General features: G+C 67.2%; 40 protein-coding genes and 1 pseudogene. 20 read left to right on the plus strand and 21 right to left on the minus strand.

Features of this window, described 5'->3' with window-relative positions:
• Positions 1-114 precede the first annotated feature (114 nt).
• Positions 115-363 (plus strand): hypothetical protein, encoded by a 249-nt coding sequence (locus NZ773_08720; protein MCS6802007.1) that lies wholly within the window; start codon positions 115-117, stop codon positions 361-363.
• 257 nt (positions 364-620) lie between these two features.
• Here NZ773_08720 and NZ773_08725 read toward each other — a convergent pair whose 3' ends face one another.
• From NZ773_08725 to ssb, 3 genes and pseudogenes are all read right to left on the minus strand, one after another.
• Complete coding sequence (locus NZ773_08725) at positions 621-1,817, minus strand: SurA N-terminal domain-containing protein (protein MCS6802008.1); 1,197 nt, start codon at positions 1,815-1,817, stop codon at positions 621-623.
• 263 nt (positions 1,818-2,080) lie between these two features.
• Positions 2,081-2,344 (minus strand): annotated as a pseudogene (gene rpsR, locus NZ773_08730) (30S ribosomal protein S18).
• A 29-nt stretch (positions 2,345-2,373) separates the two neighbouring features.
• Positions 2,374-2,772, minus strand: a complete 399-nt coding sequence (gene ssb, locus NZ773_08735) for a single-stranded DNA-binding protein (GenBank protein MCS6802009.1) — start codon at positions 2,770-2,772, stop codon at positions 2,374-2,376.
• A gap of 581 nt (positions 2,773-3,353) precedes the next feature.
• On the opposite strand from ssb, the gene NZ773_08740 reads away from it, so the two are divergent.
• Positions 3,354-4,505, plus strand: a complete 1,152-nt coding sequence (locus NZ773_08740) for a trypsin-like peptidase domain-containing protein (GenBank protein MCS6802010.1) — start codon at positions 3,354-3,356, stop codon at positions 4,503-4,505.
• Between the two features lie 78 nt (positions 4,506-4,583).
• On the opposite strand, the gene NZ773_08745 is transcribed toward NZ773_08740, so the two are convergent.
• Together NZ773_08745 and NZ773_08750 are read right to left on the minus strand one after the other, a co-directional pair.
• Positions 4,584-4,862 carry a hypothetical protein gene (locus tag NZ773_08745; GenBank protein MCS6802011.1) on the minus strand — a complete coding sequence of 93 codons (279 nt, stop codon included), beginning with the start codon at positions 4,860-4,862 and terminating at the stop codon, positions 4,584-4,586.
• Positions 4,863-4,941: 79 nt separating this feature from the next.
• Positions 4,942-5,550, minus strand: a complete 609-nt coding sequence (locus NZ773_08750) for a hypothetical protein (protein MCS6802012.1) — start codon at positions 5,548-5,550, stop codon at positions 4,942-4,944.
• A 285-nt stretch (positions 5,551-5,835) separates the two neighbouring features.
• On the opposite strand from NZ773_08750, the gene NZ773_08755 reads away from it, so the two are divergent.
• Entirely contained in the window at positions 5,836-6,120 is a 285-nt protein-coding gene (locus NZ773_08755) for an SH3 domain-containing protein (GenBank protein MCS6802013.1), read from the plus strand.
• Here the strand turns inward: NZ773_08755 and hisB are convergent.
• Genes hisB through NZ773_08780 form a run of 5 tightly spaced genes read right to left on the minus strand, consistent with a single transcriptional unit; the run spans position 6,117 to position 11,426 of the window.
• Positions 6,117-6,722, minus strand: a complete 606-nt coding sequence (gene hisB, locus NZ773_08760; protein ID MCS6802014.1) for an imidazoleglycerol-phosphate dehydratase HisB — start codon at positions 6,720-6,722, stop codon at positions 6,117-6,119. The genes NZ773_08755 and hisB overlap by 4 nt on opposite strands.
• The gene (gene hisC, locus NZ773_08765; protein MCS6802015.1) at positions 6,722-7,837 is read right to left on the minus strand and encodes a histidinol-phosphate transaminase; all 1,116 of its coding nucleotides are present in this window, start codon (positions 7,835-7,837) and stop codon (positions 6,722-6,724) included. Before hisC ends, hisB begins: the two co-directional genes overlap by 1 nt.
• Positions 7,834-9,180 carry a histidinol dehydrogenase gene (hisD, locus tag NZ773_08770; protein MCS6802016.1) on the minus strand — a complete coding sequence of 449 codons (1,347 nt, stop codon included), beginning with the start codon at positions 9,178-9,180 and terminating at the stop codon, positions 7,834-7,836. Before hisD ends, hisC begins: the two co-directional genes overlap by 4 nt.
• A gap of 9 nt (positions 9,181-9,189) precedes the next feature.
• On the minus strand, positions 9,190-10,224 hold the full coding sequence (gene hisG, locus NZ773_08775; GenBank protein ID MCS6802017.1) for an ATP phosphoribosyltransferase: 1,035 nt from the start codon (positions 10,222-10,224) through the stop codon (positions 9,190-9,192).
• Positions 10,221-11,426, minus strand: coding sequence for an ATP phosphoribosyltransferase regulatory subunit (locus tag NZ773_08780; protein MCS6802018.1), 1,206 nt, complete (start codon positions 11,424-11,426; stop codon positions 10,221-10,223). The genes hisG and NZ773_08780 overlap by 4 nt, the downstream gene beginning before the upstream one ends.
• Positions 11,427-11,819: 393 nt before the next feature.
• Here NZ773_08780 and NZ773_08785 point away from each other — a divergent pair, with 393 nt between their 5' ends.
• The 13 genes from NZ773_08785 to infA all read left to right on the plus strand — a co-directional run bounded on the left by NZ773_08785 (position 11,820) and on the right by infA (position 35,237).
• Complete coding sequence (locus tag NZ773_08785) at positions 11,820-13,013, plus strand: hypothetical protein (GenBank protein ID MCS6802019.1); 1,194 nt, start codon at positions 11,820-11,822, stop codon at positions 13,011-13,013.
• A complete protein-coding gene (locus NZ773_08790; protein MCS6802020.1) occupies positions 13,013-13,954 on the plus strand; it encodes a glycosyltransferase family 2 protein in 942 nt (313 codons plus the stop codon). Before NZ773_08785 ends, NZ773_08790 begins: the two co-directional genes overlap by 1 nt.
• On the plus strand, positions 13,951-14,706 hold the full coding sequence (locus NZ773_08795; GenBank protein MCS6802021.1) for a glycosyltransferase family 2 protein: 756 nt from the start codon (positions 13,951-13,953) through the stop codon (positions 14,704-14,706). The genes NZ773_08790 and NZ773_08795 overlap by 4 nt, the downstream gene beginning before the upstream one ends.
• The gene (locus NZ773_08800; GenBank protein MCS6802022.1) at positions 14,706-15,656 is read left to right on the plus strand and encodes a glycosyltransferase family 2 protein; all 951 of its coding nucleotides are present in this window, start codon (positions 14,706-14,708) and stop codon (positions 15,654-15,656) included. The genes NZ773_08795 and NZ773_08800 overlap by 1 nt, the downstream gene beginning before the upstream one ends.
• Positions 15,657-15,659: 3 nt before the next feature.
• A complete protein-coding gene (locus tag NZ773_08805) occupies positions 15,660-16,832 on the plus strand; it encodes a glycosyltransferase family 4 protein (protein ID MCS6802023.1) in 1,173 nt (390 codons plus the stop codon).
• A gap of 29 nt (positions 16,833-16,861) precedes the next feature.
• Complete coding sequence (locus NZ773_08810) at positions 16,862-19,264, plus strand: DUF2723 domain-containing protein (protein ID MCS6802024.1); 2,403 nt, start codon at positions 16,862-16,864, stop codon at positions 19,262-19,264.
• Positions 19,261-20,031, plus strand: coding sequence for a hypothetical protein (locus NZ773_08815; protein ID MCS6802025.1), 771 nt, complete (start codon positions 19,261-19,263; stop codon positions 20,029-20,031). Before NZ773_08810 ends, NZ773_08815 begins: the two co-directional genes overlap by 4 nt.
• Positions 20,028-22,688: a glycosyltransferase family 39 protein gene (locus NZ773_08820; GenBank protein MCS6802026.1), complete on the plus strand. Its 2,661-nt coding sequence runs from the start codon at positions 20,028-20,030 to the stop codon at positions 22,686-22,688. The genes NZ773_08815 and NZ773_08820 overlap by 4 nt, the downstream gene beginning before the upstream one ends.
• A gap of 43 nt (positions 22,689-22,731) precedes the next feature.
• Positions 22,732-26,568 (plus strand): fused MFS/spermidine synthase, encoded by a 3,837-nt coding sequence (locus NZ773_08825; protein MCS6802027.1) that lies wholly within the window; start codon positions 22,732-22,734, stop codon positions 26,566-26,568.
• Between the two features lie 67 nt (positions 26,569-26,635).
• The gene (locus NZ773_08830; protein ID MCS6802028.1) at positions 26,636-30,451 is read left to right on the plus strand and encodes a fused MFS/spermidine synthase; all 3,816 of its coding nucleotides are present in this window, start codon (positions 26,636-26,638) and stop codon (positions 30,449-30,451) included.
• A 28-nt stretch (positions 30,452-30,479) separates the two neighbouring features.
• Positions 30,480-34,322 (plus strand): fused MFS/spermidine synthase, encoded by a 3,843-nt coding sequence (locus NZ773_08835; GenBank protein ID MCS6802029.1) that lies wholly within the window; start codon positions 30,480-30,482, stop codon positions 34,320-34,322.
• 179 nt (positions 34,323-34,501) lie between these two features.
• On the plus strand, positions 34,502-34,840 hold the full coding sequence (locus tag NZ773_08840) for a zinc-ribbon domain containing protein (GenBank protein MCS6802030.1): 339 nt from the start codon (positions 34,502-34,504) through the stop codon (positions 34,838-34,840).
• Between the two features lie 178 nt (positions 34,841-35,018).
• Complete coding sequence (infA, locus tag NZ773_08845) at positions 35,019-35,237, plus strand: translation initiation factor IF-1 (protein MCS6802031.1); 219 nt, start codon at positions 35,019-35,021, stop codon at positions 35,235-35,237.
• Position 35,238: 1 nt separating this feature from the next.
• Here the strand turns inward: infA and NZ773_08850 are convergent, their stop codons facing one another.
• Positions 35,239-38,199, minus strand: a complete 2,961-nt coding sequence (locus NZ773_08850) for a hypothetical protein (GenBank protein ID MCS6802032.1) — start codon at positions 38,197-38,199, stop codon at positions 35,239-35,241.
• A 133-nt stretch (positions 38,200-38,332) separates the two neighbouring features.
• Positions 38,333-38,962, minus strand: coding sequence for a pyridoxamine 5'-phosphate oxidase (pdxH, locus tag NZ773_08855; protein MCS6802033.1), 630 nt, complete (start codon positions 38,960-38,962; stop codon positions 38,333-38,335).
• A 160-nt stretch (positions 38,963-39,122) separates the two neighbouring features.
• Here pdxH and NZ773_08860 point away from each other — a divergent pair, with 160 nt between their 5' ends.
• Positions 39,123-41,771, plus strand: coding sequence for a fused MFS/spermidine synthase (locus tag NZ773_08860; GenBank protein MCS6802034.1), 2,649 nt, complete (start codon positions 39,123-39,125; stop codon positions 41,769-41,771).
• Between the two features lie 3 nt (positions 41,772-41,774).
• On the opposite strand, the gene NZ773_08865 is transcribed toward NZ773_08860, so the two are convergent.
• Genes NZ773_08865 through NZ773_08875 form a run of 3 tightly spaced genes read right to left on the minus strand, consistent with a single transcriptional unit; the run spans position 41,775 to position 42,915 of the window.
• Positions 41,775-42,323 carry a hypothetical protein gene (locus tag NZ773_08865; GenBank protein ID MCS6802035.1) on the minus strand — a complete coding sequence of 183 codons (549 nt, stop codon included), beginning with the start codon at positions 42,321-42,323 and terminating at the stop codon, positions 41,775-41,777.
• Between the two features lie 28 nt (positions 42,324-42,351).
• Entirely contained in the window at positions 42,352-42,486 is a 135-nt protein-coding gene (locus NZ773_08870; protein MCS6802036.1) for a hypothetical protein, read from the minus strand.
• Between the two features lie 57 nt (positions 42,487-42,543).
• On the minus strand, positions 42,544-42,915 hold the full coding sequence (locus NZ773_08875) for a hypothetical protein (protein MCS6802037.1): 372 nt from the start codon (positions 42,913-42,915) through the stop codon (positions 42,544-42,546).
• A 26-nt stretch (positions 42,916-42,941) separates the two neighbouring features.
• Here NZ773_08875 and holA point away from each other — a divergent pair, with 26 nt between their 5' ends.
• Complete coding sequence (holA, locus tag NZ773_08880) at positions 42,942-43,946, plus strand: DNA polymerase III subunit delta (protein ID MCS6802038.1); 1,005 nt, start codon at positions 42,942-42,944, stop codon at positions 43,944-43,946.
• A gap of 39 nt (positions 43,947-43,985) precedes the next feature.
• Here the strand turns inward: holA and lexA are convergent, their stop codons facing one another.
• Positions 43,986-44,624 (minus strand): transcriptional repressor LexA, encoded by a 639-nt coding sequence (gene lexA / locus NZ773_08885; protein MCS6802039.1) that lies wholly within the window; start codon positions 44,622-44,624, stop codon positions 43,986-43,988.
• A gap of 148 nt (positions 44,625-44,772) precedes the next feature.
• On the opposite strand from lexA, the gene NZ773_08890 reads away from it, so the two are divergent.
• On the plus strand, positions 44,773-46,026 hold the full coding sequence (locus NZ773_08890) for a PrsW family glutamic-type intramembrane protease (protein ID MCS6802040.1): 1,254 nt from the start codon (positions 44,773-44,775) through the stop codon (positions 46,024-46,026).
• 9 nt (positions 46,027-46,035) lie between these two features.
• Here the strand turns inward: NZ773_08890 and gap are convergent, their stop codons facing one another.
• Positions 46,036-47,052: a type I glyceraldehyde-3-phosphate dehydrogenase gene (gap, locus tag NZ773_08895; GenBank protein MCS6802041.1), complete on the minus strand. Its 1,017-nt coding sequence runs from the start codon at positions 47,050-47,052 to the stop codon at positions 46,036-46,038.
• The gene (eno, locus tag NZ773_08900; GenBank protein ID MCS6802042.1) at positions 47,049-48,347 is read right to left on the minus strand and encodes a phosphopyruvate hydratase; all 1,299 of its coding nucleotides are present in this window, start codon (positions 48,345-48,347) and stop codon (positions 47,049-47,051) included. The genes gap and eno overlap by 4 nt, the downstream gene beginning before the upstream one ends.
• Before the next feature lie 151 nt (positions 48,348-48,498).
• On the opposite strand from eno, the gene NZ773_08905 reads away from it, so the two are divergent.
• On the plus strand, positions 48,499-48,978 hold the full coding sequence (locus tag NZ773_08905) for a TIGR00725 family protein (protein MCS6802043.1): 480 nt from the start codon (positions 48,499-48,501) through the stop codon (positions 48,976-48,978).
• Here the strand turns inward: NZ773_08905 and NZ773_08910 are convergent.
• The 3 genes from NZ773_08910 to NZ773_08920 all read right to left on the minus strand — a co-directional run bounded on the left by NZ773_08910 (position 48,947) and on the right by NZ773_08920 (position 51,955).
• The gene (locus NZ773_08910; protein ID MCS6802044.1) at positions 48,947-49,807 is read right to left on the minus strand and encodes a PHP domain-containing protein; all 861 of its coding nucleotides are present in this window, start codon (positions 49,805-49,807) and stop codon (positions 48,947-48,949) included. The genes NZ773_08905 and NZ773_08910 overlap by 32 nt on opposite strands.
• 1 nt (position 49,808) lies before the next feature.
• The gene (rny, locus tag NZ773_08915; GenBank protein MCS6802045.1) at positions 49,809-51,338 is read right to left on the minus strand and encodes a ribonuclease Y; all 1,530 of its coding nucleotides are present in this window, start codon (positions 51,336-51,338) and stop codon (positions 49,809-49,811) included.
• 98 nt (positions 51,339-51,436) lie between these two features.
• Positions 51,437-51,955 (minus strand): recombination regulator RecX, encoded by a 519-nt coding sequence (locus tag NZ773_08920; protein MCS6802046.1) that lies wholly within the window; start codon positions 51,953-51,955, stop codon positions 51,437-51,439.
• Between the last annotated feature and the right edge of the window lie 162 nt (positions 51,956-52,117).

The following is a 52,117-nucleotide window of genomic DNA, read 5'->3' on the forward strand; positions in this document are numbered from 1 at the left end:
GGAGGCAGCGGTGAGGACGCCGTCCACGCCCGTCCGCAGGCAGGACAGAGGCTATAACCGCCGGGGACCGCCCGCCCGCAGGCCGCACACACCCATAGCCCAAGGTTGACCGCCATGACCGTCCTCCACGAGTCGGGAGCTCGGATCGACACCTGGCGCCTGCGGCAGTATACCAACCAGCCAAGCAAGGGATCAACGCAGCAGGCGGTCCTTCACTTCACCGAGCACAAAAATCCGATCAATGACGTAGCAGCCGCCAACGGCCGATGTTCATGCCATCGCGAACGGGCGCGTGCGGCGCCGGCTGCTGCTGGGAACGCCCCCATCACCCGCCAGCGAACTGGGCTGACCACTGAAGCGTAGCGGCGCTCCCCCGTCCGGAACGAGGCGAGCAGCGCCGCCGGGACCGGTGCTGGGCTGTGGCAGACGGCATGACAGCTCCCGCGCGCAGCAGCGCGCTCTTCCCTCATCCGGCTTCTCGCGCCGCAGGTGACACTACGGCTGCTGCAGCGCAGCTGCTCCGCCTCGGCGCGGCGCTTCCCGCATCCGCCATTGGCGCAGCAGGGGAGCCGCCTTAGAGCACTCTCGCGCCTAGGAAAGCCGGGCAGTCTTTGGCCGTATCAGCGGTTCTGCTGCGCAAGCCGGCGCTGCTGGGCGGTCTTTTCCTTCTCGATCCGGTCTTGGGCCCAGAGCTGGCGATCAGAGGTGATCCGATATTCGATCACATTCTGACCGTTCTTCTTCTGCTCATCGAGCCAGCGGGAGAAGGCATTGCCCCGTATGGTCTCGAGGGTCTCGCTGTCGAGTTCGCGGACTTGCGGTCCGTCCAGCCGCTGGAGCACCCAGTAGCCCAAGCGCGTGCTGAAGGGGCCTTCGATGCCAGAGCCAGTCAAACCGAAGGCTGCTTTATCGAAATCGAGGTCTTTGACCCCGCGGGCCACCCAGCCCAGGTCGCCGGCTTTGTCGCGCGACATCGAGTCGAGCGATTTCTCCGCGGCAAGCTGTTCCCACGACCCGCCGTTTCGGAGCTGCTCGAGCACCTCCCGCGCCTCCGACTCCTGCGAGAGGAGAATGCCGCGGAGATGCACCTGCTCGGCGCTGGTCGGCACCTCGGCTTTCAGCTTCTCTTCGAGTTTCTGGCGCAACAGGCGGGTCCGTACTTGCTCGCGATACTCGGCGTCCGACAGGCCCGAGAAGGAGAGAACGTTGCGGTACCGCTCCTCAAAGGGGGCCGGGACCGGCGTCGGAGTGGGCTGCGGTGTCGGCGTCGCGAACGGGTCGGCCGGCCCCATCGTCGGCTCAGGGGTTGGGGCGGGAAGCGGTTCGAGGTCTTTGCGCAGCTGCGCATCAACCTCTTCCGGCGTGACGACGATGCCCATCTTCGGCGCAAGCTGGCGCACCAGTTCATCATCGACCCAGTCGAAGACGATCTGCGTCGGCAGCACTGAGCGCTGGCTCGCGATCTGCTGCGCAAACTGCTGCCCCCCGAACTGATTGAACAGGTCGGCCTGCGAGTCGATCTGCCGCTGGCGGTAGCGAAGCTGGCGGATGTAGTCATCCATCTTGAAGCCGACCCCGTTGACCCGCGCGATCTCTTCTTGGCCCCGGGCGACTACTTCGCGGTAGTAGCCGAAAAGCGGGATCGCGACCACCAGGAGGATGGCGACGACGCTGAGAGCGATCGCAAGCTGCTGCAGCCGTCGCTCGCGCTCCCACCGGGAGGCGTACCGATTGCCCCGACGTTTTGTCGCCTCGGGGCGGCGAAAGAGGTTACGAAGGCGGCTGAGGAACCCGGAGGAGGTCGGTGTCGGTTGCACGGTTCATCTCGCCCTTGACGCGGCAGCGCGCCGCATCCTTTTAACTCAGCCTACGGCTCAGTCTCGCCGGTTGGATTGGCAGCAGCCGGCGCGCTCTCGTCAGCAGGCTCTTCCGCGAGGTCTCCTTCAAGCACCTCTGCAGCCTCGCCTTCTTCCACCTCGCGGAGAGCGGCCGCCGGCCGGCGCTCATCTCGAGCGCGCCGCCGCTCCTCAGGCGGTCGGACCCCCACTCCTCCCGACCAGCGGATGTGATCGCCCGTGAACGGCAGCATGGCCAGCAGGCGAGCGCGCTTGATCGCGGTTGTCAGTTTGCGCTGATGCCGCGCGCAGGTGCCCGTCTTGCGACGAGGCTCGATCTTGGCACGGTCGGTAAGAAAGCGCCGCAGCTTCGACGGGTCCTTGTAGTCGATGACCAGATTCTTGTCCGCGCAGAAAGCGCACACTTTCCGGCGCGCCGAGTAACGCCGATAGCCATCTCCACGCCGGCTTTTCGCCTTCTGGCGCTCTGTCGTCACGCTGTTTTCCATCGCGACAATCCCTCGCTTCTTTTCGCCTCTTAGTAGTCACTCTCGTCGGCGTCGGCGTCGTCTCCAGACGGGAACTCCCCGCTGCTGAGAGGCGGGCGCCGCTGGCCGAGAAAGATCACATCGGTCGCCACCACCTCGAGCACCTTGCGCGCTTGGCCATCAGGTCCCGCCCAGGTCCGAGTTTGGAGCTTGCCTTCAACGTAGACCCGCTGTCCTTTCGTCAGCTGCTGGTCGCAGCGCTCAGCAAGTTTGCTGAACGTTACCACTTGAAACCATTCGGTCTCTTCGCGCCGCTCGCCGTCAGCTCCCGTCGCCAGCCGATTGACGGCTACATTGAACGTTGTTACCGGCTTGCCTGCCGGCGTATAGCGAAGCTCCGGGTCCTTCCCGAGATTCCCGATGATCATCACTTTACAGAGCCCAGCCATAGGTTCCTCGCCGCGAGCTCTTCTTCCTCAGCCAAACGCCAGCGCCTTACCTCTTGTCTAACCGAATGACGAGATGCCGAAGCACATCTTCGGAGATACGAAGCTGACCTTCGATCTCTTTCGTCGCATTAGGCGGGCAGGAAAAGTTTGTCAGCACATAGATCCCCTCACGATGGTGCTGGAGGGGATATGCCAAGCGCCGCCGACCCCAGATATCAGTCTTCTGGACTGTTCCTCCACGGCTTTCAATCAAACTCGTGACACGACCGACCGTTTGATCGATCTCCTCATCAGGAATTGTCGGCCGCAAGACGTAGACCATTTCGTAGTTAGGCAAACTGGGCCTTCCTCCTCACGGGTTTACCCTTGCCACTGCAGGGCAAGGGCGAAAAGGATGCGCCGGCCCGGAGGCCGGCGGGTATGCGCGAAACAGTCGGCTCGCAAACGAAGTATATCAGATGCGTTTGGCTATCGCGGCGGGATCACTCTCAGCGCTTTATCCGCTCTCTCTTATCAATGGCTTAGAAACTGCTCGTACCATTTGAATGTGTTAGGGAAATGAACACCAAGGAGCGCCTTCCATGCAGGAGCTGGAACAGCAACCACTCTGGAGCAGCAGCACGCCGGCATCGCCGCCGCCGATGCCGCCGGCAGCACCGCCAGCCCAGCCACGGACGAGTGTCTGGAAACCGCTTGGCATCGGGCTCCTGATCGGAACCCTTCTGATCGGCGCGCCAATCGGCGGCATCACTGGAGGAGTAGCAGGCAGCTTCCTCGCCTCGCGGGCCGCAGCCGGCCGAGCGAGCACTATTGCCGTGCCCAATCCGGTGCAGGTGCAGGCGGTCGCCGTCGCCCCCAATTCCGATCTCACCGCCATCTACGAGCGCGCCGTCAAGTCGGTCGTTCAGGTGAATGCGCGCGGCGGACGCGGCGGCGGGATCGGGTCCGGCTTCGTTATCGACCACGAGGGCCGCATCCTGACCAACAACCATGTCATCGACGGCGCAAGCCGGATTACCGTCCGCTTCAATGACGGCACCGAGATCGAGGCGCGCGTTCTCGGGCGCGACCCGGCCGGCGATTTGGCGCTTCTTCAGGCGCGCGTGCCGGCAGAAGTGCCGCCGCTGCCGCTCGCCGACTCCGATCTCGTCAAGCCGGGTGAAGTCGCTGTCGCGATCGGCAGTCCGCAAGGCCTTGGCTATTCGATCACGGCGGGGATCGTCTCTGGCATCGACCGCACCGCCGGCTCCGGCAGCGGGCGACCGCTGAGCGGTCTGATCCAGACCGACGCCGCGATCAATCCCGGCAACTCTGGCGGTCCGCTCTTGAACGGCCGCGGCGAAGTGATCGGCATCACCACGCTCGGCAGCACCGGCGTTCAGAACATCGGCTTCGCTGTCCCGATCAATGCCGCAAAGCGCATTCTTCCGCGGCTGATCGCCGGGGAGGTGATCCAGCACGCCTGGCTCGGCATCACCGCGGCGACGGCGCAGCCAAACAGCAGCGGGGTCGAAATCGCAGAGGTGATCGCCGGCTCGCCCGCTGCACGCGCCGGCCTCAGCCGCGGCGACATCATCACCTCCGTCGCGGGCAAGCCGGTGCGCGATGTCAATGAACTGCGCAGGGTGCTGGAAGAGCAGCGGGTCGGCCAGACGGTCACCGTCGAGTTCACGCGCGGGGGGCGACCACAGTCAGCGCAAGTGACGCTCCAAGCGTGGCCGACGACCTCCTAGCCGACAAGCACGCCCGCCCAAAGAGAGCGCCCCGCCGGCACTCCCGAGCGGGGCGCTCAGTTTCGAGGAACGCGACGGTTAGGCAAAGCCAAAGGTCGGCGCCGGCTCACCTCGCCAAGCAGGGACGGCGACGCCGAGGATCACTTGGTCTCGCCAGACATCGTACTGAATGCTGACCACGGTCCCGTCCCGCTCCCGATAGATCACGTCACGGCCGCCATACGTTCCCAGCCGGTCACCGGAACGGATCAATTCGCCGGGACGAAAGATCCGCGCCCCGCGTCCGTCGAGGTAATACCACGCCACATCGTTCACATCGGTTCCCATCATCGCATCACTGCGCGCTTTCGGCGCCATCTCTCTTGCATTATCTCGACAAGTATGGAGGCATGACGTAAGGAAGGGGTTTGACTTCTGTAAACAACTGGTAAGGGCTCTACTCTGCAGGGAGAAGATATTCCCGCAGAATCCAGCCCACGTTGCCGCGCGGGTCTTTCACGTTGCGCCAGACCCTCCCATCGAACTGGCGGTCTGGGCCCACAATCTCGAGGACAGAACCATCCGGCCAAGCGACGATCCCGCGGGCTTGGAGACTTGGCTCCGGCCGCAGGTAGGCGCCGAGCCCGTCGGTGTTGCCGATCTTGACCCGGATGACCGCCGGCGTCGGACTGGGAACTGGCGTCGGCGCTACCTGCGCTGCTGCAGGAGTTGGGGACGGCGCAGCGGTGTGCGGTCGAGCGAAAAGGGTCGCAAAGGTCACCGCGCTGAGGACAACCAGCAGCAGGAGCGAGGCGCCTGCCATCGCGACACCCCCCGCGACCTTGCTCAGGGGAAGCGGCCCGAGATTCGGAAGCGGCGCTATCTGGAACGTCGCGCGTCTCGGCTCCCAGAAATCGAACAGCCGGCGGCTGCAGGCGAGCTCGGTCCGGTTGACAACCTGCCGCTCGCGCACCGTCTTCAGCTTCGGATTGACGCACCAACCGAGAGCACGCACGGGCGACCGCCGGAAGTGGCGGCAGGTGCCACATTCTCGTCGAACGGCCATCTCGGCGCCTCTCTTCACCCACTGCGATTCTAGAACCGAGCAAGCAGCGGAACAACCACCTTCAGGCCTTGCGGCGCAGGCAGGCATGCGCGCGATTCCACGGATTTTTCCTCGTGAAGTGCTAGCAATCGCAGTCCGTCCGGACTAGGCTGTTCGCCGCAGACAACCGCCGCGTCGCACTTGGAGGGGCCTACGGCATCGTACGCGTCGTATCGAGGCTTCGGATCGCGCGGGAGCGACCTCCGCCGCCGCGTTGCGCTCGCCTTCATCGCAATCCTGTCGGTCGTGCTCCTTTTCGATCTCACCGCCTCCGGCGCCCTTGCCCGCATCGCCGGCCCAGACTCGACTCAATACGGATGGGCGATGCACGAATTTGCGCTGCGCGAAGCGCCGCGGATGACCTCGCCCCGGGTGCAGATGGTGCGTCCGGGCACGCGGCTGAAGCTGATCGACAGCGCCGGAGGCGAGATCCTCGACCCAAGCGGGCCTTCTCCCTCGAAATGGTATCTCGTCAAACCTGCCGATGGCGGCGAGGCGGGCTGGGTCTACTCCGGCTGGATCCGCCGCTAGGCCTCGAGGTACTCCTTTGTCGAGGGCAGCGCGCCAGCGCGCCGCGGATCTTCGGTCAGAGCGTCGGAGAGCGCGCGCGCGAGGCCTTTGAACGCCGCCTCTGCCCGGTGATGGTCATTGCCGGGGACAAGCAGCCGACAGTGGAGATTGAAGCGCCCCTCAGCGGCGAAGCTCTCGAGAAAATGCGGGATCAGGTCGGTCGGCAGCGACCCCAGCCGGTCCGTCGCGAACGGCAGGTCGATCACTGCCTTGCCTCGGCCGCCCAGATCAACCGCAACGAGGACTAAGCACTCATCCATCGGCATGATGCTGTGGCCCATGCGGCGAATCCCTTTGCGGTCGCCTGCCGCCTCAAGGAGGGCCTGCCCAAGCACAATCGCGACATCCTCGACTGTGTGATGCGCATCGACGTGAAGGTCGCCCGAGGCGCGGATCGTCATATCGATGCCGCTGTGCCGCGCAAGCTGGGCGAGCATGTGATCAAGAAAACCGATGCCAGTTGCAATGTCGGCATGGCCGCCGCCATCAAGATCGAGGCGCACTTCGACAGTCGTCTCGGCCGTCGTTCGGCGGCGTTCTGCCACTCGGCGCGGCGCACTCATCAGGCGGCAACCTCCTCCGGCAGGATGGTCGCGAGCGCGGCTGCCAGCCGGTCGGTATCTTCAGGCCGCCCTACGCTCACCCGGAGCGCATTCGCGAGCAAGGGGGTATCGTAATACCGGACAAGCACCCCCCGACGACGCAGCGCATCGCGCAAGGCGCGCGCGCTGGCGCCGACGACAGAACAGAAGATGAAATTCGCCGCGCTCTCGACCGGACGAAGATAGGGGCAGGCGGCGAGGGTGGCGGCCACGCGGGCGCGCTCGGCGAGCAGAGCGCCGATCGTCCGGGCACGATAGTCGGCATCGTCGAGGGCAGCACGGGCAGCCACCGCCGCCGCCACATTGACGTTGTAGGGCGGTTTGATCCGCAGCAGGGTCTCAGCAACGACCGGCGGGAAGACGCCGTAGCCGACCCGAAGGCCTGCCAAGCCCGCCCACTTGCTGAAGGTGCGCAAGAGGAAGACGTGGTCGTAGCGCGCGGTCAGGTCGAGCAGCGTTGTGCCGCTGAACTCGGCGTATGCCTCATCGATCACGAGAGGGACGCCCAGCTCAGCCAGCGCCACCGCGCTCGCGCGATCGAGGGGCGTGCCGGTCGGGTTGTTCGGCGCGGCGACCCAGATCAGCTTAGTGCGCGGCGTGATGGCAGCGCGAACCGCCGCCACGTCGACAGTGAAATCCGGGCGCCGCGCGACCGGGCGGTAGACCGCGCCGGCATTCTCGATCGAGAAGCGGTACATTCCGAAGGTCGGCACTAGATCAATCGCCTCGTCCTCGGCAGCGAGAAAGAGCCGGCAGAGGAGATCGATCAGTTCGTCGGCGCCGGCGCCCAACACGACCCGCTCCGGCGCCGTTCCGAGGTAGTCAGCGACCGCCCGCCGCAGGTCGTTATGGAGCGGGTCGGGGTAGAGGTGGTAGCCGCGGTAGGCCGCGAGCGCTTCGAGCACGCGCGGCGACGGCCCGTACGGATTTTCGTTCGCGTCGAGCTTCGCGATCTGGTCGGCAGGAATGCCCAGCTCAGCGCTGAGCGCGGCGAGCGAAGGCACCGGATGATACGGCTCTGCCGCGCGCAAGTGCGGGCGCATCAGCCGCGCGAGGTCAAGCTGGGTCTGGGTCACGCCTCCCGCTCCGCGCGAATTTCGACCGAGCGCGCATGGGCCGTCAATCCTTCCGCGCGCGCGAGCGTCGCGGTGGCCGGGATGAGCGCCGCCATCTTCTCCTTGCTGAGCGCGATCACGCTGATCAGCTTGACAAAATCATCGACGGTGAGGGGCGAATTAAAGCGCGCCGTTCCTCCCGTCGGCATCACGTGGCTCGGCCCTACAACATAATCGCCGAGCGCTTCCGTTGAATGCTCGCCGACAAACACCCCCCCCGCATTTTTGACCGCCGGCAGCCACTGCCACGGGTCGCGCAGATGAAGGCAGAGATGCTCAGGACCGTACTCATTCATCAGCGCGAACGCTGTGGCGAGGTCGGGGGTGACGACGATCCCGCCGCGGTCAGCGACTGCAGCGCGCGCGATTGGCGCCCGATCGAGCTGCGGCAGCTGGCGTTCGATCTCCTTGGCCGTCTGCTCGGCGAGGACGCGCGAGTCCGTCAGCAGGATCGGCTGGGCTAAGATATCGTGCTCGGCCTGCGCGAGCAGGTCCGCGGCGCAGAGCGACGGGTCGGCGTGGCCATCGGCGATGATCATCGTCTCCGTTGGGCCAGCGAGCGCGTCAATCGCGACCAGCCCATACACCTTCCGTTTGGCAAGAGTGACAAACAGGTTGCCCGGACCGAGGATTTTATCTACGCGCGGCACGCTCTCCGTGCCGAACGCCAGCGCGCCGATTGCCTGCGCGCCGCCGACCCGAAAGATCCGATCGACCCCGGCGATATCTGCCGCGACCAGCGTTGTCGCCGGGAGAGAGCCGTCCCGCCCGCAGGGCGACGTCAGCACAACCTCGCGAACCCCGGCGACCCGCGCCGGAACTGCGGACATAATCACCGTTGAGGGGTAGGCTGCTGTGCCGCCCGGCACGTAGATGCCGACGCGATCGAGAGGGCGGATGAGTTGACCGTAGCCCTCCTCGAAGTCGATCCAGCTGTTCCGCCGCTGCCGCTCATGGAAGGCGCGCACCCGCGCTGCCGCGAAGCGCAGCGCTTCAACGACGGCGGCGTCGAGGGCCGCGTACGCGCGCTCGATCTCGTCGCGCCCAACTTCAAGCGAGGAAAGGGCGACACCGTCAATGCGGCGTGCAAGGTCAATCAAGGCATGGTCGCCATCGACTCGAACCGCGGTCAGGATCCGGTCGACAACTTCGTCGGCGCTCAGTTCCTCGCCCCACTGCTCGCGGATGCGGGCACGCACGCTCTCGGGGAGGGCAACTGCCTCCATCGGCGTGCGCTCGATGAGCTGACGGCGCGCCTCAGCGAGGTCGACGAACACGCGGATGCCGCGCTCAGTGGTTGTCATGCTTCGTCCTCAAGACCGCGCGCGCACCGGCGCAGCGGAAGGAAGGTCTAACTCGTCAAGCAAGCGCTCGTAGTGGAGAGAACGGCTTTCGAAGACATAAGTCGCCGGGAGGACGGTCACGCCGCTGCCTCCAACCGCCCGCAGGTGTTCGACCGCCTCAAGCAGGAAGTCCTCGCGGACGACGATCGCAACGGCGTACCACCGGTCGGGGCCTTGGCCATACACCCGGCTCACCGTCGGCCCGGCGAGGCCCGCAAGTTCGGGCCGCGCCCAAATCTGCTCCGCCACCTGCTCTTCGGACTCCCCGCGAATATTAGCGGTGATGCGCAGAAAGCCGGTGGCGCGGCGGCGCGCCTCGATCAGTTCGAGAACTTTGCGGACCCCTGCTAAGCGTTCGGGGCAGGCGCGCAGCGTCCGCCGATTGGCGATCAGGCAGGCTTGGGAGCGGAGGATCGTCCCGCCGATGATTGTCTTCAAATGGTTCTCGCGGAGGGTGGTGCCGCTTGAGGTGAGGTCGGCGATCAAGTCTGCGTTGCCGATATTCGGCGCTGCCTCCATTGCTCCCTGCGAGTCGACGAGCGTGAAGTGCGTGATCCCGTTCTGCAGCAGAAACTCGCTCGTCAAGTTGCGGTACTTCGTCGCGATCCGGAGGTCGCGCCCGCGCTCATGGAATTCAAGCGCGACATCCGCGAGGTCCCCGATAGTCGTCACGTCGATCCACGCATCGGGAACGGCGAGCACCAGTTCGCAGTTGCTGTAGCCGAGATCGTCGATGACGATGACGAGGGAGTCGCGGCCGCGCTGGCTCTCGCGAACGTTGTTCAAGCCGGTGATCCCGATGTCGGCGCTGCCGTCCGCCACTTGGGTAACGACATCATCGACGCGCTGAAAGACGACGGACGCGTTCGGCACGGCCGGGATCGTCGCCTGATACTGACGAGGATTTGGGCGCAAGACGGGCAGGCCGGCTGCGGCCAAGAAGCTGAGCGTCGGCGCCTCCATCTCGCCTTTGCTCGGCAAGACGATGCGAAGCGAGCAGGTCATGCGCAGCCTGCCCGCGCCGCCGCGAAGGCGCTCGCCGTCTCACGCAGCGCCTCAGCGAGAGCGTTGACGTTATAGGCAAAGCCGGCAGCAGGGACATCGGGGCCGCCGAGCGCGCGGACCAGCCCATCGTAGCGTCCGCCGCCGCAGAGGGGCTGCCCACCGTCGTGGGGATGACGGATGTCGAAGACAAAGCCCGTGTAGTAGCCCAACTCGCGCGACAGGCCGAAATCGACGTCGATTTCCTCTACTCCCCCGCGCCGCGCGGCAGCGACCAACGCCTCTAAGTCGCTCAAGGAAGGAGCAGCGAGCCCCTCGGCGGCAAGAAGGGCGCGCGCCCGCTGGATGGTCGGCTCGGCCGCGCCGTGAAGCGCGGCAAAGCGGCCGGCAAACTGCAGCGCTCGCTCGACCGTCGCCGGGTCGTCCCAGCCGCCCAGCTTGCGCAGCAGCCGCCCCACAATCTGATCCGGATGGCGGCCGCCGAGCAGGTCGATATTCATGCTGCTGAGCAAGCCGCGCACAACGGTCCGCGCCTGCTCGTCGCCAAGCCCTTGGATCGCCTGTTTTACTTTCGCGGCATCGGGGTCACTCGCGGTCAGGCCAAGCTCATTGAGGCGTGTTCGCAGCTCCTCTCGTCCCGCTGGCAGCCGCAACCGGTCGATCCCCGCCACGATCGTCGCCGTCGTCCGCTCTCCGAGGCCGAACCCGCCTATCGCCTCACCGAAGACCCCGACATGCCCCAGAACGAGCCGCCATCCCCCAACGCCGAGCCGGCGCAGGCCGCCCGCCGCCAGCCCCAGCAGGTCGGCATCGGCTTCCACGCCAGACAGCCCGATCGCCTCCACGCCGGCCTGAGTCCAGATCCGCATCTCCGCCCGCGGATCGAAGCGGAACACTGGACCTGCGTAGTGCCAGCGGACCGCTGCGCCGGCAGGCTGAACGCCGGCGAGGTAAGCGCGCACCGCCGAGGCAGTGAACTCCGGGCGCAGACTGACGCGGGTGCCGTCCGGCTCCACAAAGGAGTACAGCCGAGTGAGGAGCCCCCCGCCTCCCTTGCGGACGTAGAGTTCGGTCGGCTCAATGATCGGCAGCTCAACCCCAGCGTATCCGTGCTCTTCAAACCACGTCCGGAACGCATCGAGAATTCGCTGGCGAGCAGCATGCTCCGGCGGCAGATAATCGCGGGCACCACGGACACGATTCACGAGGACGGCACTCCCGACCGAGGCTGCTCAGTCGTTTCCATTTGACCGATTGTACCGGCGCGAGGCGCTCGCAGACAAACAGTGGGCGCCGGTCGCGTTCCCGAGTATGCAGCGGCGTCTCCCTTAGGTGAAGCGGCGGACGATGCCGCAGCCGGCAGTCCCCCTGCACTCTGCGACCGCGAAGAACGGACAGGAACATGCGGGCCGCTCCGGCAAGCGGCGCCCGCCGAGAGGCGCCACGATGGGCGTGCCGCGTCGGAACGGCCGTTCGTCGGCCGCGGCCGGTTTCGGCCAGAAGCGGAACTTGTCGTCAGCCGCCGAGCCGTTGTGTACGATTCAGCGGCCTTCTCGGCCCCTGGAGGCTTCGTGCTCCCGCGAGCGCCACTCATCGCGTTGCTACTTTCGACCCTGCTTCCTGTCTCGGCCGGCTGCCAGCCGACACCGTTGCTCTCCGGGGTCGCGATCTCCGCGCCGGTGATCTCGCCGAATGGCGATTCGATCGACGATGAGGCGATCATCACCTATACCGTCGGCCGCCAGGCGTTTGTCTCTATTCTCTTCCGAGATGGAGCGGGACGCGAGTACCTCTTCCGCGACCGGGAGCCTCGCTCGGCCGGCAGCTACCAGGCGCGCTTCAATGGCGTTGCGCCGGTCGATGACGGCAAGGCGACGCGGCGCGTGATGCCGGACGGCCCGTACACCTTCACTGTCATTGCCGAAGACCTCGCCGGCGAGCGGGCCGAAGCGACGGGACAGGTCACCCTCGTCAACGGCGACCATCGCCCGGTGATGATCACCAACCTCGTCCTCTCCCTCCCCGGCGCAGCAGGGCAAGTGGCAACCCGGAGCGCCGAGGTCGTCGAGATCTCGCCGAACGGCGACGGCGTGGATGACGAGGCGATCATCTCCTACGGCATCTCAAAAGACGCCGAGGTGGTCGTGTTCGCGAAGGATGCAAACGGGCGGGTGATCCTGATCGACGAGCGCACGCCGCGCAAAGCGGCGCTCTATACCCATTACTGGAACGGAACTGCCAGCGGCCGGCTTGTTCCCGATGGAGCGTACACCATCCACGTCCAAGCGTTCGACAAGGCGGGCAATGTCTCTGAGGAGGTCCGCACCCTCGTCGTCCGCGGCGCTGGCAAACCCGACCTGCGGATCACCCGGGTTGAGTTCACTCCGACTGCGATCCCCATCGGGGGAACGCTCAACGTGACGATCCACGTCCGCAATTTCGGGGAGGTGCCGATCAAGACGATGGGGCCGCCCCCCGGCACCCACTACCGGACCGACCAGACGTTCAACTACTGGACCGACGAAACGGGCACGCCCAAGTACTACGAGCGTCCCGGCCGCTGGCGCGTCGCTGTCAGCTGGAATACTGCCGGTAGTCCCTATCCCATCCGTTGGGGGCTGTTCGAGGACCTCGACCGCGAACTGCTGCCCGGCGAAGAAGCCGTCATCACCGGGACGATCACGGTCCTGCCCCGTCAGCGCGAATTTCGTGTCTGGGCAGCGGTCGAGCAGGGCGGCGTCGGCTTCCCCGGCGGCGAAGTGGGACTCAAAACAATTATCGTCAACTACTGATGCTCGATCTCGCCGTCGTGATCGTCTCGTACAACACCCGCGAGCTGCTGCGCGGCTGTCTGCGCTCGCTCGCGGCCGATGCGCCCGCCGAGATTTGGGTCGTCGATAACGGCTCGAGCGACGGCTCGCGGGAGATGGTGCAGGCGGAGTTTCCAGCCGTTCACCTGCTCTGCCCCGAGGAGAACCTCGGTTTCGCGGCCGGAAACAATCTCGCGCTCGCGCAAACCCGGGCGCGCTACGTCTGCCTGCTCAATCCGGACACGGTGGTGCACGACCGGGCGCTGACCGTGCTGGTCGAGTTTCTGGAGCGGACGCCGGACGCAGCGGTCGCCGGACCGCAGCTGCTCAACCCCGACGGCAGCTACCAGCACTCGGCCTTCCGCTTTCCGGGGCTCGCGCAAGCCGTCCTCGACCTCGTGCCAGTCCCGCCGCGGCTGCTCCACAGCCGGCTGAACGGCCGCTATCGTCAGGGCGGCACAGTCCCCTTCGAAATCGATCATCCGCTCGGCGCCTGCTTCGTCGTCCGGCGCGCTGTTATCGACGAGGTGGGTCTGCTCGATCCTGCCTTCTTCATGTACTGCGAGGAGGTCGACTGGTGCTGGCGGATCAAACGTGCAGGCTGGCGGATCTTCGCTGTGCCGGCCGCCCGAGTGACCCACTTCGGCGGCCAGAGCACGGGGCAGCGGCGCGACGAGATGTTCGTCGAGTTGTACCGCAGCCGCCTCCTGCTCTACGACCGCTACCACGGCCCGCTCACCCGCCGTCTCTACCGCTGGCTGGTCCGCTGGGGGATCGGCGACGAGCGTTTCAGGAAAGCGGCCTCCCCGCGCCGCGCCGACGCGGAGGCCGGAACACCGGCTACGGCAGACGAGCGGCTGCGCGAGGCACCCCCGGCCCCGCCTGCCGCCGAGCGTGCAGAAGGAGGCAGACTACCGCTATGACTCCAACGCCCCGCGTGACCGGCGCCGTGATCGCGCGCGACGAGGAGACAACTATCGCCGGCTGCCTCCGCAGCCTCGCCTGGACGGACGAGCTGCTGGTGATTGATAGCGGCAGCCGAGACCGGACGGTCGAGATCGCGCGCCGTAGCGGCGCGCGCGTTGAGCACCGCCCGTTCACCAACTTCGCTGAGCAGCGCAATGCCGCGCTCGACTGGGCGGAGACAGAGTGGGTCTTCTTTCTCGATGCCGATGAGCGGATTAGTCGGCAGCTCGCCGCCGAGGCGCGGGCCGCGCTCGAGCGGCCGGAGGCAGGGTTCTGGATCCCGCGCCGCAATATCATCCTCGGCCACCGGATGCGCGGCGGGGGCTGGTGGCCGGACAAGCAGCTCCGCCTGCTCCGTCGCGAGCGCGCGCGCTACGACCCAGCCCAGGGCGTTCACGAAGTCGCTCGCCTCGACGGTCCTGCTGGCGAACTGACGAGCCCGATCATCCACTACAACTATCGGCACCTCCGCCAGCTGTTCGTCAAGCAGTGGCGCTACGCCCAGCAGGACGCGCTCGACCGCGTTCGGCGTGGCGAGCGGGTGCGTCCGCATCATCTGCTCGCCCAGCCGGCGCGTGCCTTCCACCGGCGTTTCATCCAGTGGCACGGCTATCGCGACGGTCTCCTCGGCCTCTTCCTTGCCGGGCTGCTCGCTTGGTACGAGCTGGTAACGCTGCTTCTGGTGCGGCGCTTGGAGCAGAATGCCTGATGACCCTCGATCTGTCGGTCGTGATCGTCAACTGGAACGTCCGCGACCTGCTCGACGCCTGCCTCGCCTCGCTCCACGGTCGCGCCGCTGATGATGCGCCGAACGAGATCATCGTCGTTGACAACGGCTCGCGCGACGGTTCCGTCGCGATGGTGAAAGCGCGCTATCCGGGTGTCCGGCTCATCGAAGCGCCGCACAACCCGGGCTTTGCGGGCGGTACGAACCTCGGGGCGAGCGTCGCCTCGGGCCGCGCCCTCTTTCTGCTCAATCCGGACACCGTCGTCGAACCGGGCGCGCTCCGGCTGCTGACGCGGGCGCTCCGCAACGACCCGACGCTCGGCGCGGTCGGGCCGCAGCTGATTGCAAGCGACGGCTCGACACAGTCGTCGCGCCGCCGCTTCCCAACTCCGGCGACGCTCTTCGTTGAAAGCACGCCGCTGCAGGGCGCGCTGGCGCGCCGAGCGATCCGCCGCTACTACTTCGATGACGTGCCGCCTTCCGCGCGCGCGCAGCCCGACTGGCTTGTTGGCGCGGCAGTGATGATCCGGCGGAGCGCCTGGGACGACGTTGGACCGCTCGACGAAGGCTACTTCATGTATTTCGAGGAGACGGATTGGTTCCGCCGGGCAGCCGCTCGGGGCTGGCGCGCCGCCTATATTCCCGAGGCGCGGGTCATCCACCATTCCGGGAAGAGCAGCGAGCAGAACATCGCCGCCCGTCACCTTCGCTTCACGGCGAGCAAGCTGCGGTATGCCGAGCGCTATCACGGCACGGCCCTCGCCCGCGTCCTTGGGGTGTGGCTGCGGCTCCTCTTCCTCGAGCAGCTGGCCGAGGAAGCAGGAAAGTGGGTGCTCGGCCACAAGCGGCCGCTCCGCACTCGCCGGATCAGTGAACTCAGCCGCGTCGTGACGAGGCGATGGAGCCGTGAAGCGAGCGTCTCTGCTGGGTAGCTGATGGCAACCGTCTGCATGGTAACAGGCGAATACCCGCCGATGGTCGGCGGCATCGCCGACTACACGGCGCGGCTCGTCGCTGCGCTGCGGGAGAGTGGTGAGACTGTCGCGGTGCTGACCGACCGCCGGGCGCTCGCGAGCGGAGCGTGCCACGGGGTCGACGCCGTACCTGGCTGGGGGTTCCGCCGCCTTCCTGCCGTCATTCGCGCTATTCGCCGCCGCGCGCCCGATCTTGTCCATATCCAATATCAGGCCGCCGCCTACGCGCTGCGCGGCGCGATCAGCTTTCTTCCTGCGCTTCTCCGTCCCACCCCGTGCCTCACCACCTTCCACGACACCCGCCAGCCGTATCTTTTCCCCAAAGCAGGGCCGCTCCGCCGCTGGGCAAACGCCGTCCTTGCCCGCGACTCGCGCGCCGCTCTCTGCACCAACGCCGCCGACTGGCAGGTCATCGCCGGCTACGGCCAGCCGCTGGTCCGCCTGATCCCGCTTGGGAACAATGTGCCCCGCCAGCCCGTGACCGCGCGCGAGCGGCAGGCGGCGCGGGCACGGCTCGGCGCGGATGAGAACGACCTGCTCGTCGGCCATTTCGGCCTGATGGGCGCAACAAAGGGCGTCGAGACGCTGATCGCGGCGGTGGCGGCGCTCCCCCGCGCTCGGCTCGCCTTCATCGGCGCAGCAGCAGGAGCGAGCGACCCTCAGAACGCGGTCGCGGCCGAACGCGCGCGGGCGGCGATCGCAGCGGCCGGGCTGGAGCAGCGCGTGGCGTGGTCGGGGAAGGTTCCGCTCGCCGAGCTGTCGCATCTCCTCCAAGCGTGCGATCTGGTTGTGCTCCCCTACCATGATGGCGCCTCGTTCCGGCGGACGACGCTGATCGCTGCGCTCGCGAACGGCTGTGCGACGATCACGACGGCGCCGCCGCCAGGGTCACGCGCCCTCGCCGCGGTCGCGGGACTGCCGGAGCTCCGCCATGGCGAGAACCTCTGGCTTGTTCCTCCCGGCGACCCGCGGGCGCTCGCCGAAGCGATCCGCTTTCTTGGCGAGCAGCCAGCAGCGCGAGCTCGGCTCGGCGAGGCAGCGGCGCGGGCAGCAGCCGCTTTCGATTGGAAGAGGATTGCCGAGCAGCATCGGCAGCTTTACCGAGAGACGCTCGGCGGGGACCGATATGATTGAGCGGACCGCCATGCAGGCAGAGCGCGCGCGTGTGGTTCGACCCTTTTTCCGTTCGGAGCGCGGCCGCCGTGCGGACGATGGCCGCTAACGCTGCCCCCTCGGCGCTGCAGCGTCCTGCGGCGCAGCGGGCGCGCTCTGGCGCGGCTGCGGCGCGCGCGCTTGATGCCGCGCTCGGCCTAGGCGCAGCACTCCTCGCCCTAGCGCTCTACGTTCGGACACTGCTGCCGACGGTGGGGATCGGCGACACCGCCGAGTTCCAGTATGCGCTGACGACGCTGACGGTACCGCATCCCACCGGCTATCCGCTCTATGTCTTCCTCGGCAAAGCGTTCACTTTTCTCCCCTTCGGCAACGAGGCGTACCGCGTCAATCTGCTCTCTGCCGTCTGCGCCGCCGGCGCGGTGGGGATGGCCTACGTCTTCGCTCGCCTCGTTGGGGCGCGGCCGCTGCCGGCTGCAGTCGGGGCGCTTGCTTTTGCCGTCGCCCCGGCGAACTGGTCGTGGGCGACGATCGCCGAGGTGTACGCGCTCCACGTCTTCTTCGTCGGCCTAGTGTTCGTTCTCTTTGCCCTGTGGGCGGTCGGCCGGGTCGAGCTCTGGGTTGCGGCTTTTGTCCTCGGGCTCAGTTTCGGCAACCACCGCGGCATGCTGCTCGTCGTCCCGGCGCTCGCCGTGCTCTGGTTTGTGGTCCGGCGGCCGCGGCCTCGCGACCTGCTCCGCCGCTACCGGCCCGACTGGCGCGTGATTATCGCCTTTGCGCTCCCGTGGCTGCTCTATCTCTTCATCCCGATCCGCGGCATCCCCGGCTACGACAGCTGGTGGGAGACCCTCAACTACGGCGCCTCCGGCTCGTCGCTGATCGCCCAGATCATTCTGATGAGCCGCGACCCCGTCGTCTCAGCACGAGACTATGTTTTCTCGATGCTGCCGGCACAGTTTGGGCTGCTGACGCCGCTCGCTGTCGCGGGGCTACCGCTGCTCGCCGCCGGCATACCGCGCGGCGGGGTGGTCCCAGCGCGCTGGGCCGCGGTGCTCATCGGCGTCGGCTGGGCTGGCATTCTCGCCTTTCACATCCCCGTTTACGGCGGCGACATCACCGGCTTTATGGCACCGACCTTCTGGATGCTCGCAGCATGCCTTGCTGCCACGCTTGAAGCGCTGGGCCGCGGCGGCGGCGCCCTCCTCAGCCGGGGAATAGCGGCGCGCCAGTCACGGCGCCTCAGCCCGCTCGCCGGAGCGGCCGTCGCGGCGATCGCCTTCTGGGTCGGCCCGCGCGCCGTCGGAGAAGCGAACTTCCCGACCCAGGATTTGAGCGGCCATGTCATGCACGAACTGCGGGCAACCCAATTGCTCGAAGCGCTCGATCCCGGCGCGATCCTCGTCCTCAACGACGATTGGCTTCAGATCTGGCAGCTCAAGTACCAGCGCTACATCGCCGGCGTCCGCCCCGACACGATCGTCATCCACGGCGAGCCGGAGCCGATCCTCCGCGCCGCGCTCGCTGAGGGACGGCCGGGCTATTCGATGAACTACGTGCCGGGCCTTGCTGCCGAGGGGCGGCTGATCCCGGTGCTCGGCTTCTGGCGCGCCCTCGAGCAGCCGGTGAACTATCAGCTGCGGCGCACGAGCGATATCGTCTTCGGCGATGCAATCGAACTCGCAGCGTGGTCGACGATCACCGACACGTTGCAGCCCGGCGGATTGTTTCCGCTCGTGCTGGAATGGCGGGTGCTGAAGGATGTGACAACCGATTACGTGGTCTTCGTCCACCTCCTTGACGCCGCCGAGCGCAGCCCGGCCGGCTGGGACTCGCAGCCGCTGCGGGCAGAGAACCCGACGTCTCGCTGGAGAGCAGGTGAGCGCCACCTCGACCCCCACGGCTTGCTGCTGCCGAAGAACCTGCGGCCGGGCCGCTATATGGTCGAAGTCGGTCTCTATCCGGAAGGGTCCACCGACCGGCTGGTCGCGAAAAGCCCTGCCGGCCCCCCCGCCGACCGCGCGCTGCTCGGCCCCTTCCGAGTCGGGATCGGCACGCCATCGGTCGCGCCGGCGACGCCTGCTCATGTCTCTGTCAGCGGCATGCTCACCCTGATCGGCTACGACCGCTCGGAGCGCACCGACCGCGGGACGCTTCCCGTCACCCTCTATTGGCGCGCCGACGCCGTTATGGACCTCGACTATACCGTCACGGTCCAGCTGCTCGACGGAGCGGGGCGACTGGTCGCTCAGCGTGACAGCCAGCCCCTTGACGGCAGCTACCCAACCACGATCTGGCGCCCCGGCGAGGTGGTCCCAGATCCGCACCGGGTCCCGGTGGCGGCCCTTCCGCCCGGCGATTATCGCCTGATCGCGGCGGTCTATGGCCCTGGCGGCGCGCGGCTTCCCGTCGGCGAAACCGACCTTATCGATCTCGGCCTGGTGCGCCTGCCATGACGACTGCCAAGCGACGGGCAGCCGCAGCCCGACAGGCGCGTCGAGGGCGCCATTGGTCGAACGTCATCCCAGCGATCCTGATCATCCTGCTTGTCGGTGCGCTGCCGCTCTGGCTGCTCGCCGGGCGCGTCGAACTGAGCGAACTGGCCGGCTCGACGGTGGGAGAAATCGCCGTCTCGGCGCAGCCGACGGTCCGCTTCGTCGGCGCAGCAGATGGTCTGCGCTGGGTCGACGTTCGCGCCCGGCCGGCCGAGAGCGCCCCGGCAGCCATCCGCACCACGCTGATCGACGAGCGTCAGCCGGAGCGCCCGGTCGCGCGGTGGACGGTGACCCTTACGGGGCCGGGACCAGTGTGGATGGAAATGCCCCCGATCGCCCGCTCGGCCGGTGTTCCGTATCGCGTCGTCGTCGAGCCGGCCGCACCGGAACAGCCGGAAGTGTTTCTCCGCCTCGTTCTTGATCGGGAAGGGCAGCCTATCGTCGCGGTCCAGCGGTTCTACCGCGTCTCGCCGCTCACGTGGCTTGTCGTCATGGGCTCGCGACTCAGCGAAGCCGGAACGCTGATCCCCGTCCTCGTTGCCGGCGGAGCCCTCATGACGCTGTTCTGTTCGATCTTCGGCCTGCTCCTCTGGCGCTTCGGGTGGCCGGGAGCGCCGAGCTGGACGCTGGTCGGGCTGCTCGCCGCCGCGTGGGGCGTCGTCGCCATCCACGCCGCTGCCTCGGCTCAACTCTGGGCCCAGCTCACCGTCGCCTGGCCGGACGGATGATGAGCGCTGCAGCGTCCCCGCGCACGGTGCCGGCCGAGACGGCGGTGGCGGCGCGCCGGCCGTCGAGCGTCGGCATCATCGCCTGGGCGGCGGTTGGGCTTGTTCTTGCCGGTTTTGCGCTGCGGATCGTCGCGACGGGGGAGCCCTCCTACTGGGGCGACGAGATGGTGAGCGTCACCGTGGCGCGGATGCCCGCCGCGGCGATCCCCGGCTGGCTCGCCGAGAACGACCCCCACCCGCCGCTCTATTACCTCGCGCTCCACGGCTGGGTGCGCCTCGCCGGCGAGCGCGAGCTGGCGACCCGGGCGCTCTCGGCGCTGCTGGGCGCGCTCGCGATCCCGCTCGTCGGCGCGCTCGCCCGGCGGCTGCTCAGCCCGGCTGCCGCGGTTGTCGCGATGACCCTGATCGCCCTGAACCCGCTCCAGGTCGATCAAGCGCGCGACGCCCGCATGTATCCCCTCCTCGTGGCACTCACCCTCGGCGCGACCCTTGTCCTCTGGCGGCAACTCAGCCGGCCAAGCGTCGCCGGCTGGACGGCCTACGCCCTTTTGGGTGCGGCAGCGCTCTACACCCACTACTACGGCGGACTGGCGCTGATCGCCCACGGCCTGTGGGTGCTGACGCTGCTCCCCGCAAACCGCCGCATCGTGCTCCAGTTCGCCGCTGCTGGGGCAGGGATCACGCTGCTCTACCTCCCGTGGCTGCTCCCTGGCCTCATCGTCATTACGGCGTACGAGGGATACGGCTGGGCGACCGGCGAGAGCGGCATCGGGTCGTGGCCGCAGGCAGTGGCACGCTGCCTGCAGGTCTTCCTCACCGGGCCATGGACCCCTGATGCGCCGTGGAACAGCGTCGCCGCCGGTTTCGCGGTAGCGCTCGCTGCCGGCGGAGCGGTCGCCGCCTTCCGCTGTGACCGCCGCGCCGCGCTGCTGCTGACGCTGCTGCTGCTCGTTCCCATCACGATCATCTATGTCGCCTCGCTCCAGCGGCCGCTCTTCATGCCCCGCTATCTGATCATCGCCAGCCCCGCCTTTCTGCTACTTGCTGCCGCCGTGATCGCGGCACTGCGCGGCTGGCTCGCGCCGGCGGGTGTCGCCCTTGCTGCGAGCGTCTTGCTCGTTCAGGGGGTGGGGGTCGACCGCCTGCTCACCGATCCCCGCTATGCCAACGCCGATTGGCGCGCTGCGGCGCGCTTCGTCGCGGCGCGCGAGCGCCCGAATGACGGCATCGTCTACGGTCACGACGGCATGAAATGGCTGTTCGGCTTCTACCATCCTGGCGGGCCTGGGGAGTATATCCCGCCCTTCGCGGGGAAAGAGCGGCGGCAGGAGATCGAGGAAATGCTGCGGCGCTTCACTGCCGTTCACGAGCGCGTCTGGTTCGTGCCGTGGTGGAACAGCGACACCGACGTCATAGTCGAGCGCTGGCTGACGGACAATGCGTATCTCGCGCTCGACCGCTGGATCGACCGCAGTGTCCGACTCCTCCTGTTTGCCTCCCCAAGCGGCACCGCGCCGCTGCAGCCGAGCGGCACCGCCTTCGGCGGCATCCTCCAGCTTGACAGCTGGGCAATCGACCGGACCACAGCGAGCCAAGGCGACGTGCTGCGCGTTGACCTTCGCTGGATGGCGCTCGAGCCAGTCGAGGAGGAGGTTCGCCGGCTGCTCGTGCTCCGCGACCGCGCGGGGCGCCGCTTTGCCGTCAGCGACCGCGCCCCGCGCAACGCCCCGACCGCCGGCTGGCCCAAGGGGCGCGCCTTGACGGACCGGGTCGGGCTGCTCGTTCCGCCGGGAACGCCGGCGGGCGAATATGAACTGGCGGTCGGCCTCTACGCCGCTGCGACCGGCGCGCCGCTCGTCCCGACTGCCCCCGCGCCGGGCGGACTGCTGCGGCTGGGGACTGTTCGCGTCAGTGCCGAGACGCCGCGCTTCGACCCGGCCGCGGTCGATGCCGACCGACCGCTTGCCATTGAGGTGGAGCCCGGCATCCGTCTCGTCGGGGTGAGCGTGGCGCCCGGCCCGCGCCGCCAAGGCGACCGGCTCGAGATCACGACCTTCTGGCAGCCGCTCGCCGACGGGGCCGCAGCGACGATCCGCCTCGGCCTTGCCGACCGCGCCATCGCGAGCCGCGTCGGCGGCCTGCCCGCTGGCGCGGTCGAGCGGCGCGACCTTACGCTGCGCGTTCCGCCAACCCTCCCTCCCGGGCGGTACGCGCTCTGGGTCGCCGGCGAGGGCAGCCGGGTCACCATCGAGACGATCGAGGTTGTGGCGGCGCCCCCTCTGCCGGCCCCCGCGCCGCCTGCCCAGATCATTGAGGCGCGGTTCGGCGACATTGCGACCCTCGTAGGCGCGACGATCCGGCGCGAGGGCGGGGCGACCGAGGTGCGGCTGCTCTGGCAGGCCGAGCGCGAGGTCGACCAGGAACTGGCCGTCTTCGTCCACCTGCTCGACGAGGCCGGCCGGATCGTCGCCCAAGCGGACGGCCTGCCGGCGAACGGCGCTGCCCCGACCAGCCGCTGGACGCCGGGGCTGCGCTTCGACGACATCCGCCGGATCGCCTCGGATGCGCCTGGGCGGATCATCGTCGGACTCTACGACCCCGCGACCCTTGAGCGCGTGCCGACGGGCAGCGGCGACAGCGTGCAGGTTGCGCCGTGACCGCTAGCCGAGCGAGCGGGCATCGCCTAGATTCCGGCCCGCAATGACTGTCGCTCCCCGCGAAACTTCTTGGCCTCGCGCCGCGAGTGTCGCCCCTTCCTTCCAGCGCGCTTTTCCCCTCCTGCTGACGTTCAGCCTCGTTCTGACAGGCGCGAGCGGGCTGATCTATCAGGTAGTCTGGTTCCGCACTCTCGGCTTGACCTTTGGGGTAACGGTTCAGGCGACAAGCGCCGTGCTCGCCGCCTTCATGGCCGGCCTCGCGATCGGCAGCCTCCTGATGGCGCGCTATGGCGGCCGCATCGCCAATCCGTTGCGCGCCTATGCCGTCGCCGAGATCGTCATCGGGCTGGCCGGCTTCGCCAGCCTCTGGGCGCTCGACGCCCTCCAGCCGCTCTACCGCTGGTTTGCGATGACCGTTACCGACTCGCTCCCCGTGCTCACCACCGCCCGCTTTGCGCTCGCTTTTCTGATCATGCTGATCCCGACTACCCTGATGGGCGCAACGCTGCCGCTCGTCGTCAAAGCGACAGCACTTCGCTCCGGGTTCGCGGCGAGCCACGTCGGACTGCTCTACGCGGGCAACACGGCTGGCGCAATTGCCGGAGCGTTCTTCGCCGGCTTTTACCTCATCGGCCTCTCTGGCCTGACAACGACGACCGCGATTGCCGCAACACTTAACCTCGCCGTCGGCGTCGCGTGGCTAGGCGCTTCGCGGGGAAAGCATGCTGCCTCCACCGAAAGACCGCGCGCTGCGGTGAGCGCCTCACGAGACGCTGCCTTTCCGCCGCCCCTCGTTGGAGCCGTCGTTGCCGTCTACGGCCTCTCCGGCTTCATTGCCCTTGCCTATGAAGTGGTCTGGGTGCGGGTGCTGGCCGGCATCTTCCCCGGCACGGTCTACGCCTTCACCCTGATGCTCTGCGCCATTCTCTTCGGGATCGCGGCGGGAAGCTGGCTGATCTCGCCGCTGCTGCACCGCCGCTGGAACTGGCCGCTCATCTTCGCCGCTCTTGAAGGGCTGCTCGGGCTGCTCGGTCTGCTCTCGATCGCTGTCCTCGCCAACGCCTACAGCATCGAGCGAACCGTGCGCGCCTTCGTCGGGCAGCGCGACCCGCTGCTCGGCGAGCCGTGGTTCATGGCAGGCTTCGGGCTCGTCGCGCTCGGTCCGGCCGCGCTGGTAATGGGCGCCCTCTTTCCAGTGGCAGCGAAGATTGTCGGAACGGGGCATCCCGACGCGGGGCGGCGGGTCGGGCTCGTCTACGGCGCGAACGTGCTCGGCGCGATCGCCGGGTCACTGGCAGGAGGCTTGATCTTGATCCCGCTGCTGGGAGCGCAGCGCACCCTCTGGCTGCTCGCGGCGGGCAACCTCCTCGCCGGAGCAGCAGTGCTCGCGTTCGCTCCAGCGCCCCTGAAGCGAAAGGCAGCCTTCGGCGGCGCAGCGGCAGCAGTCGCCCTCGCCGCCGCGCTCCTGACACCCGACTTGTACGGGACCTTGTTCGCAACCATCCCGTGGAACGAGCGCACCATCTGGTATCACGAAGGGCAAGACGCGACGGTACGCGTTGCAGACTCGCTCGCCGACGGAACGCGGGTGCTCTACATCAACAGCGAGCATCAAGGGACCGATCGCGGGAGCGGGCTCCAGTTTCACTATCGGCTCGGCCATCTCGGCTCGCTCCTCCATCCCGAGCCGCGGGACGTGCTGGTGATCGGCATGGGGGTGGGCGCGACGCCGGGCGCTGCCGCGCTCTACCCCGAATCGCGCGTCCGAGTGGTCGAGCTGTATCCCGGCGTCGTCGAGGCGGCGCGCCTCTTTCGCCACATCAACTACGACGTCCACCGCCGGCCGAATGTCGCGATCGAGGTGAACGACGGACGGAATTTCCTGCTCCTCAGCCGCCAAAAGTTCGATGTCATCCAAGCGGACCCCATTCTGCCGACGAATGCCGGCGCGGCCAACCTGTACTCGACCGACTACTACAAGCTGGCCCGAAGCGCCCTGAACGACGACGGGCTGATGGTCCAATGGCTGACGAACACCCTGCCCGGCGCGGCCTATCGGATGCTCTTACGCTCGTTTCTCGACGCTTTCCCCTACGCAACCCTCTGGCATAACGGCGCGATCCTCGTCGGCTCGCCGCAGCCGATTGTGCCCGACCCGGAGGCGATCGCCCGCAAGTTCAACCACCCCGAACTGCGCCAGGCGCTCGCCGCCCTTGGCTATACCAACGCCAGCGAGGTGCTCCGCGATTTCACTGCCGGCCCCGACGACCTGTGGGCCTTCGCGGGGGCCGGTCCGCAGGTAACCGACCGGTTCCCAGCCGTCGAGTACATCCGGACCGTGCCGTTCGAGGGGCCAGGCGCAACGCCGCAGTGGGCACGAGCCGCGCGCTATATCGAGCTGCGCCAGGGGCCGAATGACGGCATCGTCTACGGCGCGGGCGACGTCCGGGAGCGGCTGCGCGAGTATTACCGCGGGACGCTGTCCGAGTTCATCCTGCCGCCGACCGTTGAAGGACGCGAGCGCGCTCTCGAGGCGGACCTCCGCCGCTTTGCCGAAGGCAAGGAGGGGATCTGGCTAGTGCCGTGGTGGCAGAGCGACAGCGATGTGCTCGCCGAGGCGGTCTTGAACGGCAGCGCCTATCTGATTGCAGACCGCTGGCTTGGCGGCGTGCGCGTCCTCCGCTACGCCGGCCCCGCCTCGCTCCCCCTGCGGCCGGCGGATGTCAGCTTCGGGGATACCGTCCGGCTGCGCGGCTGGGGTATCGAGCGCGAGCAGGCAGCGGCGGGCGAAGCCGTTCGGGTAGCGCTCGAGGTCGAGGCGCAGACGGATATCCGCGAGAACATCAAGGCCTCGCTCCGCCTTGTCGATCGCAGCGGCCGGGTGCTCGCGGAAGTCGACCGGCTGCCGCGCAACGCGCCGATTGAGGAGTGGCGGCGCGGTCAGCGGGTCGTCGACCGGATTGGACTGCTCATTCCCCCGGGAACGCCGGCCGGCGACTACCGCCTCGACCTGACCTACTATCGCGAGGCGACGGGCGGACCGCTGCCCGCCGCCGGAGGCGATGCCGCCGGCCGGGTCACCCTTGCCTCGTTCACCGTGCTTCCTGATGCGCGGCCGTTTCCGGCCGGCGCCATCGAGGCGAACACCCCGCTCATCGTCCGCTACGGTCCGGCGCAACTGGTCGGCTACTCGCTCTCGCCGGCAACGCGCCGTCCCGGCGATCTGGTGCCGGTGACCCTCTTTTGGCAGCCGCTCGACCGCGCCGCCCGTCCCCCCGCCCGCCTTCTCTTCGGCGACCCAAGCGCGCCGCTCACCGCTGCGACACTGCCTGCGGGGAGCGCGCGCGAGCCGGGCACAATCGAGCGGGTGGATCTCGCGCTGCGGATCCCGCCGACTGCCGCCGCAGGGCGCTACGGCGTCTGGCTGATCGTCGAGCAGGCAGGGTCGGCGCCGCTGCGGCTTGGGACCGTGCCGCTCATCCCATGGCCGCCCCTCCCTGCCCCGGCGCCGCCGGCGCTGGCAGTCGGCGCGCGATTTGGCGACATTGCCACCCTCGACGGCCTGACCGCGCAGCGTGACAGCGCCGGCCTCCTTCTCGACCTCGTCTGGACGCCCGAACGGGACATCGCGCGCAGCTACCTTGTCTTCGTCCACGCCCTCGATGCCGAGGGACGGATCGTCGCTCAGTCAGACCGGGTGCCGGCAGACGGCGCGGCCCCAACGACAAGCTGGGTGCCGGGACGGCAAGTCGGCGACCGCCACCGCCTTGCCCTCGCCCCTCCGGCCGACGGGGCGATCGCGATCGGCCTCTACGATCCGCTGACCGGCGAACGCGTCGCCGTCGGCGGAGAGAGCGCGGTTCGGCTGCCGCCCCCCTAGCCTCCTCCGCCGGGATACGCTACCGTTCCGCGCGATGTTCAGCCGGGCTCCACGCCGGACATACGGTATGGTGTCCACGAGCACTCTGCTCCGGACGGCCCTGCCGTGGCTGCTGGCGCTCTCACTCATCGCCACCGGCGCAAGCGGCCTCATCTACCAGGTAGTCTGGTTTCGCCTCCTCGGCACGATCTTCGGCGTCACTGTCCAAGCGACAAGCGCCGTGCTCGCTGCCTTCATGGCCGGCCTTGCGCTTGGGAGCTTTCTCGCCGCCCGCGTTGCCGACCGCCTGCGCGACCCACTCCGCGGCTATGGTCTTGTTGAGATCGGGATCGGAATAGCAGGGCTCGCCAGTCTGCCGTTGCTCGACGGGCTGCAGCCGCTCTACCGCTCTACGGCCAGCGTGCTCGGCGAAGGCAACCCGCTCCTGATCGGCCTGCGCTTCGCGCTCGGCTTTCTCGTCATGATGATCCCCACGACCCTCATGGGAACGACGCTTCCGCTGGTCGTGCGGGCATCGGCGCTCCATTCCCCTGCCGTCGCCCGCAACATCGGCCTGCTCTACGCCGGCAACACCTTGGGCGCGATCGTTGGCGCGTTCACCGCCGGTTTCTTCCTGATCGGGGTCTACGGGCTGACGGTAGCAGTTGCAGTCGCCGCCGCCTTCAACATCGGTATCGGGGTGACCTGGGCGGTCGCGGCGCGCGGGCTCGAGCCGTTGGCACCGCCGCCCGAGACGGGCCGCGCCCCGGCGCTGCCAGATCCCCTCCGCCCGAACCAGACGCTCGCCAATGTCGTGCTCGGCACCTACGCCCTCTCCGGCGCCACCGCGCTCGCCAACGAAGTGATTTGGACGCGGGTGCTCTCCGGCATTTTCCCGGGCACGGTCTACGCCTTCACCCTGATGCTCTGCGCGATCCTCGCCGGGATCGCGCTCGGCAGCTGGCTTGTCACGCCTTTCCTCCAGCGCGCCCGCAACTGGGCGCTGGTCTACGCCGGCTGCCAGCTGGGGCTTGCCGTCACTGCTCTTCTGTCGATCGCAACGCTCGCGAGCGCGTTTCAGCTGGAAGGCCTGCTTGGCCAGCTCCTAGGAGTGAGTGGAGGGCTGCTCCTCGAAGAGCCGGCGGTGATGGCGCTGATTGCATTCGCGGCGATCGGTCCAGCGGCGATTGCGATGGGGGTGACGTTTCCCGTTGCAGCCCGGCTCTACGCCTCGACCAGCAGCCGCCTTGGAGACCGGGTGGGCCGAATCTACGGCGCGAACACGCTCGGCGCGATTGCTGGGTCGCTTGCCGGCGGTCTGATCCTCATCCCGCTCGTCGGCGCAGAGCGAGCCCTCTGGCTGACGGCGCTGGGCAACGCCGTCATCGCGCTCCTCGTTCTCGGTGTCGCGCCCGGCCAGCGGCGAGTGCGGGCCGCAATCGCCCTCGCCGGAGCCGTCTCGCTCGCCGGCACGGCGCTGCTGACGCCGAGCCTCTACGCCAAGCTGTCTGCAACCGACCCGCGCGGCGAGCGCACCATCTGGCTTGCTGAAGGGCCAGATGCCACGGTGCGTGTCGTTCGCAATCCGAGCCAGCAGCAAATCCTCTACATCAACAGCGAAGGCCAAGCGAGCGACGATGAGAAGATCCTCAGCTTTCACTACCTGCTCGGCCACCTCGGGCTGCTGCTGCATCCGCGGCCGCGCGACGTGCTCGCGATCGGCCTCGGCGGCGGCGCGACGCCGGGGGCAGCGGCGCTGCACGAGCGCGCCACGGTCACGGTGGTCGAGCTGTATCCCGGGGTTATCGAGGGAGCGCGGTTCTTTCGCGAGGTGAACTTTGGGATCCACGACCGGCCGAATGTGCGCATGATTGTCAATGATGGGCGCAACTTCTTGATGTTCCGCGAGCGGGAGTACGATGTGATCGTCGCCGACATCATTCGCGCCAAGAATGCGGGCGCAGCGAACCTCTACTCTGCCGATTACTACCGGCTCGCTCGCCAAGCGCTGCGCGACGACGGCATGATGGTGCAATGGATCGACGACACGCTGCCCGAATACGCCTACAAACTGATGGTCCGCACCTTTCTCACCGTCTTTCCGGAAACGACCATGTGGTTTAACGGCTCGGTGCTGATCGGCACGAAGCAGCCGCTTCGGCTCGACCGCCTGACCGTTGAGGAGAATCTGCAGCAGCCCGGTCCGCGCCAGCATCTCGCGCGGCTCGGCTTCCACAACAGCTACGACGTGCTCCGCGAGTATGTCGCCGGGCCCGACGAGATTCGCGCCTATGTCGGCGAGGGACCGATTATCACTGACCGCCATCCGTCCATCGAGTTCATGCGCACCCTGCCAACGGACGGCGGCGTCGCCGACTTGCGCTGGGAGCGCGTCGCTCGCTTTGTCGCGGCGTTCGAGGAGCCGACTGACGCCGCCGTCTTCACCCATGCCGGAGTTCGCTGGCAGTTTCACCGCTACCACCGCGAGATGGCTGCCGAATATCAGGCCCCCTGGCCGCTCAATGGACGCAACGCGGAGGTGGCGCGCGAACTGCAGCGTCTGCTCGACCGGCACCGGCGGGTCTGGTATGTGCCGGCGTGGCAGAGCGACAGCGATATCTTCGTCGAGCGGTGGCTTAGTGCCGCCGCCTACCGTGCCCTCGACACCGCACTCGGCAACACGCGCGTTCTGCTCTTCCTGTCCGCGGCTGGCGAGCCCGCTCCTCAGGCGCGCCGAGCTGAGTTCGGCCAGCGCATCCGCTTGACCGCATGGGCTATCGACCGGACAGAACTGGCGCCAGGCGAGTTTGGACGCATCCTCCTCGACTGGGAGACGATCGCCCCGCTCGATGACAACTACAAGACGAGCCTCCGCCTTGTTGATGAGCGTGGTCGGCTGATCGCCGAGGTGAACCGCCAGCCGCGCGATCAGGAGTCTGCCGGGCTCGGCGCCGGCTTCCGCTGGCGCGAGCGGACCGCCCTGCTGATCCCGCCGGGCACGCCGCCCGGCGACTACCGGCTGGAGACGTCGGTCTATCGCGAGGACGACGGCCAGCCTCTTCGGCCGACGGCGGGCGCAGCTGACGGGCGCGTCATCCTCGGCCGACTGACCGTGCGCCCGAGCGACCGCGCCTTCGCGCCAGAAGCGATCGTCGCCGACACCCACCCTCGGCTTGTCCGGGCAGGGCTTCGCCTTGCCGGACTGTCGATCAGCACGCTGACCGCGCGGCCCGGCGACCTTGTCGGCCTAACCACCTTCTGGCAGCCGGTCGAGCCGGACGCAGCGGCGACGCTGAAGATTGTGCTCGGCGAGCCGGCTCGGCCTCTCGCGCAGCTCGATCTCCGCGTCGGCGAAGCCGGTCGTCCTGTCGGCACGGTGCAGCGCCTCGACCGCGACCTGCGCATTCCCCCGGCGACCCCGCCAGGACGCTATGACCTTTGGCTTGCTGACGGCGGCCAACCGGCTTGGCTGGGACGCCTCGCCGTTGTGGCACGCCCCCCCTTGCCACCCCCCTCCCCTCCCGCGATCACCTTGAATGCGCCCGTCGGCGATTTTGCCACCCTCATCGGCGCCACCGTGACGGCGCAGAGCGACCGCCTCGAAGTCCGTCTGGTGTGGCAGGCACGGAAAGAGACCGAGCGCAATGCCACCGTCTTTGTCCACGTGCTTGACGCCGCAAACCGGATCCTGACCCAGTCTGACCAGCTTCCTGCCGGCGGAGCCGCCCCGACAACGGCTTGGCTGCCCGGCCAAGCAATTGAGGATCTCCATCTGCTGCGGATCGGGGAGATCCCTCCCGAGAGCCGCGTCATCGTCGGGCTGTATGACAGTGCCACTCTCATCCGCTTTCCCATCGGGGAAAGCGACTTCGTGGTCCTGCCTTGGCCATCGCTAGCCGGCTGATCAGGGGTCTGCTATAACTCGCGCCTGAATGGAACTCGCGAAGACGCCGGCACGCAGCAGTCTGCTGACAGGAGCGGCTGGGCTCGTCGGCCTGCTCGTCCTCTCCCTCATCCTGAGCGGCGCAAGCGGCCTCATCTATCAAGTCATCTGGTTTCGCGTTCTCGGCCTCATCTTCGGGGTGACGGTGCACGCGACAAGCGCCGTGCTCGCCGCCTTCATGGCTGGCTTGGCGGTCGGCAGCGTTCTCGCCGGCCGCTTTGCCGACCGCATGAAGCGCCCCCTCCTTGCCTACGGCATCGTCGAGATCGCTATCGGGGTCTTCGGGCTCGGCAGCCTGTGGGCATTCGACCTGCTCCAGCCGATCTACAAGGCGCTTGCGCTTTCAGTGACCGATTCCGTGCTGGTGCTCTCGGTCATTCGCTTCGTCCTTGCCTTTCTGATCATGCTCCTCCCCACAACGCTGATGGGCGCCACGATGCCGCTTGTCGTCCGCTCGTCGCTTCTGCGGGCGGGCAGCTTGTCGCGCAATGTAAGTCTCCTCTACGCCGCCAACACCTTCGGCGCAGTGGCCGGCGCCTTCACGTCGGCGTTCTACTTGATCGGCTGGTACGGCGTCACCGCGACGACAGCGATTGCCGCCGGGATCAACCTCCTCGTCGGAGGGCTGTGGATCGCGCTCTCCCTCGCTGCTCCCCGCGAGACTGAAGCTGCGCCGCCGAATGTCGACGCAGTGGCAGAGCTCCGTCCGAGCGAGCGGATCTCCCCCGCAACGGCGCGCTTGGTGCTCATCGTCTACGGCCTGTCCGGCGCGATCGCTCTCGCCTATGAGGTTGTCTGGACGCGTCTCCTCGCCGGGATCTTCCCGAGCACGGTCTACGCCTTCGCGATGATGCTGTGCGCCATTCTCAGCGGGATCGCCCTCGGCAGCTGGGCAGTGAACGGCATCATCACCCGGCGCGCGAACTGGCTGTTCTGGTTCGCCATCCTCGAGGTCGCCCTCGGCCTGACCGCCGTCCTCTCCCTCACCGCCATCGCCCACGCCTATCGCGTCGAGGGGCTGGTGCGCGGCTGGCTCGGCTGGACGGCGGAGACGCTCGTTGTCAACGAGCCGTGGTTCATGCTGGCATTCGCTTTCTTCTGCATCGGGCCGACGGCCTTCCTCATGGGCGTCACCTTTCCCGTCGCGACCAAGCTGTATGCGAGCGGCTTCACCGATGTCGGCCGGCGGGTCGGCACAATCTACGGCGTCAATGTGCTCGGCGCGCTCGCCGGTTCGCTCGGCGGAGGATTGGTCCTGATCCCGCTGCTCGGCGCTCAGCGCGCCCTCTGGGCGCTCGCGATCGGCAACGCCCTGCTTGGGGTTGGGATTCTGCTCGCCACCCCCGAGCGCGTCAGACCGCGCCTCGCTGTCGCTGCGGCGAGCGCGGCGCTCTTTCTCCTGCTCGCGTTCCTCTCGCCCGATGTCTACCGCACGCTCTTCTCGACCGACCCCCAAACAACCGAGACGATCTGGTTCCACGAAGGGCAGGACGCTAACGTCCGGGTAGCGCGCGACCTTGAGGGCAACCTCGTCCTCTTCACCAACAGCGCCGGACAGAACAATGACTCGCGGGCGGAAGCAGTCTTCCACTACCAGCTTGGGCTGCTTGGTCCGCTGCTCCACCCCAATCCGACCGAGGTGCTCGTCGTCGGGCTGGGGGTTGGACAGACCGCCGGCGCAGCGTCGCTCCACCCCGGAACGCGCACCACCGTTGTCGAGCTGCTGCCGGGAGTGATCGAGGCGGCGCCCCTGTTCAGCCATGTCAACTTCAATCTGCATCAGAACCCTGCCGTCACCATCGTCGCCGCCGACGGGCGCAACTTCCTGCTCCTTGCCGGCCAGCGGTTTGATGTCATCGAGTCTGACCCGATTTGGCCCACCCACGCCGGCGCGGCGAACCTCTATTCAGTCGACTACTACCGCCTCGCCCGCCAAGCGCTGAAGGACGACGGCATCATGGTCCAATGGGTAGACGCTTCGCTGCCCGAGCACGCCTACAAGATGATGGTGCGCTCGTTCTACGAGGTGTTCCCCGAAGCGACGATGTGGTATCACGGCACGATCCTCGTCGGCGCGAAAGGGCCGCTGCGGCTCGACTACGACGCGATCGAGGCAAAATTTCAGCATCCCCGTCTTCGGGCAGTGCTGGACGACTTGGGCATTCGCGGGGTCAACGACCTGATGCGCGAATTTGTCGCGCGCCCGGAAGAAGTGCGCGCATTTCTGGGGCCGGGCCCGGTCATTTCGGACCGCTATCCCGTCATCGAGTACATCAACAGCATTCCCTCCGGAACGCTTGGCGCCGACCTGCGCTGGCGGCGCGTCGCCTCCTACATCTCGGCGCGCGAACGGCCCGACGATGCCATTGTTTTCAGCGAAGCGTCGGTGGCCCGACTCTTCCGCTCCTTCCACGCCGCCAAGCTGGCCGAGTACTATCCGCCGAGCGGCGTCGCCGGCCGCGAGAGCGAGGTCGCTGCGGCGCTCAAGGCGCTCCTCGACCGGCATGAGCGGCTCTGGTTCATCCCTTGGTGGCAGAATGAGAACGACCAGTTCTTCGAGCGCTGGCTCAACGGCAATGCCTACCAAGTGTCGAACCGGCTGATCGGCAACATCCGCGTCCACCTCTATGCGAGCGCGCGCGGTGAGCCGGCGCTCCAGCCGTCGCGTCTCGACTTCGGCAACACGATCCGCATTGTCGGCTGGGCGGTTGACCGGCGCGAGCTGAGCGTAGGCGACATCCTTCGCGTGGCGCTCCACGTCGAAGCGCTGCAGGATCTCGACAGTGACGTCAAGATCGCCGTCCGCCTGATCGGGCCGACCGGACAGGTCGTTGCTGCCTCTGACCGGCTCCCGCGCGACGCGCCGACGTCCTCGTGGAAGGCCGGGACGCGCGTCCTCGACCGGATCGGCATCCTCATCCCGCCGGGAACGCCGGCAGGGCGCTATCGTCTCGACCTCGATCTCTACCGTCCAGCGGATGGCAGCCGGCTGGTGCCTGCCGCCCCGAACGCGCCGGGACAGCGCGTCCTTCTTGGCGACGTCACGGTCCTAGAGACGACCCGTCTCTTCCCAGCTGAAGCTGTCGAAGCGGCGGCCCTTTCGAGCGCAACATTCGGCGACGCTGTCCGCCTTGCCGGCTTCACCCTCGACCTCGCTCCGCGCCGGCCGGGCGACGAGATCGAAGCGGCACTCTACTGGCAGCAGCTCGCCGACGGCGCAACGCGGACAGTCCGGCTCGTGGTCGGCAGCCCAGAGCGTCCCGCGGGCGCCGCCGAGCTTGATGTGGGACGGCGAGACAGCCGAGCCGGCACGATCAGCCGCCAAGACGGGCGGGTGCGGGTGCGCCCGGGGACGCCGTCCGGCCGCTATGACGTCTGGATCGTCGACCGGGCGGCCCCCGACAACCGAGAATGGCTCGGCCGCGTCGACATCATCGCGCCGCCGCCCCTGCCTGCTCCCGCTCCTCCTGAGATCCCCCTCGGGGCGCACTTCGGCGAGTTGATCGCCCTCGAGGGGCTTTCGATCCGCCGCGAGGGCGCAGACCTTGCCGTGACGCTGGTTTGGCGCGCGGAGCGCGACGTGCCGACGAACTACGTCGTCTTTGTCCACTTGCTCGACGAGCGCGGAACGATTGTGGCCCAGTCGGACCAGCCGCCGGCAGCAGGCGGAGCGCCGACCGGCGGATGGCTGCCCGGCCAACGCATCGGCGACCTCCACCGTCTCCGCGCCGACCCTGCCGGCGCGCGCCTTGCGGTTGGGCTTTATGACCCCCGAACCGGGCAGCGGCTCCCGACCGCCGAAGGCGATGCCGTCGTGCTCCCGCTCCCCTGACACCGCTCGCCGGGTCGGGAGCAGCGCGCTGGCCGCGGAAAGGCGCGCTGTTGCCGGGCGGAGCGCCGTCTGGTACAGTTCGGCAACGAAAGACATAAACCGGAATGCCAGGAGCGTGCCTGGCCCGGGTCCGGGACCGGTCTTTCCCCCACACCCACACCTCCGGGAGGAGCTGCTCCTTGGCGTTGCAAGACAAAACCCTCACCTGTCGAGATTGCGGCCACCAGTTTGTGTTCACCGTCAGCGAACAGGAATTCTTCTTCTCCAAAGGGTTCCTGAACAACCCAAGCCGCTGCCAAGACTGTCGAGCGAGCCGCAAGGCGCGAATTGCTGCGCAGGCGGCCTCGGGAGGCGCCGGCCCGTTCTCAGGAACTAGGGTGACCAGCAACGGGAGGCGCGAATACACACGCGCAACCTGCTCCTCCTGCGGCGGCGAAGCGCTGCTCCCCTTCACTCCACGCGGGGACCGGCCCGTCTATTGCTCCGACTGCTTCGACCAAGTGCGCTCTTTCCGCTGAGCTCTGCTCTTCTTCGGTTCTGATCGCCTTGGCCCGCTTCTAGCGGGCCATTCTCATCGCCGCAATCAGTCGGGTATTATTTGAAAGACCAGGGCAGCAGATGGCAGCTCGCCCGTTTGACGGAATGAGCGCTGCCCTTTGCGCAGCCCCGGCAGCGATCAGTCGATTCAGGAGGGTTATGGCTAAATCAGAGACGATTGAAGTTGAAGGGACAGTCGTCGATACCTTGCCGAACGCGATGTTTCGTGTCCGGCTGGCGAACGATCACGAAGTGCTCGCTCATGTTTCGGGAAAGATCCGAAAAAATTACATCCGTGTCCTGCTTGGAGACCGCGTTCTCGTCGAACTTTCTCCGTATGACCTGACCCGGGGGCGGATCACCTATCGATTCAAGTAAGTCAGCGGATCACTACCATCTCCTGCCCGTCAGCAGTCATGAGGCGAACCCCGCGCTCCGGGATGTAAAGCCCGACCGCGACGGTGCCATCGAGGGGGACCTCCCCGATCCAGCGCCGCTCTCGAACTGTTTCTCCCACTGACCAGAGCGCAAACGGATAGTTTCCCCTGAGGGGGGCGCCATCAGCTTGGCGAACGATCTGCCCAGCAGCGTCACGGACGTGAACAAAGGCATGGATCGGCTCCCAAACCGGCTGGCGAAGCTGCCAGACGAGGTCGAGACTGTCGCCGGCGCGCGCCGCCTCGAGAAGCGCTACCCGGCCGTCGAAGAGCGCAATCCCTTCTTCCGGCGGGCGGACTGGACCCGGCACCCGCAGGCGCGCTGCCGTGAACGCGCTCGCCGGGCCGCCGTTGAGAGGCAGACGTTCAAGGTCAGCGAGCAGGTACCAGCCGATATCGATCTGGTACACCCCGGGCAGCGCATCGCGCGGCAGGCGCAAGCGATAGGGGTCGGCGACCGCCACGCCGCGCTGCCAACTCGTTGTTGGGGCGAAGCCGCCGCCGGGCTGATTATCTTGCTGGGCGACCCGCCGCCCAAGCGGATCAAGGAGATGGACGAACACGGTGTATCCCTGGTCGACATCGCGGAGGAGCTGCCAGTGCAGCGTCAGGTCGATCACTGCTCCCCCGCTCCCCGCCGCGTCTGCCGCTGGCGCCGGGTCGGCTCGGCGCCCTCCCACGGCGAAGGTAATCCCTTCCAGCAAGAAGGTCTCGCCGAAGCGCGCAGTCCGCTCGATCAGAGGGCGCGGCGCGGCGTGGGGGCTCGCGAGGACGACGTCGCCAGCGCGGTGCCACTCCTCAGGACGCAGCGCAACGTCGACGCGATAGCGTCCTGCCGGCGCCCCATCCGGCAGCCGTAAGACCCGGAGGTCACGCACGAGCTCATTGCGGTGCCACGCCTCGGTGGTGCTGGTCGAGAAAATCGGGCGGCTCCACTTCTCAGCGACCGTCTGCCCAGCAGCGTCGACGAGACGCATGCCGAAGCGGCGGTCGGAGGGCGCTTCTTCAGCAGCAAGCCAAAAGAGTTCCGCCTCGGCAAACGCGCCGCTCGCTCGGAGCCGGCCTCCCGCAAGCGCAACCGGCGTGTCCGGCACAGGCGGGATCGCTGTCCAGGCGGCTGCCGCCGCGCTCTGCACCAGCCGGAGCGCGATCGTCAGGGCAAGGAGGCCGCTCCCCAGTGCGACCACACCCCGCCGCCCCGCCACAAGTGCCATCCCGAGCCCAAGCCCGCCGAGGGAGAGCGCGAGGCAGAAGAGGCGAAGGGGTGTCGGCCCGAATGCGACCTCAACAACGTGAGTTCCGGGGGGGAGGTCAACGGTGAGCAGCCCGAGGGGAGTGCTCGGCCGGGGCTCGACCGGTCGGCCATCGACGGTCGCCCGCCAGCCGGGAAAATAGAAGGCGTGAAGGCGCAGCGGCGCAGGACGGTCGGCGGTCGTCTCCAGCCGCAGCGAGAGCGGGCCCGCGGCCACGACCGCCGCCCCCACGGCCGGATCGTCCTTCGTGCCGACGGGCGGCGCGAACCCTTCGGTGGGCGGAACGAAGCCTGCCCGCGCCCACACCGGCAGATACTCGGCGGCGGTCGTTGTTCCGATGATGCCGCTATCGTGCTCGAAGCGCGCGATTGTGGCGACAGAGAGATCCTCGTCGCGCGGCCAGAGCGGCGGGGGGTCGATGGTGGCCACCCCCGCAGCGATCAGCAGGAGCGCGCCGGCAAGCCCCGCCACCCACCGCGCCGGGATGGGAAAGAGAGCGAGCGCGCCGGTCAGCAGCGCGGTCCCGAGAGCGGCGAGGCTGAGCAGCCGCGTCGGGAACTGAACGTAGGCGACAAGCGGGATCGCGCTCCACACCCATGCCAGCAGGCTGGTCAGCAGCGCGCCGAAGAGCAGCGTCAGCAGTGCGCCGAACGCGATGCCGAGGCGCCGCCCGCGGGCCCAGGGCCAAGCGAGCAGGCCGAGGAGCGCAAGGGTCGTCTGAACAAGCCCAAAGCGGAAGGGCGACTGTGCATACTCATGAAACAGTTCCGTCGCAACCAGCTCATCCAGTGCGTTGAGATGCTCTTCCGGGCGATAGGCGGGGGTATTGAAGTTGCCGGTCGAGACGAAACGGTTTTCCGCGAGCGCTGGCAGCCAGTAGGCCGCGCCGACAACGAGCGCGAGCGCAAACGCCCCGCCAACCCGGGCAAGCGCCTGCCGGCGGCCCGATGCCGACCATGCCGCCGCTATCCCAAACAGGAGCGCGAGCGGAGTGAAGAACAGCGCGATGACATTGTGCGCGAGGATCAGCCCGGCCCACCAGAGCGCGGCAAGCCCGACATGGGCGCGGCTGCCGAGGGCGGCGCGACGGAGCGACCACAGCGTGAGGGGGAGAAAGGGAAACGCCCAGCATTCGGAGAGGATCGCGCGGACGTAGGTATCGATCAGATGATAGGGGGCATACATGAAGCCGACCGCCGTCAGCCACCCTGCCCACCGCGAGCCGAAGAGGTCGCGCCCGAGAAGATACGCCCCGATCCCGGAAAGAACGAGCGGCACTGCCAGTGCCGCCTTCGTCGCATCGACATAGCCCAGCCCGAGCAGATGCCCTGCCAAGGCGGGGTAGTAGGAGAGCGGCGGATAGAAGCTCAGCAGGGGATAGCCATATCCTGAGGCAAAGTCTGGAAACCACCCTGGGAACAGCTCGCCTTGGCGGGCGAGCCGGTCGAGCGCAACGAGCCGCAACAGGTGATAGGTCCCGTCGTGGGAGGAGAGGAAGCGGAAGCGTGTCAGCGGCCAGACGGCCGGCAGCGCCGCGAGCGTCACTGCCAGCAGCCAAATCAGCTGGGAGGCTGCCGGCTGGAGCGCGCAGAAGAGCGAGCGACGCGCCAGCAGGGCAACCGGACGAACCGCCGCACCGCGAGGAGTCATCGCGGGGATGCTAGGTGCGGTCTCCGTGACCGTCAACCAACTCGCTTGCGCCGCGAGAGAATCGATCCTGCGGGAGCGTCTGCGCGGGAGGGACGGCATCCCGAGAGCGGCGCGGCCGCGGCGGGCACCGCCGTCAGGGCGCGAGACGCTCGACCCGCCAGCCGTCGCCCTGACGCACGTAGCGAAGCCGGTCGTGGAGGCGGTTCGGACGGCCTTGCCAGAACTCGTAGCGCGCGGGCAGAAGCGCGTAGCCGCCCCAGTGGGGGGGCGGCTCGATGAGGCGGATCCCCGGCTCCTGAGCGGCGCGCTCCAGTTCGCGCTCGAGCCACGCGCGGTCGGGGATAACCCGGCTCTGGGGGGAGACCCACGCGCTCAGGCGGGCGCCTTCGGGACGGGTCTGGAAGTAGGCTCGCGTCATCTCACGCCCCACGCGCTCCACCCGGCCGCTCAGCCGCACTTGGCGCTGCAGTTCGGGCCAGAAGAAGACCGCCGCAGCGCGGGGATTGGCCTCAAGCTGACGGCCCTTGTCGCTCTCGTAATTGGTGTAGAAGATCACTTTCCCCTCGTCGAGCGATTTGGCGAGGACAACGCGCGCAGCTGGGTCGCCATCGCTGCTGGCCGTCGCGAGGGTGAAGGCGTTCGGCTCGGGAAGACCGGCCCGGATCGCGTCGGCTATCCAGCGGCAGAGCTGCTCGTGAGGGTCGGCGGCGACCGACGATTCATCTAGCGGCGTATCACGATACTCGATCCGCAGCTGCGCCAGCGCAGTCGAGAGAGGAGTTTCCAGAACGCCCTCCCGGCGTGGGGTCCGCGAAAAGTGTAGCGCGCCCGCGCCAGCGCGAGTGGTCCTCTGCGCCGAAGCTCCCTATACTCCGGGCGCGCCGCGCCGCGGCAGCTTGGTGTTCCGCCGGCGAAGGGACGTGATGACCACTGCCCTGCAATCGATTGCCCGCCCCCTCGCCTCTCGCGCTGCCCGCCCTGCCGTCCTTGCTGCCCTGCTCGCCTTCTCGCTGCTGCTGACGGGCGCAAGCGGCTTGATTTACCAAGTCGTCTGGTTCCGCGTTCTTGGGCTCATCTTCGGCGTTACGGTCCACGCCACCAGCGCCGTGCTTGCCGCCTTTATGGCGGGTCTTGCGATCGGCAGCTTGCTCGCTGCCCGTATCACCGACCGCCTCAAGAACCCGCTGCTTATCTACGGGCTCGTTGAGATCGTGATCGGGGCGCTCGGCGCTGTCAGCCTCCCTGCGCTGGGGCTCCTCCAGCCGCTCTACCGCGCCCTTGCGCTCCAGCTGCCCGAAACCCCACTCCTCGTCACGACTGTCCGCTTTGTGCTCGCTTTCGCGATCATGCTGGCGCCGACGACGCTGATGGGCGTGACCCTCCCGCTCGTCGTCCGCGCCGTTGTTCAGCAAGCCGGCAGCCTCTCCGGTGCCGTCAGCTTTTTGTATGGGGCGAACACCTTCGGCGCAATCGCCGGCGCCTTCCTTGCCGGCTTCGTCTTCATCGGTTCGTTCGGCGTTCCGGCCACGGTGGGAATCGCCGCCGCATTCAACCTCGCTGTCGGCGCGCTCTGGGTGGCGCTGGCGCTCGGTCCGCTCCGTCCTCCGGCCGCAGACGATGCCGCCGTGGCGCATGCCGTCTCTGCCGAGGCGCCGCGTTTTCGCGTCTCGCCCACGGTAGCGACGACCGTGCTCGCTGCGTACGGCCTCTCGGGGTTTGTCGCGCTCGCGTACGAGGTTGTCTGGACGCGCGTACTGGCCGGCATCCTTCCCAGCACCGTCTATGCTTTTACGCTGATGCTCTGCGCGATCCTTTCGGGGATTGCGGTCGGCAGCTGGGCGATCAACCCCCTGCTGAAGCGGCGCGCCAACTGGGTGCTCATCTTTGTCGGGCTCGAGATCGCCATTGCAGCGCTCGCCCTGCTTTCGCTCGCGTTTATGGCGCAGGCAACGCGGCTGGAGGCGTTCTTCCTCCGCGGCGCTCCTGAAGGCGCGTATCTGCTCGGGCGTCCCCAGTTCATGATCCCCTTCACCTTCGCAGCGATCTTTCCGGTCGCGTTCCTGATGGGGGTCACCTTCCCCGTCGCCGCCCTGCTCTACGCCGCAGGACGCACCGATGTCGGCCGCCGGATCGGCTCGGTCTATGGGGCGAACGTGCTCGGCGCGGTCAGCGGCTCTCTTGCGGCCGGCCTTGTCCTGATCCCGCTCTTGGGCGCGCAGCGGACGCTCTGGCTGCTCTCGCTCGGCAATATCCTCGCCGGCCTCGCCGTGCTCTTCGCCGCCCGCCCGCCATGGCGGCTGCGCCTCGCTTTCACGGCGGTCGGTGCGGCGGTGCTCCTTGTCGCCGCCGTCGCGTCGCCAAATCTCTACGTCGCGCTTTCCGAAGGCGAAGCGCGGGGGCTGCGCACAATCTGGCTGCATGAAGGACAAGACGCGACTGTTTCCGTCGTCCGCGCGCCCGATACGCGGCTCTACCTGAAGGTGAACAGCCAAGGCATGGGCGCCGACGGCGGGCCGCAAGCACGCTTTCATCACCGTCTCGGTCACCTTGGACCGCTGCTCCATCCCAATCCGCGCGAACTGCTGATCATCGGTCTCGGCGTGGGAGCGACCGCGGGCGCCTCCGCGCTTCACCCGGGCCTCCATGTCACGATTGTCGAACTCGTGCCCGGGGTCGTCGAAGCGGCCGAACTGTTTCGAGCGGCGAATTACGATGTCCTGCGCCAGCCGAACGTCTCGCTGGTCATCGACGATGGCCGGAACTACCTGCTGCTCACGAACCGGAAGTTCGACATCATCGAGTCGGACCCCATTCTGCCGCGCAACGCGGGGGCGGCGAACCTCTATTCCGCAGATTTCTACCGGCTTGTGCGCGGGGCGCTCAAAGACGACGGGATGTTCGTCCAATGGGTTGACCCGACGCTTCCCCCTGCCGCCCACCGCATGATGGTCCGCACCTTCCTGCAGGAGTTTCCGGGAGCGACGATGTGGGAGAACGGCGCGATCCTCGTCGGCTCGCGTGAGCCGGTGCGGGTGACGCCGGAGCGGCTGAACACCCGCCTCCAGACATTCCCGCTCGCGGCGGCGCTCGAAGCAGCCGGCCTGAGAACGGCGGATGACCTCCTCCGCGGCTATGTTGGGGGACCGCGTGAACTCGCCTTCTACGCCGGCGCAGGGCCGGTCATGACTGACGCGAACCCGTACATCGAGTACTACCTCTCGCTGCCGAGCGGCGGCTCTGTCCCTGACCTGCGGTGGCTCCCCGCCGCGACCCACCTCGCGCACGCGGCGCGGCCCGGCGACGGCATTGTTTACGGCAATCCCGCCTTCAAGCCGCTGCTGACAGCGCTGGCGGCCCCGCCTCTGCCGGACATCGTTTTGCCGGCCGACGCGCCGCTCGATGCGGCGACCGAGGCAACCCTGCGCGACTTCGCCGCGAAAGGACGCCTCTGGTTCATCCCGACGCCCGGCAGCGCGCGCGACGAGCAGCTGATCGCCATGCTCAGCCGACTGAAACGGCGTGTCGAAGACCAGCAGCACGCCCTTGTGCGGATGCTGCTCTTCGACGAGTGATCGTCAGGCAGTCAGGTCGAGGCGGCGGACGCCGATCACGACGGCAACGAGAGCACAGAGCGAGAGGGTCGTCCAGCGCGCTGCATTCGCCGGACCGCTCACGGGGAGCAAGATCAGTTCGCCGGGTGGCAGCAGCAGAACGCCGACCCAGAGCAGGAGCTGGCCGAGCGCAGCGAGCCCGGCAATCGCCGCCGTGAGCAGGAGCGCAACCCGCCCCACCCCGCGGAGGACCAGCCACCCGATCGTCAGCACGGCGAGGAGCACCGCGACCAGTCCGAGCGTGCGCGGCACCCCCTCGCCAAAGAGCGGCAGGTCGAAAATGACGGCAAAGCCGACAAACGCGGCAACTGTCGCGGAGAGCAGGATAGCCGGACGAACCAGACGCGCCGCAAGCGGACCAGCCGCTAGAACAAGCGCGGTCCAGCCGGCGAGGATGACGAACTGGCCTGCCCACGTCGCGGGGAGCGGCGGCAGGACCGCCGGCAAGACGACCACGCCGAGCAGGACCAGCCCCAGCCCCGCCACCCCAAGCAAGCGGCGGGAGGGACTCACCGCCGCTCGACCCCGAAGCGAGGAGGGATCACGATTGAGACGCCGACCCCTGCCCCGGAGGAACAGGGTCGCGGAAGCTGAGCAGCTTGAGGAACCCGCGGACAAAGAGCGCTGCTACGACAAGCGTCGTGACGAGGAAAATAGCGACGAAGATGAGATCCATTCTTGCCCACCGCTCACGAGATGACCGGCATCGCCTTGCGGTTTGCCGGCCAGCACCCTATTGTAGCGGGGAGGACGTGCCGCTCACGGGGCGAACCGTCGCCTCCACGCTCGGCCGGGTCACCACCCCGCGCAGCCGCGCCAGATGCTCGGCGACCACCTCGGGCGGAGAGAGCGCGATGACCAGCCGCGCCGCGAGCAGCACAATCGTGAGGTCGTCGACCACGCCGAGACCGAGCAGACCGATCAGGAAATCCGGAACAAAATCGAGGGGTGAGAGCAGCAGCGCGAGTGCCGCAGGAACGACGAGCTTGGCGGAACGCGGGACGCGCCGATCCCAGAGCAGCCGCCAGATGAGGCGAGCGAGCGTGATCGCCTCAGCGAGGACAGCGAGCGGCGGCACAGTGAAGACCGGCGGCACGGGCGCCATTTTCCTCCCTCGCCAAGAAGTGTACCATGGCTAATCAGCTCGCCGGCCGAGTAACGCTCGTCTTCGGGCAGGACGACTACCGCGTCGCCCAGCGCGTCCGCGAACTGAGCGCTCCGTCAGAGCCAGCCCTCAGCGATCTCAACCGCGCGGTGATCGCTGGCGAGAAGCTGACTGTTCCGGAACTGCGCGGGCACCTCGACACGCTTCCCTTTCTTAGCGACCGCCGGGTCGTAGTCATCACCGGCCTGCTCGAGCGGTTTGAGGAAGGCGACCGGAGCCAGCGCCGCCGCGCCGAAGCGGAGGCGTTTCTCGAGGCGTTTGCGGCGATGCCCCCGACCACGTTCGCCGTGCTCGTGGGCGGTGACCTTCGCCCGAAACGCAACCCGTTGGTCGCCGGCCTTGCAGCGGCCGGGGCGACACTCGAGCGCTATTTTCCCCTCCGTCCACACGAACTGACCGCTTGGATTCAGGCGCGGGCACGCACGATTGGGCTCCATCTGTCAGCTGCGGCGGCACGCCGCCTCGCCGCCCTTGTCGGACCGAACCTGTGGGTGCTCGCGAGCGAACTGGACAAGCTCGCCAGTTGGGCCGGAGGCGCTCCTGTCGACGAGGAGGCGATCACGCTCCTGACGGCGGCAGCGCGAGAGGAGAATGTCTTTTCGCTTGTCACTCACCTCGTTGCCGGCCGGACCCGCGAAGCGATTCGCGACCTTACCGAACTGCTCGAGAGCGGCGAGTCGCCTTTCGGCATCCTCATCATGCTCCAAAACCGGCTCCGTCATGTCTGGCTTGTCCACGAACTGATTACGGCCGGCGTCCCCGTGCAGCGAGTGAAGCTGCAGGCTGGCCTCGGCCAACTGCCCGAGCCGGTCTTTCAGGAGACGGTCGATCTCGCGACGCGGCTCTCCAGTTCGGAGCTTCGGGCGATGCACCACCACCTGCTCGCGACGGACGAGGCGATCAAAACCGGGAAGTGCGAGCCGCGGCTTGCCCTCGAACTCCTTGCTCGAACCTTCGCCGCAACGTCGTGAGGAGCAGCGCGCATCGGCGCTGCCGGGAGAAGGGCGCTCCTAGTGCAGCACGCGGAGAACGCCGACCACACGGCCTTGGATCTCGACATCCTCGGCCGGGAAGTAGAGCGGCTCCATCAGCGCGTTGGCGGGCTGCAGCTTGACCCGATCGCCTTCCTGATAGAACTTCTTGAGGGTCGTCTCCTTCTGGCTCTTGATCCAGGCGGCGACCATCTGGCCATTTTCCGCCGTCTGCGCCGGCTCCATCAGAACGATATCGCCATCGCCGATGAGGGCATCGATCATCGACTGCCCTTTGACGCGCAGAGCGTAGACATTCGGCCGGCCGCGAACGATCTCCTCGGTCAGCTCGAGCACTTCGCTCGTATCGATCGTCTGCCACGTCTCTGACGCCGGCACCGGAATAGGCGTCCCGGCAGCGATCTGGCCGAGGATAGGAACCCGCACTAGCTTGCGCTGCTCCGCTTTGCGATCCATCAGGTCAATCCCGCGCGAGACCTCGGGATCGCGCCGCAGATATCCCTCCCGCTCCAGCAGCTTCAGGTTGTAGTCGACCACCGAGGTGGAGCTGATCCCGCAGCCGCGGCAGATATCACGAATGCTCGGGGGATACCCCATTTCATCGGTATACTGCCGGACGAACTCTAAAATCTTCCGTTGCCGCTCCGACAGGCGCATGGCAACCCTTTCTTTGCGAACGTCTGTTCCGAACTAATGCTATCATCGCCCGCTCCTCCCGTCAATCGACGCCCCCTCTTCGAGTATGATGACGAGAGAGCAGGCGACGATCGAACGGTCTTGCCTTTCCGCGCTTGAGGAGCGCATCGTGATCTGTCCGACCTGTCGACGGGAGACCCCCGCCGACCGTCCTTTCTGTCTGAACTGCGGCGCTGTCCTTCCCGAGCTCCCGCCTCACCTCGAGCGCGAGGGGATGTCGCCCGGCGCCCGGGCCGCCCTCCTCACCATCGGCGGAGGAGCGGCCTCTCTCTGCCTTCTCTGCGCAGGGCTTATCGTGGTTACTGAGGTGCCTGACCTCGTGGGATTAGTGCTCAGCGCTCTCCTCGCCTTGATTCCCACCGCGATCTATGTCTCGCTCGTGCTCTGGGTCGACCGCTATGAGCATGAGCCGGCGCGGCTGCTCTTCTTCGCCTTTTTCTGGGGAGCAGTGGTCGCCGTCGTTTTCTCCTACGTCTTCAACTCGATCGTCGCCCTCATCGCCGCCCAAGTTGTCGGCACTGACGGCGCTGAGATCGCGACCGCTGTCCTCTCGGCGCCCGTCGTCGAGGAAGCCTTCAAGGGAGTTTTTCTTCTCTTGCTGATGCTCCTGTTCCGCCACGAGTTCGACAACATACTCGACGGCATTGTCTACGGCTCGATCGTCGGGCTCGGGTTTGCAATGACCGAAAACCTCATCTACTTCGGCCGTGCCTACGCTGAAGGAGGACTCGCCGACCTCGCCTTGATCGTGGTGCTCCGCGCGATCCTCGGCGGATTCAGCCATGCTCTCTACACTGGCACCATCGGAGCCGGGCTCGGGCTCGCGCGCGAATCGCGCCGGCTCGCCGTCAAGCTCATTGCCCCCCTTGCCGGCTATCTCCTTGCGGTCGGGCAGCACGGCGCTTGGAACCTGATCGCCGGCGCCGTTGTTCCGGCCATGCTGCCGCCCGAGACAGCTGCCTGGGTCTATTTCTGCCTCGTCGCCCCCGTGCAGACGGTTGTCCTGACTGGCCCCGGCCTGCTTACCCTCGCCATCATTGTGCTGATCACCTGGCAGCGCGAGGCAGCGATTATTCGTCAGATGCTGCTGCCGGAAGTGGAACAAGGGCTGCTCTCGCGAGAGGACTACCAGATCCTCTCCTCGAGCCGGCGGCGAATTCAGAGCCTGTGGGCCACCCTCCGCAACGACGGCTTCGTTGCGCTTCTCCTTCGCCGCGACTACATCAACGCGGCGACGGAACTCGCCTTCCGCAAGTGGCATCTTGCGCGGGGCGAGCGCCCCAAGCGCGGCCAGCGCTTCACCCCGGAGGAGCAGTATCGAGAGAAGATCCGCCGCCTTCAGGCGCGGCTTGCGCTCCAATAACCGTGCCGGCTACAGCCCCGCGGCTGCGATCTTGACCGCAAGATCGCCCACGCGACAGCTGTAGCCCCATTCGTTGTCGTACCAGGCGACCACTTTGACCATTGTGCCGCCGATCACCATTGTGCTGAGACCATCGACAATCGAACTCGCCGGATGGCCCTTGAGGTCCATGCTGACGAGCGGCTCTTCGGTATAGGCGAGGATCCCCCGCAGCTTGCCCTCGCTGTGCTCGCGCATTGCCCGGTTCACCTCGTCAACCGCGACGTCGCGCTTCAGTTCGGCGACGAAATCGACGAGCGAGACGGTCGGCGTGGGGACGCGAATGGCAAAGCCGTGGAATTTCCCCTTCAGTTCGGGGATGACGAGCGAGACAGCGCGCGCCGCGCCGGTCGTTGTCGGCACCATGTTGAGCGCAGCAGCGCGGGCGCGCCGCAGGTCGCGGTGCACACTGTCGAGAACTCGCTGATCGTTGGTATAGGAGTGGATCGTCGTCATCAGCCCCTTTTCGACGCCGAAGCAATCGTTCAGCACTTTGACGACCGGGGCGAGACAGTTCGTCGTGCACGAGGCGTTCGAGATGATGTGATGACGCGCGGGGTCATACTGATCGTCGTTAACCCCGAGCACGATCGTAATATCTTCATTCTTCGCCGGCGCGGTGATGATCACCTTCTTCGCGCCGCCGCGATCGAGGTGCGCGCGCGCTTTCTCCGCATCCTCGAACAGTCCCGTTGACTCGATGACGATTTCAACGCCGAGATCGCGCCAGGGGATCGCGCCGGGATCCCGTTCTGCGAAAACGCGAACTTCATGGCCATTGATCGTGATGCTGTTCGGGCCGGCCTCGACTGTACCGTTGAAGACGCCGTAGTTGCTGTCGTACTTGAAGAGATGGGCATTGGTTTTGGTATCGGTGATGTCGTTGATCGCAACGACCTCGAGCGCGCTGCCATGCTGCTCGAGGATCGCCTTCAGAACGAGCCGGCCGATCCGGCCAAACCCGTTGATCCCGACTTTCGTCGTCATTGACGTTCCCTCCGGAGGTTGTAGAAGGCGGCCGTCCCGGCGTAGAGAGCGCTTCTGCCAAGCTCTTCTTCGATCCGAAGAAGCCGATTGTACTTCGCAACCCGCTCACTCCGCCCCGGCGCGCCGGTCTTGATCTGGCCGGCGCCAGTCGCCACGACAAGATCGGCAATGAACGTGTCTTCGGTCTCGCCGGAACGGTGCGAGACGACGGCGGTCCAGCCAGCCCGCTTCGCCATCTCGATTGCGGCGAGGGTCTCAGTCAAGCTGCCGATCTGGTTCACCTTGATCAGAATGGAATTTGCCGCCTGCTCTGCGATGGCGCGCTGAAGGCGGGTGGTGTTGGTGACGAGGAGGTCGTCGCCGACCAACTGGACCTGATCGCCGAGACGCGCCCGCAGCTGCCGCCATCCTTCCCAATCATCCTCCGCAAGCCCATCTTCGAGCGAGATGATGGGAAACTGGCGGCACCATTCTTCCCAAAGCGTCACCAGTTCCTCGGAGGAGAAGTCTTTGCCTTCCTTGCGCAGCCGGTAGCGCCCCTCCTCATACAGCTCCGTCGCCGCGGCGTCGAGAGCGAGCATCACCTCATCGCCGGGGCGATATCCCGCGCGCTGGATCGCTTCGAGCACCAGCTCGATCGCCTCGCGGTTGGAACGGACGCTCGGAGCGAAGCCACCCTCATCCCCAACCGCCGTCGCCATCCCCTTCGACTTCAAGAGGGCTTTCAAGCTGCCGTAGATCTCGGCGCCGGCGCGCAGGGCGTCGCTCCAGCTGGACATGCCGAGGGGGACGATCATGAATTCCTGAATATCGGTCGACTCCCACTCGGCATGCCGACCGCCGTTGAAGATGTTCATCATCGGCACCGGCAGCGTGCGCGCACTGACCCCCCCGAGATACTTATACAGGGGGAGAGCGGCATACTCGGCGGCGGCAACAGCCGTCGCGAGCGACACCCCGAGGATGGCGTTCGCGCCCAGATTCGACTTGTTCGGGCTGCCGTCTAGTTCGAGCAAGGTGGCATCGAGACCGGCTTGGTCGGTGGCGTGGCGGCCGATCACGGCCTCGGCGATCGTCTCATTGACATTGCGGACAGCCCGGGTGACGCCGGCGCCGCGATAGCGAGCGGGGTCGCCGTCGCGCAGTTCGACCGCCTCGTGGGCGCCAGTGCTGGCACCGGAGGGAACGGCCGCCCGGCCGAGCGAGCCGTCGGCCAACTCGACGTCGACCTCGACAGTCGGCGTGCCACGAGAGTCGAGGATCTGCCGAGCATGCACTCGGACGATCGTATCCACCGGTCCCTCCACCGCAAAAACCGGAACTGAGCGGTTGGCGTTCTTAACTCTGACGGCTCACGGCGCGGAGACGCAATGCCGACGCGCACGAGAAGCCGGCGGATTGTACCATAGGGCTGTCTGGTCTTCTGGAGCGGCAATGCGGTGTCGAATGATCGCGGTTATTGGCGACAGTCTCTGCGACGCGGCGACCGCCGCTACAGCGGAGGAGGTTGGTCGGCGGCTAGCCGAAGCGGGCGTCACGGTCGTGTGCGGCGGGCTCGGCGGGGTGATGGAAGCGGCCTGCCGGGGAGCAAAGGCAGCAGGCGGGCAGACGGTCGGGATCCTGCCGGGTGACCGCGCCAACGATGCCAATCCGTTCGTCGACATCGCGATCGTCACGGGAATGGGCGAAGCACGCAATGTGCTCGTTGTCAAGTCGGCAGACGGCGCAATCGCAGTCGGGGGCCGCTACGGCACCCTCTCTGAGATCGCATTGGCGCTGAAGCTCGGCAAGCCGGTAGTGGGCATTCGGTCGTGGCAGTTGGCAACCGCCGCTGGACCCGATACCGGCCTCGTGCCGGCAGACTCTCCTGCCGATGCCGTCGCGCTCATCCTCGCTATGATTGCAGGCGGAAACGCGAGAGGGTAGGAACCGGACGGCCGGCGGCGGCGAAGAGCGCCTCGACGACCGACCATGGCACCTCGACCGTGCCGGGCCCTTCTTCAGGCCAGTTGCCCGTGCCGTGAAAGTCGCTCCCGCCGGTCTGCAGAAGGCCGAATCGGCGAGCAAGGGCGCCAAAACGCGCACGCTCGGCCTCGCCATATTCCCGATAGAACACTTCCACTCCTGCCAGCCCCTCTGGCACGAGGGCTGCCACAGTCGCCTCGGGGTCGGCAACGAACGACGGATGCGCGAGAACGGGCAGTCCTCCCGCCGCCCGGATCAGCCGCACCGCCTCTCGCGGGGAGAGGCGCATTCCTTCGGCATAGGCAGGACCGTTGCGCCCCAAGTAGCGCTCGAACGCTTCTGCGATCGTCTCGACATACCCGGCCTCAACGAGCGCTTGGGCGACGTGCGGACGGCCAATCGCCCCCTCGCCCGCCAGCGCCCGAACACGCTCAAACGAGAGCGGCATTCCAAGCGCATCGAGCTTGGCAAGCATCGCCTTAGCACGGCCGACCCGCGCATCGCGCGCCGCCAGCAACGCCTCTTGGAATGCGGGGGAGTCGAGGTCGACGAAGTAGCCGAGGATGTGGACTTCGCCGTCGGCCGCGTCGGTATTCAGTTCGGTGCCGGCGATGACAGTGATGCCGAGCGGCTCGGCGGCCGCCATCGCCGGCCGCACCCCTTCAGTCGAGTCGTGGTCAGTGATCGCCATCACGCGGACCCCTGCTGCGGCGCAGCGGTGCACCAGCTCCACCGGACTGAGGGCACCGTCTGAGGCGGTCGTATGGAGATGGAGGTCGACCAGCGCCATCTCAGCGCGCAAACTCGACCGAGCGCGTCTCGCGGATCACGGTCACCTTGATCTGCCCCGGGTATTGCAGGGTCTCTTCGATCCGCCGCGCCACATCGCGCGCCAGCCGCAGCGAGGCGAGGTCGTCGATCTCCTCAGGCTTGACGACGATCCGCACCTCGCGCCCTGCCTGAATGGCAAAGCAGCGCTCCACCCCGGGGAAGCTGCTGGCGACACTTTCGACAGCTTCCAGCCGCTTGATGTACTGCTCGAGCGATTCGCGCCGGGCGCCGGGACGGCCGCCGCTAATCGAGTCCGCGACAATAGTGATGATCGCCTCGACGCTCGCCGGCTCCTCATCGTAGTGATGAGCGGCAATCGCGTTGACGATCTTCGGATGAAGCCCTGCCCGCTTCGCGATCTCGCCCCCGATCAAGGCATGCGGTCCTTCCACCTCATGGTCAACCGCCTTGCCGATGTCGTGCAAGAAGGCGCTCCGTTTGGCGATCTGGACATCCGCCTTCAGCTCGGCAGCGATCATGGCCGCGAGCGCCGCGCATTCGATTGAGTGATCGAGAACATTCTGCCCATAGCTCGTCCGAAAGCGCAGCCGCCCCATCAGGCGGATAATCTCGGGCGGCAAGCCGTGCACTCCCGCCTTATAGGCCGCCTGCTCTCCCTCCTCGCGGATGATCTGCTCCATGTCTTGCCGCGCCTTGGCAACAGCCTCCTCAATCCGCGCCGGATGAATGCGGCCGTCGGCGATCAGCCGGGTAAGCGCCATCCGAGCGATCTCGCGCCGAACGGGGTCGTAGCCCGAGAGCATGACAGCATCCGGCGTCTCGTCGATGATGACATCGCAGCCGGTGGCCGCTTCGAGGGCACGGATGTTCCGCCCCTCGCGCCCAATGATGCGGCCTTTCATCTCCTCGTTCGGCAGGTGAACGACGGAGGTCATCGTTTCGGAAACGACGTCGGCAGCGCAGCGCTGGATCGCCGTCGTGAGGATGATCCGCGCGCGGCGGTCAGCCTCTTCCTTCAGCTGCTGCTCGATCTCATGGAGACGCCGCGAGGCGTCCTGCCGCACTTCTTCGTCAATCGCTTGCAGCAGCAGGCTCTTCGCTTCCTCGCGTGTCAGCCCCGAGATCCGCTGCAGTTCGGCCAGCTGCTGCTGCTTGATCGTTTCGACTTCTGCCCGCAGCGTCTGCAGTTGGACGTCGCGCTCAGCGAGGGAACGCTCCTTCCGTTCCACTGCCTCGAGTTTGCGCTCGAGGACTTCTTCGCGCTGCGCTAGGCGCCGCTCCAGCCGCTGCAACTCATTGCGACGCTCGCGGATCTCCATCTCAGCGGTATCACGGATGCGCACCGCCTGCTCTTTTGCTGCGAGAAGGATCTCTTTTTGCTGCGCTCGGGCCTCCTCAACAAACCGCGTGGCGCTCTCACGTTCCGATCGTGCCTGCCTTGTCCCCACTTTTGAGAAGTACAGGTAGCTCGCCCCCGCTCCTACGAGCAGCGCCACGAGGGAGATGGCCAGCGTTAGGGCTGCTTCCATCGCGCCTCGCCTCTCGGTAAAGTTTCAGGGTGTGCGGCGGATACGAAATATGCATTTCGCTTCGCGGGCCGTAGTTTACGGACGCCCTGAGAAGCGCGTCAAGAAACTGGCGTCTCCCGCCAGATTCGTTCAACGGTCCGCGCGATCACGTCGTAGTCGAACCCGCGTCGTTCGAGGAAGGCCCCGAGTCTGCGTCGAAACACTGCCTCGTCTTCGCGTGACAACTTGACTGCTCGCCGTGCCGCCGCCCGGTAGGCGCTCTCCTCGTCGTCTACGCCATCGACCGCCGTGCGTGCCAGCTCCCCGGGAACGCCGCGTTGGAGCAGCTCGGCGCGGATCAGCCGTTGGCTGCTCGGGCGACCCTGCTGCCGGCTCTCTACCCAGAACTCGGCAAAGGCACGATCATCGACGAGCGCATACTGTTCTAGCCACCCGAGGGTTGCCTCGATCGTTTCCGGCGGGTATCCCTGTCGAGCGAGCCGCGCCCGTACCTCTGCGGCGCTACGCGGCCGGTAGGCAAGGTAGCGCAGCGCCGCCTCGCGACAGCGTTGCGCAACGCGCGCGAGGTCGTCCTCGCTGCTCTGGAAGCTGCGTCCGCGCTGCCGAACGGTGGTCATCGGTGACAACGGAAGGGCAAGCGCCCACCGTCTTACTCTACCACGACACGGCGCTGCTGTCAGGTGGAAATCGCGCCTGCTGCGAGCGCGCGGAGCTCGGCCTCGAGCTGGTCGGTCAACTCCGGATGCGCCTTCAGATACTCCCGCGCATTCTCCCGCCCT

The organism is Dehalococcoidia bacterium, from assembly GCA_025054935.1.
Lineage (GTDB): Bacteria > Chloroflexota > Dehalococcoidia > SpSt-223 > SpSt-223 > JANWZD01.

Coding starts and splice junctions, on each gene's coding strand:
- hisD (MCS6802016.1), bottom strand. CDS start 9,180: ATGACAACCACTGAGCGCGGCATCCGCGTGTTCGTCGACCTCGCTGAG.
- NZ773_08835 (MCS6802029.1), top strand. CDS start 30,480: ATGGAACTCGCGAAGACGCCGGCACGCAGCAGTCTGCTGACAGGAGCG.
- gap (MCS6802041.1), bottom strand. CDS start 47,052: ATGACGACGAAAGTCGGGATCAACGGGTTTGGCCGGATCGGCCGGCTC.
- NZ773_08850 (MCS6802032.1), bottom strand. CDS start 38,199: ATGACTCCTCGCGGTGCGGCGGTTCGTCCGGTTGCCCTGCTGGCGCGT.
- NZ773_08870 (MCS6802036.1), bottom strand. CDS start 42,486: ATGGATCTCATCTTCGTCGCTATTTTCCTCGTCACGACGCTTGTCGTA.
- NZ773_08745 (MCS6802011.1), bottom strand. CDS start 4,862: ATGGCGCCGAAAGCGCGCAGTGATGCGATGATGGGAACCGATGTGAAC.
- lexA (MCS6802039.1), bottom strand. CDS start 44,624: ATGCGCCTGTCGGAGCGGCAACGGAAGATTTTAGAGTTCGTCCGGCAG.
- infA (MCS6802031.1), top strand. CDS start 35,019: ATGGCTAAATCAGAGACGATTGAAGTTGAAGGGACAGTCGTCGATACC.
- NZ773_08875 (MCS6802037.1), bottom strand. CDS start 42,915: ATGGCGCCCGTGCCGCCGGTCTTCACTGTGCCGCCGCTCGCTGTCCTC.
- ssb (MCS6802009.1), bottom strand. CDS start 2,772: ATGGCTGGGCTCTGTAAAGTGATGATCATCGGGAATCTCGGGAAGGAC.
- NZ773_08860 (MCS6802034.1), top strand. CDS start 39,123: ATGACCACTGCCCTGCAATCGATTGCCCGCCCCCTCGCCTCTCGCGCT.
- NZ773_08905 (MCS6802043.1), top strand. CDS start 48,499: ATGATCGCGGTTATTGGCGACAGTCTCTGCGACGCGGCGACCGCCGCT.
- NZ773_08820 (MCS6802026.1), top strand. CDS start 20,028: ATGATGAGCGCTGCAGCGTCCCCGCGCACGGTGCCGGCCGAGACGGCG.
- NZ773_08920 (MCS6802046.1), bottom strand. CDS start 51,955: ATGACCACCGTTCGGCAGCGCGGACGCAGCTTCCAGAGCAGCGAGGAC.
- holA (MCS6802038.1), top strand. CDS start 42,942: ATGGCTAATCAGCTCGCCGGCCGAGTAACGCTCGTCTTCGGGCAGGAC.
- NZ773_08790 (MCS6802020.1), top strand. CDS start 13,013: ATGCTCGATCTCGCCGTCGTGATCGTCTCGTACAACACCCGCGAGCTG.
- rny (MCS6802045.1), bottom strand. CDS start 51,338: ATGGAAGCAGCCCTAACGCTGGCCATCTCCCTCGTGGCGCTGCTCGTA.
- NZ773_08825 (MCS6802027.1), top strand. CDS start 22,732: ATGACTGTCGCTCCCCGCGAAACTTCTTGGCCTCGCGCCGCGAGTGTC.
- NZ773_08800 (MCS6802022.1), top strand. CDS start 14,706: ATGACCCTCGATCTGTCGGTCGTGATCGTCAACTGGAACGTCCGCGAC.
- NZ773_08830 (MCS6802028.1), top strand. CDS start 26,636: ATGGTGTCCACGAGCACTCTGCTCCGGACGGCCCTGCCGTGGCTGCTG.
- NZ773_08750 (MCS6802012.1), bottom strand. CDS start 5,550: ATGGCCGTTCGACGAGAATGTGGCACCTGCCGCCACTTCCGGCGGTCG.
- NZ773_08740 (MCS6802010.1), top strand. CDS start 3,354: ATGCAGGAGCTGGAACAGCAACCACTCTGGAGCAGCAGCACGCCGGCA.
- NZ773_08795 (MCS6802021.1), top strand. CDS start 13,951: ATGACTCCAACGCCCCGCGTGACCGGCGCCGTGATCGCGCGCGACGAG.
- hisG (MCS6802017.1), bottom strand. CDS start 10,224: ATGACCTGCTCGCTTCGCATCGTCTTGCCGAGCAAAGGCGAGATGGAG.
- NZ773_08910 (MCS6802044.1), bottom strand. CDS start 49,807: ATGGCGCTGGTCGACCTCCATCTCCATACGACCGCCTCAGACGGTGCC.
- hisB (MCS6802014.1), bottom strand. CDS start 6,722: ATGAGTGCGCCGCGCCGAGTGGCAGAACGCCGCCGAACGACGGCCGAG.
- NZ773_08720 (MCS6802007.1), top strand. CDS start 115: ATGACCGTCCTCCACGAGTCGGGAGCTCGGATCGACACCTGGCGCCTG.
- NZ773_08815 (MCS6802025.1), top strand. CDS start 19,261: ATGACGACTGCCAAGCGACGGGCAGCCGCAGCCCGACAGGCGCGTCGA.
- NZ773_08805 (MCS6802023.1), top strand. CDS start 15,660: ATGGCAACCGTCTGCATGGTAACAGGCGAATACCCGCCGATGGTCGGC.